Source organism: Acinetobacter sp. YH01019 (assembly GCF_013420285.1).
Lineage (GTDB): Bacteria > Pseudomonadota > Gammaproteobacteria > Pseudomonadales > Moraxellaceae > Acinetobacter > Acinetobacter gandensis.
Window position 1 is genome coordinate 1 of record NZ_VOYM01000020.1, and the last position, 44,427, is coordinate 44,427.

The window sequence follows — 44,427 nt, forward strand, 5'->3', positions numbered from 1 at the left end:
GAAAGTTGGGTGTATTTCTTCATTGTGTGCTTTCCAATTGCGAGTTGAAAAAGTCTAATGATTCTATGAATACACCTAACTTTTTCAACTAACTACAAATGTGTTGCACTTGGGATTTGAATCTGCGTGATTTAAAAATGATAAAAATCAAAAAGAATAAAACCAAAGCGTTATTTCACCTAGGAATCAGGAACTCAGCTGCCTTCTTGCATGTTTCAAAGCCGTTCTTAAACCTTCTTCTAAAGTGGGATGATAGAAAGGTTTTTCTAAAATTTGGTGTATTGTTATATCTTCATCAAGAATCCAAACTAATGATAAATTTAAGTATTTATAAATGAAGGTGAAATTTTAAATTTATAATTACGTATATAAATAAAAAGAATAGAAAAAATACAAAAAAATGAGTTTTGAATAGTTATTTATGTTATAAAAAATAAAACGGCATAAAAATTGCTTATAAAGTGCGGTTCATAAGGGGGATGTAATTAATGAAACTTGCTATGGGGTTAAGAGTTGCCAATTCCCTGTCATTAACACCACAGTTGCAACAAGCTATTCGTTTATTACAATTATCAAGTCTGGAACTCGAGCAAGAAATTCAGATCCAATTAGATAGCAACCCTTTATTGGAAAAAATTGAAGAGCAAAATTCAGTTGAAAGCTTAAATAATTTACAAGAACAAGAAAGAGAGAGTAAAGATTTAACAAATGAACTCAATGCTGACCATTTGCCAGATGAATTACCTGTAGATACAGAATGGGATGATGTTTATACACATCAGCCAACAAGTTTAGGTGCTGCAGAATTTGAAGAGCGGGAAGATAATCGTCAAGGGCATCAAAGTTTACAAGCACATTTAATTGAACAGGTAAATTTACTTCATTTTTCACTTGTCGATAAATTAATCGCACATTGCATTATTGATTCATTGGATACAAAAGGTTTTCTAGATTGTGAAATTCAGGAGATTACACAATCCGTTCAACATCTTTTAGAGTCTATGGACTATGAAGAAGAAGTTGAAGACGATGAAGTATTGGTTGTACTTAAGCATATTCAGCGCTTAGATCCTGTGGGTGTAGGGGCAAGAAACTTAGCGGAATGTTTGATGGTGCAAGTACAAACATTGCCTGAAAATACACCGTGTCGAAAGGATGCTTTGGTACTCTTACAGAATTATGAGCTTTTGATTAGTAATGAGTTACCGAAATTAATTAAACAAACAGGTTTAAATACAGAACAATTAAAATTAGCAATTTCTTTATTAAAGACATTGAAAGCGCATCCTGGTCAAGAATTTGAAGATAAAGAGTCTGATTATCAAATTCCAGATGTTGTTGTGTTAAAGAAAAATGAACACTGGTTAGTGCAACTCAACCCAGATGTAATGCCAAAACTTCGTGTAAATTCTTTCTACGCAAATATGATTAAGCGTGCAGATCACAGTGATGATAATCAGTATTTACGTAATCAAATGCTTGAAGCTAAGAATTTCATTAAAAGCATTGATGAACGACACAAAACCTTACTGAAAGTTGCAACGTGTATTGTTGAGCATCAACGTGCTTTTTTTGAACAAGGCCCTGAGGCTATGCGCCCGTTAGTCTTACGTGATATTGCAGAGGAAGTTGAATTGCACGAATCTACAGTGTCTCGCGTCACTACAAATAAGTATATGCTGACACCACGTGGTTTATTTGAATTGAAATATTTCTTTTCTAGCCATGTTGGTACATCTACAGGCGGTGAAGCGTCATCGACTGCTATTCGTGCAAAAATTAAGAAAATGATAGCAGAAGAAAATACACGTAAACCTTTATCAGATAATGCAATTGCTGTGATGTTAAATGCAGAAGGGATTGATGTGGCACGACGTACTGTGGCCAAGTATCGTGAATCGTTACATATTCCATCATCATCTGAGCGAAAAGTATTGATCTAATTTTTAAAATCTGACTATTCTAGAGGTTCATTATGACGAAATAATGAACCTCTTTTATTTTAGGAATGGTTGAAATGTTCTGACGCTTTAAAATTTGGATGTTGTAATAGCGCAGGATGTTTTGCCCTGAACTTTCAAACCTTAACGAGACGAGGAATAGTGCTATGCAAATAACAATTCGTGGTCATCATTTAACAATTACGCCAGCAATAGAAGAAAATATAAGAATAAAGTTTGCTGAAATGACCAAGCATTTGGATCAAGTAAATAGTATGCAGGTGAAATTATCCAAAGATCATCAAATCGATAAACGTTCAAAAAAAGGTAGTGATAATCACATTGCAGAAGCCATTATACGTTTACCTGGGACAGAGTTTTTTGCCCAGGCCTGTGCGGATGATATGTATACCTCTATTAAGAAGCTCTCTGAAAAATTGAAAAAGCAGCTCGATAAGCATCGAAAAATGCAGTTGATCTATGTGCCTCTAACGGCATAATACATAAAAATGTAAAAAGAGGTTTTTTATAACCTCTTTTTTTATATATATAATGTATGTGACTAATGAATTATTTTTTAGATTTATAGTAAAATGACGGGTTTTACACCGTTAGTCCTATATGGGGTCTTGTGATGAATAGTGAACAGCTCACTGATATTTTAAAAGCTGCGTTTCCAGAAGCTGAAGTTGCAGTAAGTGGGCAGGGCGGCAAATTTGATCTACGTATTGTCGATGATCAATTTGAAGGTAAGCGTCCAGTTGCTCGTCAACAATCTGTTTATGCACCTTTGAACTCCTACATTGCCAGCGGTGAAGTACACGCAGTAACTATACGCGCAATGACCAAAGAAGAATGGCGCAAAGCAAGCTTATTCGGAGCTTAATAATTAATGGATAAATTTCTGATTCAAGGCGGCACAAAGCTCGAAGGTGAAGTGCGCATATCTGGTGCGAAAAATGCTGCGTTGCCACTACTTGCTGCAACAATTCTCGCGGATACGCCTATTACCTTGACGAATGTTCCAAATCTAAAAGATGTCAATACATTGGTCAAACTGATCGCTGGTCTTGGTGTTCAAATTAGTTATGAAGGTGATACTGTTAAAGCAGATATTTCTACGCTTGATAACCAATTTGCACCTTACGAATTAGTTAAAACCATGCGCGCATCTATTTTGGTGCTAGGCCCATTGTTGGCGCGCTATGGTAGTGCAAAAGTTTCACTTCCAGGTGGTTGTGCGATTGGCTCTCGTCCTGTTGATCAACATCTTAAAGCACTAGAAGCTCTAGGTGCTGAGATTGAAGTTGAAGCAGGTTATGTGCATGCAAAAGTGGACGGTCGTTTAAAAGGCGGCGAAGTTGTATTTGATATGGTCACTGTCGGTGGTACAGAGAATATTCTAACTGCCGCTGTGCTTGCTGATGGTGTTACTACGATTCGTAACGCAGCACGTGAACCTGAAATAACTGATCTTGCCAATATGCTGATCAAAATGGGTGCGAAAATTGAAGGTCTAGATACAGATACTTTAATTGTCACTGGTGTTGAAAGTCTTCATGGCTGTGAATATGCTGTTGTTGCAGATCGTATTGAAACGGGTTCATATCTTGCAGCTGCCGCAATCACGGGTGGTAAAATCAAAACAACACATACTGATCCAAACCTACTCGAATCTGTTTTAGATAAATTTGAAGAAATGGGCGCAGAAGTCACTCGCGGTGAGGATTGGATTGAACTCGACATGATGGGTAAACGTCCTAAAGCTGTCAGTTTCCAGACATTGCCGCACCCAGAATTTCCAACAGATATGCAAGCACAATTGATGGCAGTCAATGCGATTAGTCGTGGTTTTGCGACAATTTCAGAAACGATTTTTGAAAATCGTTTTATGCATGTACCTGAATTAGCACGTATGGGTGCCAATATTCAGGTTGAAGGTAATGATGCTGTTGTAACAGGCGTAGAAAAACTTTCTGCTGCACCTGTAATGGCGACGGATTTACGTGCTTCTTTCTCATTGGTTCTTGCAGCACTTGCCGCTGATGGGGAAACATTGATTGACCGCATTTATCATATTGACCGCGGTTATGAAGATGTTGAAGCGAAGTTACAAGGTTTAGGCGCCCAAATTAAGCGAGTAAGTTAATGAGCGATATGAGAAACGATGATCCAAACTTTGACGTTATGGGCAATTTTGATCATGGTTTAACTTTAGCATTAAGTAAGGGACGTATCTTAAAAGAAACACTGCCTTTGCTGGAAACAGCAGGCATCAACTTACTTGAAGATCCGGATAAATCTCGTAAGTTAATTTTCCCGACAACTCATAAACAAGTGCGTATTTTAATTTTACGTGCTTCTGATGTACCGACTTATGTTGAAAATGGTGCAGCAGATATTGGTGTTGCGGGTAAAGATGTTTTGATGGAGCATGGCGCTCAAAACGTTTATGAACCATTAGATTTGAAAATTGCCAATTGTAAGTTAATGACAGCAGGCAAAGTGGGTATGGTTCGTCCAAATGGTCGCTTAAAAATTGCCACCAAGTACGTAAATTTAACCCGTCAATACTATGCAAGCTTAGGTGAGCAAGTTGATGTTATTAAGCTTTACGGTTCAATGGAGCTTGCCCCTTTGGTTGGTTTGGGTGATTACATTGTCGACGTAGTCGATACAGGTAACACCTTACGTGCCAATGGTCTTGAGCCGTTGGAAGAAATTTGCAAAGTGTCTTCACGTTTAATCGTGAACAAAGCAAGTTTCAAGCGTAAACAGCAATTGCTGAATCCAATTCTTGCACAGCTTGAAAAGGCTGTAGAAGAACGCGAAGCTGCGAAAAAAGCATAATTTGCTTTATCTTTAGAAGACCGTCCATAAGGGCGGTTTTTTTATTTTTAAGAATTTGAATGTGTTAATTAATTTATCAATTTAACCAAATGCTATTTCCAATAAAATTCATGTTGATACTCGGCACTAGCTACCGACAAAAGTGGATAAAACAGGTAAACTAAAGCTTCCCTTTATTTTCATTGTGGATAAATTGATGCGACGTTTATCGACTCAAGATCAAAATTTCAAACAAATCTTTGCTGATTTGTTGGCTTTTGAGACAGTGAGTGACCCAGAACTTTTAAAAACCGTAGATCAAATCATTGCAGACGTACGTCAGCATGGTGATGCTCATGTTCTAAAACTCACACAACAGTTCGATCGACATCCAGCGCATCAATTCTCTGAACTTGAACTGACACAAGAACAACTCAAAGCCGCTTTTGAAGGTTTAAGCACAGAAGTGCGTGAAGCATTAGAACTTGCAGCAAATCGTGTACGTGAGTTCCATCAAGCACAAAAGCAAGATGGTTGGACGTATGTGGATGCTTTGGGTAATACCTTAGGTCAAAAAGTTACACCGCTTGACCGCGTGGGTATTTATGTACCTGGCGGCTTAGCATCGTATCCTTCATCAGTATTGATGAATGCTGTTCCTGCGCATGTTGCGGGTGTTGCTGAAATTATTATGGTTGTACCTGCACCAAATGGCGACTTAAACCCATTGGTGTTAGCGGCTGCTTATTTAGCAGGTGTACATCGCGTATTTACTATTGGTGGTGCACAAGCGGTTGCAGCACTTGCTTATGGTACTGAAACGATTCCGCGTGTTGATAAGATTACTGGACCAGGTAACCGTTTTGTTGCTGCGGCAAAACGTGCGGTATTTGGTCAAGTCGGTATTGATATGATTGCTGGCCCTTCAGAAATTTTGGTTTATGCTGAAGGCGAAAACAATGCTGAATGGTTAGCAATGGACTTATTGTCACAAGCTGAGCATGACACTGTTGCACAAGCTGTTTTCATTACACCAGACGAAGACTTGTTAAATGCGGTGGGTGAATGGATTGAAAAACACTTAGAAGCATTACCTAAAGCTGAGATTGCTCGTACTTCAATTGAAAACCGTGGTGCATTGGTTTTGGTGAAAGACCGTGCTGAGGGTGCAGAGTTGATTAACCAAGTTGCACCTGAACACTTAATGTTGTGTTTAGATGAAGCAGAAGCAATGGCGGAAGATATTCGTCATGCGGGTGCAATTTTCATGGGACGTTACACGCCTGAAGCCATCGGTGATTACTGTGCAGGTCCAAACCATGTGTTACCAACATCCGGTACAGCACGTTTTTCATCTCCATTGGGTGTATATGATTTCCAAAAGCGTTCAAGCTTAATTATGTGCTCAGAAAATGGTGTGAAAACACTAGCAAAAACGGCTGATATTTTGGCACAACAAGAAAACTTAGATGCGCATGCACGTTCTGCACGCTACCGTTATCAGTAAGTTTCTTTAAAAGATTACAAGGGGGCTGATTGATCAGCCCTTTTTTGAGACCAAATTCGAGATTGAAAAAAAATGTCTATTACAAATGAACAAATGCGTTTTTGGAGCCCTGAAGTACGTGAGTTGGAACCGTACACACCGGGTGAGCAACCAAAAATCCAAAATATTTTAAAACTCAATACCAATGAAAATCCGTATCCACCGTCACCAAAAGTGGTGGAAGCGGTACAAAAGGTGTTAGCAAACTCAGCGGATGTACTACGTCTTTATCCAGATCCTGATGCGACTGAACTGAAACAAGCGATTGCTAAACAGCAAAATGTGCCTGTTGAGCACGTATTTGTGGGTAATGGTTCTGATGAAGTTTTAGCACATATCTTTAAAGCATTTTTTGTACAAGAACTGCCAGTACTTTACCCAGATATCACCTATAGTTTCTATCCTGTTTATAGTCAGTTCTTTGGTATTGCGGCCAACACTAAAATCTTACCGCTCAACGACAACTTTGAAATTGTGGTTGATGATTATAAGCAGCCAAATGGCGGCATTATTATTACCAACCCAAATGCACCAACCAGTATTGCACTTGGTTTGTCTGCTATTGAAGAAGTACTACAAGCCAATCCGAACTCAGTTGTGGTCATTGATGAAGCCTATGTGGACTTTGGTGCTGAATCTGCGGTGGCATTGGTCGAAAAATATGAAAACTTGGTGGTATGTCAAACCACTTCTAAATCACGTTCATTAGCAGGGTTGCGTGTTGGTTTTGCTATTGCTCAGACACATTTAATTGCTGCGCTTGAAGCAGTGAAAAACAGCTTTAACTCATATCCAATGGATCGTTTTGCAATTGCAGCAGCAGTAGCGTCATTTGAAGATCAAGCATACTTTGAAGCACAAAATGCTAAAGTCATTGCAAGTCGTGACAAATTGGTTGCCCAGCTTTCTGAGCTTGGTTTTAAGGTTTTACCTTCTGCTGCAAACTTCATTTTCGCAACGCTACCAACGAAAGATGCAGGTGAGCTTGCGGCTGAATTACGTGAGCGTGGCATTATTGTGCGCTACTTTAACAAGCCACGTATTAATCAGTATCTTCGTATTACCATTGGTACAGATGAGCAAAACCAGCGTTTAGTGGATACGTTGAAAAACGATATTTTGGCATAATTAATCCCTCCTAACCTCCCTTTATAAAAGTGAGGAATTCCCATCTTTATGAAAGAGGGGCTTCCCATAGGTTAAAAATCGGAAGTTCCCTCCTTTGGAAAAGGTGAGAAACACTGCTTCGCAAGGGGGAGATTGATAAAAAAGCGACTCAATCGAGTCGTTTTTTTATTTACTCAGGCGTATACCAAGTGTTGAGTAAATCTAACATCGCTTCGACTTTATCAAAGCACTCTTGATATTCAGCATCACAGTCCGAAGCAATCGTAATCCCACCACCAGCCCACAACGAAACATCTTCTTGATATTTTTGAATAGAACGGATCAAAATATTCCAACAACCTGTACCGTCATGATTAAAATAACCTAATGATCCACAATATGCTCCGCGTGGAGCAGCTTCAAGTTCTTCAATAATTTGCATGGCACGTATTTTAGGGGCACCAGTAATTGATCCGCCAGGTAAAGCCGACATTAAAACATTTAATGGGTTAACATCCGGTTTTAATATCGCTGTAATTTCACTCACCATATGGTGGACTTGATTGAAACTTTCTATATCAAATAATTTTGGTGTTTTCACTGAGCCGGTTTCAGCATATACGCTTAAATCATTTCGCAGCAAATCTACGATCATGACATTTTCAGCCATGTCTTTTTCTGAGCGTTTAAGTCTCTGTTTTGAGGCTTCATCTTTCTGAGCATTAGCATGACGTGGCATTGTGCCTTTAATAGGCTTAGTAATGATTTTGCGCTCAGCCTGAAAATCAATAAATAATTCTGGTGAACAACTCAATAACTCAAAATCACCCACGCGTAAGTAGCCAGAATATGGGGCTTGGGTTAAGTTCCAGAAATCATCAGCTGTATCTACTAAAGAGCCATAGGCTTTAGCCGTAAATTCCTGTGTTAAGTTAATTTGATAGCAATCGCCAGCTTTAATATATTCTTGCACGGAGTTGAATGCATAATCGTACTCTGATTTTGTCCATCGAGCTTGGCAGGGAGTGGTTAAAGCAAAAACTGATGTGCTTTGATTTGACTCAATTAAACTTAAAATATAGTTGAAAATATCATCAGCTATATCTTCATGACTATAAAAATACCAGCCAGTTGATTCTAGTTTTAAATAGCTTTTAAATTCACCTAAAAATAAACTCGGTTGTGCCTTTATACTTATCTTTGTATGTTGATTGGCAGCATAGTCATAGCTGACAAAACCGATAAGACCCCCTGTAAAACTAGGCGTGTTTTTATTTTTAGCGCTATTAAACTCAAAATTTAAAATTGCGTGCTCATCAGAAGCGATATATTCAGATATGCCACCACGTTTAAAAGATTGAATCTCACTGTTTATTATTTGTACATAAGATGTAGGCATGAGTCCGATAATCGGGCACTGCTGATTCTGCAGATATACTACATGAGGGAGAGTTGCAAAAAATTTTAATATTTTATTAACACTAATATCATGTTTAAAAATAAATTTTTTGTAAGTTGAGGATAGAGACATCTACAGCTATACATCAATAAAAGAACAAAGAATAGTTTATAACATTCCTCAATTGTTTTACTTGAAAATACCGTTTGTCGGTAAGAAATAGATTGCGACCAACAACAGTTGATCAATTGCTTCGTTGGATATAATTTAATCGTGCGAGCAAGCTACTCAAGGAAATGGTGTAAACGTTGCCACAAAATAAATATGCAGCGTAAAACATCGAGTGGTTGACAATCAAAAAAATAAATACTCTTGGGAGAGTAAAGTATGAAAAAGTTCACTAAATTAGCTTTAGTTTCTTCAATCGCATTTAGCGCTAATGCTATGGCTATGCAAGCAATGGATGATGCAGCGCTTAGCTCAACCACTGGTCAAGACGGTTTAAGTATTGGTCTTGGAATTTCTAAAGTTACTGTTGATAAATTATTTGTACATGATAATGATGGTTTGAGTAATACAGCATTAGGTGGTACTTCGACAGCTGGTGCGATTGTTATTCAAGGTACTACTGATGCGGCGAAGGCAAAAGAAATCACATTAACTGATGGTTCAAAAATTTCTTCTGCTGACTTTGGTGTTTTCGTCGGTGCGAACTATAAAGATGGTGGAACACATTTACTTAATACACATAATTTAGCTGACTTGGTAATTGATACAGATGCTGGTACTGCTGCTAAAGGTGGTGCATTTATTAACGTTGCTGCTCAAGTATCAGGCCTTGAAATTCATATTGGTGAAATTGGTGTAACTGCATCAGGTACTCAAGGTACAGCGACTTCAGCGATTCGTCGTGGCGGTGATAGTTCAAATTACAATGCAATTTTATCAGGACTTGGTATTAAAACAGGCATCATGTCTGCTAACGTTCAACTCGGTGCAGCACCACAAGGCGCGATGATTAAACTAAACTCTGTAATGCAGGGTGGATTGGAAATCACCGATCTTGGCATCTTGGATAGTTCAACTAAAGGTGTGACTGGTGTGGCGGGTGAAATTCTAATCGATAGTATCAAGGTAGCGAATACGGATTCTAAAGATTTGGATCTAAAATCGGCTATTTCTGTATATGGTGCTTCAGCTAACACAGGTAACGGTTTCCTACGTATTGTAAATGATGATGCTAAGGGTATTGATACTTATGTTAAAGGTGTTCATTTAGGTAGTGCTGCAGCAGCATCAATTGGCGATATCGAAGTTCAGGGTTTACGTACCTATTACAGTCCTGCTCAAGGTCAATTTGTACCTGGTTCTGTAATTACTGTATCTGGACACTAATCCTTATTTACACCTTGGCTTAAATTAGCAGATATCAGTAATGCGGATGCTTTTACAGTCGTCCAAAAGCTAATGAATATTTCAACAGCAGCGGTATTCCAGCCTGAATTTGCATTATTTTCAACCGCTGAACAAGCCATTTCTGCAATTAGTGGTTCAAACGGTTTAGTCGGTTGTGATAAAGATGTTTGTGAACTGACCGACAAGGAAAAAATTAACTTATTTGGTCATTTCATGTTAATGACGGATCGCCAAGGTATGACTTTTGGTAGTGGGCTACAATGGCGTGGGAAAGTAGATAAAAATTTATCTACGATTGGCACGACCAATATGCAATTGTTGACTCAAGTTCGCCCCGTTCGTATGACCGCGACGGCACAGGATAACTGGATAGATCCATTAACTAAATCTATTGATAAAAGTCGTAATCTTGGTTTTAAATTTGATGTAGATCAAACAGGCTCAGATCCGCTGATTGTACGTAAGGGAATGCTGCTTGCAGACAAAATGGTGATCGGCACTGCAGGAAATCTTTACAAAACATTAATGGGGTTAGCTGAAACCTATACGCCGACTGAAATAGACAAAGAAAGATTGGGGACATGGGATCAGACCATTAGTGGTACCAAATATAAAGGGACTCTAGATCTTTATAAACTTTATCCAGTGTCTTATTTGGATAAATCTGTCTTTAAATCGATTAATAATGTCGCAACTGGTGAAAACTATATTTTCCCACTTTATGCGGATTTATCATTTAAGTTCACTGATACCAGTATTAAATCGGTGAAATTAGGCGTTGTTATAGACCGAAATGGCGATATTCGTACCAATATTCCTGCGGGTGTTGCAGCAAATGCGTTGACGAAACCGCTTACTGATGTGGATTTATCGACAAGTGCTGATGGCTGTAATAGCACTAATGCGGATGGCGATGTGCTAGATAAATTTCTAATGAAAGATCAAAAGCAAGTTCAGCAGTATCGAATAGGAACTGTTTCAAGAACTTTTACCAAAATTGGTGGGGTTAATCCAAACACGATTTCTATTCGAATGATCTTAGCGGATCAGTTCTTTGGTATTTTGGACGGTGCTTTGATTGGTATGAACTCAAGTGTGAAAACTTCGGACAATACATCAATGACTGTGGGCGGTGCTTTGGTTCAATTGGAAAAATTAGTTGCCGCTGATGCTGGCACCAAGCCTGCAATTAGTTTGACGGATTCTGATAATCAGAAAGTGAAATGGGCTAATAGTTTGGCCAGCTTTACGAATGTTTATAGCAAGCAAAATGACTCCGATGCTGAAGCGAAGGAAATTGCTAAGTTGAGCGGTGGGGAGATTTCAATTTCACTTGCACAATGTTATAGCGTGAAGAAAAAATAACAATAAAAAAGCCCATCAATGATGGGCTTTTTTAGCGACTATAAAATCTAAAAGCATTAGCCTGTATGGTCAAGGCGCGTACCTAGGGTTTCTAAATGCATCTCAAACTGATCGGTTTTTCGGTCTTCAAAGTAATGTCTAAGGGTTCTTTCTACACTTGGGAAGGCTAAATCATCCCAAGGTATTTCTTCTTCGGTAAATAGGCGAGATTCGATCGTTTCATCACCTGCACCAAATTCACCATTCACTAAATCTGATTTAAAAAGTGCGTAAATTTGTCCAATCCGCGGAATATTGTACATACAGTAGAGTTGTTGAATATCTACTTCGGCTTCAGCCTCTTCACGGGTTTCACGTGCTGCACCTTGCTCCATGGTTTCATACAATTCCATGTAGCCAGCGGGAAGTGTCCATAGACCATAGCGTGGCTCAATAGCGCGACGGCAAAGTAAAACTTTATTTTCCCAAATGGCGAGCGCACCACAAATCACTTTAGGATTGACATAATGAATAAAACCGCATGCGGTACAAATACGACGTAATTGATGATCACCAAGTGGAATTGCTTCTTTGGTTTTCTGTCCGCAGTTTGTGCAAAAGTTCATATTCATCGTCAATGATAAAGTTAAACGTCAGAATAACTGAAAATTAGAACTTTGGCATCATTTCTAACCAGCCTAAACAAAATTCAGCTATGATGAGGAAATGATAAAAACAAGGTGGTGAAGTGGATGGAAGCCAGATTATTGACACAGCAATTGCAGCAAAGTTTACGGTTTTCAAAACGTATTCAACCTGCACATGCGGCTGTGTTAATAGCGATCACCCACGAAGAAAATCCACGAATTTTACTTACTCGCCGATCTTTATATTTAAATAATCATGCTGGAGAAGTGTCATTCCCTGGTGGAAAGCGTGATGCACAAGATATCAGTAATATTGTAGTTGCGCTGCGTGAAGCTCAAGAGGAAACGGGTTTAAATCCATTTGATGTACAGTTATTGGGCGATTTACCTATGCAAAAAGCTAGAAATGGGATGTTGGTCAAACCGATCGTTGGTCTGATTCCACCTGATGTTGAATTGATTCCACAGCCGACAGAAATTGACCGCATTTTTTTTGCGTCAATGAAACAGTTATTAGAAACACCGGCATCGCCTTATGAAGTTAGGTTTGCGCAGCAATCTTTATATTTTCCAAGTCTCAGAGTAGAAAATGAAATTGTTTGGGGACTCACAGCTCGCATGCTGATTTCACTATTTCGCTATGGATTAAATTATCAAAAAGAATGGCCATTTTTATTAAATTCACCTGCTTTTAAAATTAATCTATAGCTTTAAATTTAAACTAGCTGAATAATTAATGAAAAATTATCAAATTAGGATGTTTGATTATGTTGTATAAGTTTCAAGGATATAGCCCAAAAGCCACACATCAACCTTGGGATGGTTGGGTTGCTGAAAATGCGACGGTCATTGGTCAGGTTGAACTGGGTCGTGAAGTTAGTGTTTGGTTTGGTGCAGTCATTCGTGGGGACAATAGCCGAATTTGCTTGGGCGACTATACAAACGTGCAGGAAAATGCAGTGCTACATACCGATGCGGGCATTGAAATGCATATTGGTCAATATGTCACCATTGGGCATCAAGCCATGTTACATGGTTGTACCGTAGGGGATAACAGTCTAATTGGCATTAATGCGGTGGTTTTAAATAATGCAGTCATTGGTAAAAACTGCATCATTGGTGCTAATGCGTTAATTCCAGAAGGAAAAGTGATACCAGATAATTCGGTCGTGATGGGTTCACCAGGCAAAGTAGTAAAAACATTAGATGAACAAGCCGAGCTTCGTTTAAAAATGAGCGCCATGCACTATGCCACGCATTTTAAAAATTTTATCCAGCTAGAAGTGGCTGAATTATAAAATGTGACATCCTTACTCAATACAAAAGCCTCGATTATTTCGGGGCTTTCGTATATGCGAGGTTATTGTTGAATGGAAAATCTCGCGAACTGGGAAGGAGTGGAGTATCATATTCCACGTTTTTTAAGATTAAATTTAATTAAGGTTGCGCATGAAAGTACTGGCATTGGAAACTGCCAATGAGCAGTGTTCCATCTCGATTGTAGATGAAACTCAGGAACTTTATTTTCAACTCGATACACGGGCAAAGGCGCAGACACAAACGATTCTCCCAATGATTGAGCAAGGGCTTGATCAAACTGCGACTGAACTTGGTGATTTAACTGTGATTGCATTTAGTCGTGGGCCTGGTTCATTTAGTGGTGTGCGTATCAATGCAGCAGTAACACAGGCTTTGGCATGGGCCAATGATTTACCTGTAGTTCCTGTTTCAACGTTGCAAGCATTGGCACAAGCAGCCTATCGCGTACATGGTTTAACTGAAGTGTCAGCTGTACTTGATGCACGTATGCAGGAAGTCTACGTGGCGAGCTATCAGTTAGATGCTGCTGGTATTATGCAGGCAGTTGATTCTGAACAGATGTTGAATTATACAGAGGCAGCGCAGCAAATTAAGTTTACTGTTGTGGGCTCTGGTTCAGATTTAATTAAGCAAGAACAAACACAATACAAAGACTTAAGTGCAACGGCACAGGATATTGCTACTATTGCCCGCGAAGCTGCACAACGAGAAGCATGGGTAAGTGCTGATTTAGCACTTCCTGTATATTTACGTGATAATGCTTGGAAAAAAATTTCAGAACAAGGCAAGCCATAACTAGGGTTTTATATGGATCTTTTACTGCTGCTCAAAGCGGCAATCATGGGTATTGTTGAAGGGATAACCGAATTCTTACCTATTTCTAGTACAGGGCATTTGATTCTAGCCTCAGAATTAATGAACTTCTGGACCAAAGAAAAAAGTGATGTTTTTGTGATTGCCATTCAAATGGGTGCAATTGCTGCAGTTATTTATGAATACTGGGCTCGCCTATGGGGCGCAGCGACAGGGATGGTGACGGGTGAAGAAAAAGGCCGTCGTTTAGGCTTTGGCTTAATTTTAGCATCCATTCCTATTGTTCTGATTGGTCTTAGCTTTGGGCAAACGGTAAAAGCACTACTTTTCAATAATATTGCGATTGCGATAGGGTTGATTATTGGTGGTTTGATTATTATTTGGATTGAGAAAAACCCGCCACAAGTCCGCGCAAAAGAAGTAGAAGATTTAACAATTAAGGATGCCATTTGGATTGGTTTAATTCAGGTGCTTTCTTTGATTCCGGGTACATCTCGTTCAGGTGCAACTATTATTGGGGCAATGTTCTTAGGTGTATCACGTAAAGCAGCTACTGAGTTCTCATTCTTCTTGGGTATTCCGGTCATTGTTGGTGCAGGCTTACTGGATTTGTATCAAAGTTATGATGTATTCCAAGGTACGCAAGATTGGATCGTCATCGCTGTTGGTTTGATTGTTTCTTTTGTATCCGCATTATTGTTAATTCGTGCTTTAGTTGCTTATGTCGCAAAGCGTGATTTTATGATTTTTGCGTGGTATCGAATCTTTTCAGGTTTATTGATTTTATTGTTCGCATTTACAGGCTGGAAATTATGGTAAGCGACATCCGCTTATATACTGAACAAGAATTTCACCAGAAAGCACAGCAGTATTCTGCTGTGCTTTCTTCACGTGGTGTGTCTGTAAATATTGAATCGGTTGAAAAATTAAATTCGCGATTTTTACGTTTAAATCCGGAATTGGCACTTTGTGTGGATGCAGATGGATTGTGGCTGTGTGCCAATGGCATGAAGATGCAACCCGACTGGAACGCAGAAATTGGACGTTTAAAGCGCGCATCAATAAAGTCTGAAATGATTGCACGTGCGTGTAATTTAGCTGAGAAGCCGAGTTTAATTGATGCGACTGCTGGTCTGGGCCATGACAGTTTATTAATGGCACATCTTGGGGCACAAGTTACTTTAGTTGAACGTCATCCGATCTTATTTACATTGTTGGAAGATTCACATCAGCGTGCACAACAAGATGCATTTTTAAGTGCTGTTGTGGCACGTATTGAGTTGGTCTTTTCTGATTCTGCAGATTATTTAATTGAGCAGGCTCAACAGCAACAAGTTTTTGATGTGGTTTACTTAGACCCAATGTTCCCGCAGCGCGATCAAAATCAGCAGGCAGTAAAGAAGCAAGCGCAAGTCAAAAAGCAAATGCAGCTGTTACATATGTTGTTACCTGAAGACGGTGAAATGGATTTAGGTGATAATTTATTGGCTTTGGCACAAAAAGTTGCACGTCGCGTTGTTGTTAAGCGTCCTCGTTTAGCGGTTTTTTTGGCAAATACTGAACCTCAACATCAATGGCAAGGGGATGCGTGTCGTTTTGATGCTTACTTTCAGCATGAACTTGTAGCTTAAAATGATATTTGCTTCAAAATTGTTCAAAGATTTGTTATATAGTTAAAAAATAGCATTGCTAAAAATAACATCAGGCATAAAATTATTTGTGCAATTAAGCGAGCCTAGGCCCACATCAGAACTCTATGATTGATTTCAAACCCTCCATCAATTTTTGGCATGATTTTAAAAGCAACCAAACTGCGGGGATGTGGTTATTTTTAGGTTCGCGTCGATCTTTACAAATTGTCCGCCCATCCATGTTGCAATTGGTGTTTTGGGGGATATTAGGTGGATGTGCAAACAGCTTATTCAGTTGGCTCAGTACTGGTCGAATTGGTGAATTTAACCCGCAAGGTTTAATTAGTTATGCACTTTGGCCTTTCATTGCTTTAATTGTTGGTATTTTCCTGTCACAGCGGGTGAATAATCCGCGTCTGATGCTAGTGCCTGCACTGCTTTGGTTGGTGCTTGATACACACATCATGTTGTTTCAATGCTTGATTCAATATTTGGGTGATCTTGATTATCTTCCTTATATTTTATATGACTATATTCCAACGCTGTTCATTGTCCTGTTTGTTTGGCAAAGTCTTGCAGTGGTATGGGTATTCTCACGTGAACTGAAATGGCCATGGTGGGAACGTGCGCTGATTATGTTGGCGACGCTATTTACTTTGGTGGTTTGGCAAGTTTCTGTCAAAGACCAACCAATTTGGAAGGTTGAGGAAGTTCCGCCAAGTTTTGCCGAAGATGCCTTTTACGCGCAAAGTAAATTACTGAATAAATCGCTTGATGCTATTGAATATGGTGAATTTGCGCAATCACATTGGTATTTCTTAGGTGTTGCTGGTGCCAGCTATCAAGATGTCTTTAAGCTTGAAATTGAAAGGATTAAAGAACAATTTGATACGCGTTTCGGTACGTACGGGCGTTCTGTCGAGTTAATTAACCATCCTGCGACACGGACTGAAATTCCAATTGCCTCTAAAACCAGTATGGAGTTGGCGCTGCGTCGTATCGGTCAGCAAATGAATCGTGAAAGTGACGTGTTGTTCTTATACATGACTTCACATGGTTTACCGAATGTGTTTGAGATGGAAAATGCACCTTTAGATCTAGCACAGGTTGATCCAAAATGGTTAAAAGAAACCTTGGATGCTTCAGGTATTCGTTGGCGTGTGATTGTGATTTCATCATGCTATTCGGGTAGTTTTGTGCCAGCACTTCAAAATGAAAATACCTTAATTATCACCGCATCCGCCGCTGACCGTCAGTCATTTGGTTGTTCAAATGAAGCGGATTATACCTATTTTGGTCGTGCTTTCTTTGATCAAGCGATGCGAGAACAAACCAATATGCAAGGTGCTTTTAACCAGGCCAAAGAAACAGTTGCAAAATGGGAAGCTGCACAGGGCTTTGAACCTTCTGAACCACAATGGTCAATCGGTAAAAATATGGCACTGATGTTGCCGCAATTAGAACAACGTTTATTTCCGCCAACAACAAAAGCGGCTGAAACACCTTAAGGGTGTCACTCGAAATTAGGAACATGCATCATGGAATTAGTACAGCGCAATCAATGTTTCAATGGTGAACAACGAATTTATCAATTTGATTCGGAAAGCCTAAAATCTTCGACACGTTTTGGTATTTTTTTACCTACTGAAGCGCTTCAGGGGCAGGCGTGTCCAGTGCTGTTTTACTTGGCCGGTTTAACCTGTACAGAAGAAACCTTTGCAATTAAAGCACATGCACAGCGTCTAGCTGCTCAACTTGGGCTCATCTTAATTAGTCCAGACACATCGCCACGTGGTGATGCTGTGGCAAAGGGTGATCATTGGGATATTGGACAAGGTGCAGGGTTCTATATTAATGCTACTGAACAGCCATGGGCTGAGCATTATCAAATGGAAAGTTTTATTACCGATGAACTCTATGCTTTAGTACAAGCTGAATTTGCTGTTCAAGCAGATGCAATTGGGATTTTTGGACACAGTATGGGCGGGCACGGAGCATTAACTCTAGCTTTGAAACATCCGGATAAATTTAAATCTGTCTCTGCCTTTGCCCCGATTTGTGCACCAAGTCAATGCCCATGGGGTGAAAAAGCATTTGGCCAGTATTTAGGTGTGAACCAAGGCTTTTGGCAAGCCCATGATGCGACGGCATTGGTTGCTGTGAAAGGTGCCTTGTTTAAAGAAATTTTAATTGATCAAGGCCTAGACGATCAATTTTATAGCCAGTTAAATCCAGCCTTGTTCCAACAGGCTTGTGACAGTGTCGGTCAGGCGCTGACATTGCGTGAACACGCGGGCTATGATCATGGTTATTACTTTATTCAAACCTTTATGGATGATCATTTACAATTCCATGCGGTACAACTGCAAGCTTAATTTTCATGCTACTATTTACAGGCTGATCACGTATCGGCCTTTTTATTGTTTCAAAGTTCATTCACGCTCATTTTGTTTTGGGCGTATATGAACCATAACACTTTAGATTTATAAGAATAAATTATGCAAAATTCTCAGCTCGAAACTGATTTACCGCCAGCTTTACCAATAATCAATGAAATGCCTCCCACGCTTTTTGGTGAGACTGATCAGGCAGAATTACTCGGTCGGAACTACACCTTTCGTTTTAAAGGCAATGCATCTGAATATTTTGGGATTTGGATTGTTAATATTTTATTGACCATTATTACTATTGGGTTTTATGCACCTTGGGCCAAAGTCCGTCGTTTACGTTACTTTTATGGTAATACTTGGGTTTTCCAGCGCCGTTTTGATTTTACCGGATTGCCGACCAAAATTTTAGTTGGGCGAATCATTGCTTTGGTGGTATATGGTGGTTTCTCTTTAGCAGTCAAATATTCTTGGGAAGCCTTTCTAGCCGGATTTGTGCTGATTTTCTTTGCTGTACCTTGGTTAATCCGTTCGACAATTCGTTTCCGTGCGCGCAACAGCAAATTTAGCAATAGCCGCTTCTTTTTTTCAGGAACAAATAAAAGTGCTTATTGGTGTTTTGCCAAATGTTTAGCCGTGGTGGTGTTTACACTCGGGCTATTTACCCCAGTCGCTGTGTGGCTATATAAGCGAGAATGTCTGAATCATTTATATTTGGGACAGCTCAAGTTTAGTCTAAATGCGTCTTGGGGTGATTACATGCGTGCCATGTATATGCCACTTTTTGTATTTATGGGCGGCATTGCAGTTTTATCCATCCTGATGGCAATTTTATTTGGCAGCTCAGACGGTTTAAACCCCGCATATTATGTATTTTTAATGGCAGCAGCATATTTCCTTGGTTATATGTTTATTTGGCCACTCACCGCAGCTCGCTTATTTATTACCACATGGAATAACACCACGCTGAGCCGTAGCCAATTTCAAACCAATTGTAATCAATGGCGTTATGCATGGATTGTACTGAGTAATTGGTTTGCCAAGGTCATCAGTTTAGGTTTGCTGACACCTTGGGCTGTGGTGCGTTTATATAAATATCAAACTGAATCATTACGACTAATGTTAGTTGATGATCCAGATCAATTACAAAATCAAATGCAGCAAGATCATAATGCGATTGCTGAAGAATTATCAGATATTTTTGACTTGGATATTTCCCTATAACAGAGGTGAAACGCATGAATACAGCTGTGGTAAATGCAACCTATTATGATGGGAAAATTTCTAAGCCTTATGATGCACAGGTGAGTGCAGATGGCGAGCATGCAGTGATTGTGCGTTATGGTGATCAATATGCACAAACTCAGCACTATACCTATAAAGACATGACACTGATTGGAGCGCTTGGTGATATTCAACCGGTGATTGAATTGAAAAATGATGCACGTTTGGATTTTCACCAACCTTTGCCCGAATGGTTTAATTTAGAAGCCAAAAGTCGCTGGAATTCGGTATGGAAGCTCGAACGTTCGCCTGCTCTGATTGTATTTAGTGTGGTTTTTGTGGTGGCTTTTGCCTTTATCCTGATTAAGTGGGGGATTCCAGTTGCTTCTCATGTCGTTGCAAATCAATTACCTGAAACTGCAATGAAAAGTTGGGGCGATCAAGCTGAAAAATATGTCTTAGAAATGACTGAACCGACCAAGCTTTCCAAAGCACGACAACAACAACTTTTGCAAAAGTACCAGCATTTAGTTGCTGAACAACGTCCAGCAAAACTGATTTTTCGTGGTGGAGGTAGTATTGGTGCAAATGCTTTAGCAATTCCAAATAACACCATTATCGTGACAGATGAATTGGTGAAAATGGCTAAGGATGATTTTGAGCTGATTGGTGTATTGGCGCATGAGCAAGGGCATTTGGTACAGCGTCATAGTTTGCAGCAAAGCCTTTCAGGACTTGGAATTAGTATAATCTTGTTGATGATTACTGGTGATGGTTCAGATATTTTGACCAGCTTGCCCATTGCTGCGGTCGGGGCAAGTTATTCACGTGACTTTGAGTCTGAAGCAGATTTATATGCGCTGAAAACCATGAGCCAGCAAAATATTCCGACAGCACACTTTGCAAACTTCTTACAGCGTATGGAAGATGAAGAACGTAAAGAAGATACAAAACATGATCAAGCTGAATCGGAACAGAGCAAAGCAGAAACTAAAGATAAAAAATCGTGGACGGATTTTTTTGAATCACATCCTGCAACGAAAGCCCGTATTGATGCAGTGAGAAATTATCAAGCGCATCAGCATCAGTAAGAACCTTGCTAATTTAAGGATTTAAACGCATCATTCAAATAGAGACAGCCTTATTCGCTGTCTCTTTTCCATTTTGCTTCAAGTGGTTCTTGTCCCATTCGAATTAAATGATCTAACACGACACTCTCTAATTTTTCTAAATCGGCAGATGCATCTTGGCTAAGGATAGAAACATCTAGAAATTCAGGTTGTGGACTAAGCGTTACAAGGGCTGCGTGAAGCTGTATCTGAAATACAGGTGTTGAATCAGATAATGTTTCCTTCACGTCAAATTTGTGTTTCCAATGATTGACTAAGCGTTTGGCAATACGTGTCGATTGTAGGGTACTAATTTTGTAGTCGTTTTCATCATTCATGTCTTTATTGTGGTGAGTAATAACTTAGCAAAGTCACGGGGGCTGATGTAAGCAAAAAAATGCAACGTTGTGTATCGCCTAAATTTGTATAGTCAGCGCTAGCCTAGCAGCAAGCGCCTTTATCGACTATTTGTTATAATGGCATAATTATTACCTTTTCAAAGCCAGGTTCTTTCCATGTCCAAGTCATTCTTAATTGCTCCTTCAATTTTGTCAGCAGACTTTGCGCGCTTAGGTGAAGAGGTTGAAAATGTTCTTGAAGCAGGTGCAGACGTTGTTCACTTTGATGTGATGGATAACCACTATGTACCAAACTTAACTTTTGGTGCTGGTGTATGTAAGGCATTGAAAAAATACGGCATTAAAGCACCAATTGATGTGCATTTAATGGTTTCACCAGTCGATCGTATGATTGGTGATTTCCTCGAAGCGGGTGCGGATATCATTACTTTTCATCCAGAAGCTACAGATCACATTGACCGTTCACTGCAGTTAATTAAATCGGGTGGGGCTAAAGCTGGTTTGGTCTTTAACCCAGCAACACCATTACATTATTTAGATTATGTATTGGATAAAGTTGATCAAGTCTTATTGATGAGCGTTAACCCAGGCTTTGGCGGTCAAAAATTTATTCCAATGACTTTAGAAAAACTTCGTCAAGCGCGCAAAATTATTGATGCTTCTGGTCGTGATATTCGCTTAGAAGTTGATGGTGGCGTGACACCTGCAAATATTCGTGAGATTGCTGAGGCGGGTGCGGATATGTTTGTTGCTGGTTCAGCGATTTTCGGCAAACCTGATTATAAAGCTGTAATTGACGAAATGCGTTCTGAATTGGCAAAAGCCGGTGCTCAGTCTGTCTAAGAACTGAGGTCTAAGTCATTGTGCGATTGTGGATAACTTTGTGAGTAACTATATGGATATCTATGTCGATAACTATATGGATAAGTTGCATAAATTGTAAACGATTGCACATCAATAGTTTAATATTTAGACGTAAGAAGTATAAAAAGGACTCAATTGAGTCCTTTTTATTTGTCTGTATGTGGCTAAATTCAGTACTTTTATTAACCTGCAGTTAATAAAAGTACTGTTTAAAATATAACTTTATTGTTTTAATTAAACGATTAGTACCGTGTTAACAGTTGAAGTATATAAATTTAAAATTATTGTGAATAACTGCACAATTGATCCGTGATAGATGAGTGATTCCTTTTCAACACGATTGGCAAAATCGCTCAATAAGGAAGTCAAGTCAAAAGTTGCTTTGAAAAAATCAGATCGAATTCCTGTTTTATTATGGATGTAATATGACATAAGTCGCACGCCAAATTCTTATTCCTTTTTGAGCTTTACAGGAAAGTTGTGCAAAATGATGGGGAATATGTGATGATTAGGATCTAGTCGGAATGATGAGTCAGAGATATTTTCATCGATTCCACAGTTAATTGTCAGCGATGTGTATTAACTGATGATGAAAGGAGTAAGGGTTGTTTTTAATTTTGCGTAAGCACCTCAGCTTTGCTTTACTGATGGCATTTGTCATTGGTTGGAGCGGTGTGGTTGCTGCACAGCAAAATTTCATCCATCAGCAAATGATGAATGAAATGATAACCGCACAAAATACTTCTCAGAATACCAAGACAGATACAGTATCGGTCAAACAGCAGGGTGATTCAGCGCATATTTTGCCTGATTGTCATCAGCCGCTTGTTAAACACAATGTTATACCTTCGCATCATCAAACAGCCGAACTTGAACATACAACAACTCAAGCAGCTCATTGCGATGAAATGAATCTGCAAAGCCAATCTAATATGGAACAGATGGACTGTCAGGACTGTGCTTTGTGGCATTGTCAGTTCAGCTCGTCATTGATGGATGCTGCTTTAGTTAACGTTCAAGCGGTCTCGATGACGGAATATCATGATGTACCTAAATTCATATATACAGCGCAACATCTAAAAGGGCATTGGCAAGAAATTTTGCGGCCTCCTCAAATTTAACCTGAGTTTTACGACGTTTATTTCGTTATTCAACACAAGGTTAAAACATGTCTATTCAATTTAAATCAAGCCTCATTCTTGGGGTGTGTCTGCTTTCGCCATCATGGGTATTTGCAGCAGTCAAAGAATATCATCTAAATATTGATGAGAAGACCATCAATCTGACCGGTAAAGCGGTCAAGAAAATCAGTGTGAATGGTCAATTTCCTGCACCGCTTTTAGAGTTTGAAGAAGGTGATGATGCAGTGATTCATGTACATAATCAGCTAAAAAAACAAAATACTTCGGTGCATTGGCATGGACTGTTATTGCCCGGTCTGATGGATGGTGTGCCTGGCTTTAATGGTTTTAATGAAATACAACCAGACGGTAGTTTCACTTACAAATTTAAAGTTCGCCAAAGCGGCACCTATTGGTATCACGCACATTCTAAAGGTCAAGAACAAGACGGTTTGTATGGCGCATTGGTGATTTACCCTAAAGGAAAACAACCAATTACTGCCCACGAAAATACACAGCAGGACTATGTGGTCATGCTGTCGGATTTTCATGAATCGTCTAGCGCACAGATCATAGCCAATCTGAAAAAATCTGCTGAGTATTATCAAAATCAACGGGAAACCACCAAAGACGTATTGAAGCAAATTAAACGCGACGGTTTGAAAAGTACTTGGAAAGACCGTTCGATGTGGAATCAAATGCGCATGCTGAAAACGGACTTGTCCGATGTGACGGGTTATACCTTTTTGGTCAATGGTAAAACGCCAGAACAAAACTGGACAGGTCTGTTTAAGCCAAATGAAAAAGTGCGTTTACGCTTTGTAAATGCTGCTGCAATGTCATTTTTTGATGTACGTATTCCAAACTTAAAAATGACTGTGGTCAGTGCTGATGGTCAACCGGTTAAGCCTGTGCCAGTGGATGAGTTCCGCATTGGTGCTGCGGAAACTTACGATGTGATTGTACAGCCTAAAGCAGCGCATTATCAGATTGAAGCAGAGTCAATTGACCGAAGCGGTTTTGCCATCGGCACTTTGCATGATGAAACTCAGCCGCAGCATGCGGGAATTCATATGCCGGAAGCACGTCCTCGTGCGCTACTGACAATGGAAGATATGGGACATGGCAGTATGTCTAGTACAGATCATTCTAAAATGAATCATGATGTGATGCCAAATACGGATCACTCTAAAATGAAGCATGATGCGATGCCTAACATAGATCGTTCGAAAATGAATCATCAAGCAATTGCACTAGATTATGCTGTACATCACTCAGTCGCTAAAAATAATAAGCCAAAGCCGGAACCATCCGTGATGGGGTGGGCCAATGCGTCAACACCTGTCGGTGATAAAGCACTGCAATACAGCGATTTAAAATCTTTGCAAGCGCAGCCTGACACCCGTGAACCGACACAAGATTTAGTGATTCACCTAGGCGGAACCATGGAGCGTTATTTATGGATGATGAATGGTAAAAAATTCAGTGAGGCTGAACCGCTAAAAGTCAAATACGGCGAACGTATTCGATTGAAGTTCGTCAATGACAGCATGATGGCGCACCCGATGCATTTGCATGGCATGTTTATGCAGCTAGAAAATGGTCAAGCCTCTTCTGAAATGCCGAACAAACATACGGTGATTGTGCCGCCAGGAAAAACTGTCACAGCATTGTTAACTGCAAATGAATTGGGCGAATGGGCGATTCATTGCCATCTGCTGTATCACATGTCTGCAGGCATGATGAATAAATTGATTGTGGCAAATGTGGCTAATTCTTCAGCACAACCAATCCAGCCAGCAGCGAACACAGCGGAGGCTTCACATGCGCATCATTAAATCCTTCAAGTTGTCAGCTGTAACACTTGCTTTGGGCAGCATGACCTCAACATTGTGGGCGATGGGCGAACATACCGATACACACATGTCATCACATCAGATGAGAGACATGTCTGATATGCAATATTTGGCCAAAGACGTTTTCACAGATTCCGCTCAAATCAATCATGCTGAACATGCTGAACATGCTGAACATGCTGAACATGCTGAACATGCTGAACATGCTGAACATGCTGAACATGCTGAACATGCTGAACATGCTGTCGAGCTGCTGATTGCATCAACAGAAAAGCATGTGCATACGGCAGACCATCGTAAAGAACACGGCGGTCAAATATATCAATCCACAGAAATTGATAGTCGCTGGCTTAGCAATTCTGATGGGGAAGGGCTTTTAAAATCCGAGTTAGAAAGCCACATTGGCACGGATGAAAACAAACTGTTTTTAAAGCTACATGCCGATAAAGCAGAATCAGCCAAAGCAGATTATGCTGCGCAGGCGATGTATAGCCGCATGATTTCTGATTTTTGGGATGTGCAGGTGGGCGTACGCTATCGTTATGATCAAAAGCATAGCAACGATAAATCACGTTATGACGCAGCTTTAGGTTTGCACGGTTTAGCGCCGTATTTTTTTGAAACCGATGCATATCTTTTTGTCGGGCAGGATAATCAAGTCAGTTTTTCTTTGGAAACTGAACGCGATATTTTGCTGACACAAAAGCTAATTACGCAGCCTTATTTAAATATGAATGTGGTATTTAGCGATGACTCACGTTATGCCCAAAAGACAGGCTTAAATGATGTTTGGCTCGGTGTAGAAACACGCTACGAAATTAGCAAGAAAATAATGCCTTTTGTCGACATTGCTTATCACTATGAAAAAGGCGATAAGCAAACGGCATGGCAAACCAAGACCGATAGTGAAGCCGATTGGTGGTATGGTGCAGGCGTTCGAATGAAGTTCTAAATCACGGCTACCCGACTTAAACGATTTTAATTAAATCGAAGCACCATGAATGAATGTTCATGGTGCTTTTTTGGGTTTAAATGGGCGAAAAATACGGTTAAACGCATGAACTGCTTTTATTTGGAGCGAAAGCAGGGCGCGCATAGTAATCAAAACGTATTCAAAGCACTAAAAATGGTCAAAAATTGTAAGCGTTGCCCTAAAATTCAGCAAATTTGCTATACTGGCTAACATCACAGGAGGAACGACCTCCCTTTAACCTTCTATCGAAGGGGCAAGAAAAATCGTCAGGACGACCTGACTCTACTATGGAGGAAGGCATCGTGGCCTGGATTGTTCTTGTTTTCGCGGGTATTTTTGAAATTATTTGGGCTTATTCAATGAAGCTGTCTGAAGGCTTCACAAAACTCGGCCCGAGTTTAATCACATTATTTTTTATGATCCTAAGTTTTGGTTTATTGGCCTATGCTATGAAAACCTTGCCCTTGGGAACTGCCTATACTATTTGGACGGGTATCGGTGCGATAGGTTCATTTTTGGTGGGGATTTTTATCCTCGGTGAACTCGCGACAGCGATGCGGATGTTGGCAGCAGTCTTGATTATTTCAGGATTGATCTTAATGAAATTATCTTCAAGTTAATATTTAAATCGCACAAAAGTGTTTCGCGCTTTTGTGCTTTTTTTTATGGGTATAGAAAATGGCGTGGATGTTATTGATTGTGGCTGGATTGCTTGAGGTTGTTTGGGCCTATTGCATGAAAGTGTCTGACGGTTTTAGCAAATTAACACCGAGTATTCTCACCATAGTCTTTATGATAGCGAGTTTTGCATTATTGTCTTATGCCATGAAAAGTTTGCCATTAGGCACGGCTTATACAGTTTGGACAGGCATAGGTGCGGTCGGTTCATTTGTTTTGGGTATTGTGGTGCTTGGTGAGCCAGCAAATGCAATGCGGATGTTGGCTGCGGTACTGATTATTTCAGGATTAGTCTTGATGAAATTATCATCGTCCTGAATAATCTAAACTGAACTTTTCAATAAAGCTGGTGGCCGTGATGCAATTGTCGTATCAATATTTAGACTCTCCTGTAGGACAGCTACAATTGGTTGCAAACGAAACCGCTTTGGTTGCAGTGCTATGGGAAAATGAAAAGCCTGATCGTGTGCGCTTAGCGAGTTTAGTTGAAGATCACAAACATCCGATTTTGCTTAAAACAGCCAAGCAATTGAATGAATATTTTGCGGGAAAACGTCAAATATTTGACTTGCCGCTCGATTTTTCTGGCACGGAATTTCAGCAAAAAGTGTGGCAAGCGCTATTAACCATTCCTTTTGGTGAAACCCGCAGTTACAAACAAATTGCTGAACAGATTGGTAATGTAAAGGCAGTTCGTGCGGCAGGTGCGGCCAATGGAAAAAATCCAATTTCAATTATTGCACCATGTCATCGCGTCGTTGGTGCGAATGGTAAGTTGGTAGGTTTTGCAGGTGGTTTAGAAAATAAAGATATTTTATTGAAAATTGAGAAATTACAATAAAATAGCATGTATATTTGCGAATAATAAATTACAAAAAGATTTGATAAATGAACATCAGCCAAATATTTGCACCGCTAATTTCAATGCTGTGGTGGGTGATTCCTGTCTTATTAATTCTAGGTGCAATAAAAGTATTTAAACCTTTTTTAAAAGGAAAAATAGGTGAATTTGCTGTAGCAGCGCATGTCAAACTTTATCTAAAAGGTGATTACATACTTCTGAATGATTTGACATTGCCTGATATCGAAAGTGGGACTACGCAAATTGATCATATTCTTTTGAGTCCTTATGGCATTTTTGTTATAGAAACCAAAAATTATAAAGGGTGGATTTTTGGTACTGAGCGTCAAAAACAATGGACTCAAAAAATTTATAAGCAAAGCTTTAAGTTTCAAAACCCGATCCATCAAAATTATAAACATATGAAAGCGCTTGAAAAGATTTTAGCTGATATTTTGGATAAGGAGTTTATACATACAGTCATTGTATTTATGCCCGAAGCTGTATTTAAGACAGACATGCCCTCAAATGTTTTTCGTGGAGCAGATTAGACAGATTATGTAAAAACTTACAAACAATCCGTAATTTCACCTATGAAATTAAAGCGTGTCCAACTCAGATTAGAAAAAGAAATTTTGGAAAAGTCTTGGAAAACTAATCGTCAACATGTAGAGAACTTAAAGCAGCGGCATGATTCTTAATCATGGTGTATTCTTAAATTTTAAGTGATCATTTTTATTACAATAATTCGTCGGACATTAAAAATGCAAAATTCCCTTCAACAGCTCTATGAAACAACCTCCGATCATCCGGAACAATACCAAGATTTCTATCAGCAATTGTTGAATACTCAAGTGTTCTGTTTAGGTGAAAGAGATGAAAATCAGCAGTTACATTTTCAACTCATGCAAACTGATGATGGGGAACGAGCTATTCCATTCTTTTTAAATTTAGCTATGTTGCAGCAAGATGTTGGACTTGACGCTGAATTTGTCATGATCAATGCGGAAAAGTTATTTACGATTACCAAAGGCGCAACTTTAGTTATGAATCCACTCTCAGAACATCCAAAAGAGTTTTTAGCTGAAGAAGTTGAGGCAATTTTAGAGTTCGCAAAACAAAAAAACCTTTGATTGTTTAAGTACAAACAAAGGTTTAAACATGGTTACATACCCGCTTTAAGCTTTTCGACAATTTCATCCAAAGGCTTAACGCGTTTTACTTCATCCCAAAGGATTTTGGCTTCAGGGTAGTGCTTTGACATCATTCCTAGCCACTGCTTATAGCGACCGACCATATTCATTTCTTTTTTGTATGAACCATTTAAGAAGCGAATTTGTAAGCCTAATAATTCATGCCATGTAATTAAGGGTTGGTCAGTATTTTGGCGAATACACTGGGTAATGTCAGGGGTAGTGACAGCAGCACGGCCAATCATCAGGTCTTCACAGCCTGATTCTAATTGACATTGCTTGGCATCTGCATTGTTCCAAATTTCGCCATTGGCAATCACATTGATTTTTAAGGCTTCACGAATGGGTTGTAACTGATCCCAAAAAGCTGGTGGGGTATAACCATCTGCCTTTGTTCTTGCATGAACGGTTACCCATGCTGCGCCTGCATCTTCAATGGCATGTGCATTTTCTAAAGTAAAGTTACGGTCCATGTAGCCTAGACGCATTTTTGCTGAAACTGGAATATGACTTGGGACAGCATCGCGCACAGCTTTAACCAGTTCATAAACAACTTCTGGTTCATCTAGTAGCACGGAACCACCGCGGTGTCGATTCACTGTTTTAGCAGGGCAACCGAAGTTCATATCAATAGCCGGAGCACCGAGTTCAACTGCACGAACAGCATTAGCTGCAAGCATGGTTGGATTATTACCTAAGAATTGTACATGTACAGGCGTACCAGCAGCAGTTTTGCCATCATGTAACAGTTCAGGACAGTAACTATGATAAATGTGATCCGGCAGCACAGAGTCCGTGACACGTATGAACTCAGTTACACACCAGTCAAAACTCCCCACATGCGTTAAAACATCGCGCATAATTGGGTCGGTTAAGCCTTCCATGGGTGCAAGTACAAGTTTCACAGTGACACTGCCAGAAAAAGAAAAACGGTGTTATACGTGTTTTTAAGCATGCTGTCTAGGTTGTAATCGGTTAGTAGATAAAATTGTTAAAAAGTATAAATTTTTCTGAAAATGAACAGATCTCTACTGCGAAAGTAGAATTTAACTGACATGAAATTTAAATAATAATGTGATGAAATACATGAGGATAGTAAGAATTAGAATATGATTTACTTCGTTGTTTTTAAATGGAATCAACGACATATATGACACTTGAATAATCTAAGATTTCATGTATGATAGCTGCAACTAGAAAAAAAGTATTGTTTCGTAAATTTTCTTTAAGTATCGCAGTGTTAGTCATAATCCTTCGTTTTTTCAGAGATGAAGTTCAATTCTTTATTATTTTCAAAGTTATAGTCAGTCATCATCCAATGGCTAAATCAACAAATTAATAGGTATTATTATGTCTAATACAGTTACTGGTACAGTTAAATGGTTCAACGAAACTAAAGGTTTCGGTTTTATTGCACAAGACAACGGTCCTGACGTTTTCGCTCACTTCAGCGAAATCACTGGTTCTGGCTTCAAAACTTTGCAAGAAGGCCAAAAGGTTTCTTTCAGCATCGCTCAAGGTCAAAAAGGCCCGAATGCTGTAAACATCGTTGCTCTATAATTTAGACGTAATGAAAAAAAAGCGCGATTCGCGCTTTTTTTATGCCTAAAATTTATTGAGTTGTATAACTTTAACTACAACTAGACAAATTTGAGGCAGTAAAAAAGGGAGTAAATAACTCCCTTAAAATATATCGTTTGAATAACAATAAATGCTAGTTAGCGGCCCAATACCATTTCCAAGATAAACTTTGAACCAATAAAGCCAACAGCCAACAAGCAAAAACCAATAATAGTAAAGCGAATCGCTTTTTGACCACGCCAACCAAAGCGATAGTGTCCAATCAATAAGGCGCCGTACACAAACCACGAAATAATACTGAACGCAGTTTTATGGGCTAAATGTTGTGCAAAGAAGTTATCAATGGTGAAGAAACCGAAGCCTAAAGCAAAGGTCAATAGCGCAAAGCCGGCAATCAATAAGTCAAACAGTAAAGATTCCATAGCTTGGAACGAGGGTAGCAAGCTGACCCAAACACGCTTTTTTTGTTTGTTTTTCAGTTCACGATCCTGAAAACGTAATATCACAGCTTGAATGGTTGCCATGAGCAATACGGCATATGCGGAAAGCGACAAAATAATGTGAACATCTAAGCCGAGAGAGTGCTGTTCAATAAACTGATTTTGTTTACTAAAGGCAAAACCCAATATTAAACCCATTGCTGCCACAGGAATACCGAGCAAATTCATTGCAAGAACAGGGCGATAGGTACTAAAAATTAAACTGAGAAAAAGCATTAAACCTGATGTAAAAGACATCAAGTTAAACACATCATAATTAACACCTGATGGTGTCATCATGTCGTTATATAAAACGCCTGCATGTAGCAACATGCCTAAGCCAAGCACTACACCAATTAACCAATGGTTCGGTACACGTTTAGACATCAAATGGCTGAATAAATACCAAAAAGAAGTGGTATAAGCGATTAATGCTAAGATCGTATAAACCAAGGGGAGACTGATCATGTCAAACCTTTTTCAGGATGATGAATATTCATTTATATAAATTCTGCAAGAACTAAAGTATCCTATAGCATTCTATGCATAAATTTTCTATTTTAAGAAACAATTTTTTGCTCATGGCTATTTTAAGCGGAATTTGCAATGTTTGATACCTTAACAGAACGACTCACGCAGAGTTTAAGAAATGTTACTGGCTCAGGGCAGCTAACCGAAGACAATATTAAAGATACGTTACGTGAAGTACGTATGGCACTTCTTGAAGCCGATGTGGCGTTACCTGTAACTCGTGAATTTATCGCGAAAGTTAAGGAAGAGGCATTGGGTCAAGAAGTGATGACTCAGTTATCACCGGGGCAGGCATTCGTCAAAATCGTTCATGATGAATTGACCAAAATGATGGGGGAGGCGAATGAAAGCCTTGACCTAGCAGCAAAACCTCCTGTGGTTGTGCTTCTTGCAGGTTTGCAAGGCGCGGGTAAAACAACGACTGCAGCAAAATTGGCACGCTTCTTACAAGAACGTCAAAAGAAAAAAGTCGCAATGGTTTCTGCCGACGTTTACCGTCCAGCCGCGATCAAACAGCTTCAAACCGTAGCAGGTGAAGTCGGTGCGATTTTCTTTGAATCTAGTCCTGATGAAAAACCCATTACCATTGCGAATCGTGCAATCGAGCAAGCAAAAATCCAATTTGCTGATGTACTGATTGTCGATACAGCAGGTCGTCTACACGTAGACGACGAAATGATGGATGAAATTAAAGAGCTGCATGCGGCAATCAAGCCAACTGAAACCTTGTTCGTGGTTGATGCCATGACTGGTCAGGATGCTGCAAATACGGCAAAAGCCTTTAACGATGCGTTGCCATTAACGGGTGTGATCCTAACCAAAACTGATGGTGATGCACGTGGTGGTGCGGCACTTTCAGTACGTGCAATTACTGGTAAGCCAATTAAATTCTTGGGTATGGGTGAAAAACTCGATGCCCTTGAACCATTTCACCCTGAACGTGTTGCACAACGTATTTTGGGTATGGGTGACGTGCTTTCTTTGGTCGAAGAACTTGAACGTAAAGTCGACAAAGAAAAAGCCGAAAAAATGGCGAAAAAATTGCAAAAAGGCGGTAGCTTCAACTTTGAAGATATGCTGATGCAATTTGAACAAATGAATAAAATGGGCGGCATGATGGGCTTCTTAGATAAGTTGCCTGGTATGAGTAATGCTGGCCTTCAGGATGCGATTGCGCAAGCGAATCCTGAGAAGCAAGTGAAAAAAATGGAAGCGATTATTCAATCGATGACCATTAAAGAACGTCGCAATCCAGACTTAATGAACCCTAGCCGTAAAAAACGTATTGCTGCAGGCTGTGGTATGGATGTTTCTGAAGTCAACAAACTTATTAAACAACATGCACAAATGGCGAAGATGATGAAGAAGTTTGCTAATCCGTCAGGTATGGCAAAAATGATGAAATCATTAAGCGGTATGCAAAAACAGTTCGGCGGCGGCGGTGGCATGGGCCCGTTGTTTGGCGGTAAAGATAAATAAGTTTATCTAACTGGTTCTAGACATAAAAAAAGCGCCTTGGGCGCTTTTTTTATGTCAGCGATTTACTGCTGTAAGCTTGCTAGTTCCCAAATTAAATAATTACAAATATTCGCCAAAAAGTTATTGAGTTCGTAGGGAGATACGCAGACAAAATGAGCTAATTAGAAACTGACTTTATGTCGTTGAAAAAGGCTAAAATAAGAACTTACACATGAACACACATCTGCAGCCAGAGCACAAAAAGGTTTATATCATTCATGGCCATGATGCCTCACCGAATGATCATTGGTATCCGTGGCTAAGTCGTAAATTACAAAATGCAGGCCATTTATCGAAACGTATTGTTTTGGCCAATGCTGATCAACCAAATTTTGATGATTGGCAGAAATTTCTAGCCTTACAAATGCCTATTTTGGATGAAAACACGATTGTTATTGCACACAGCTTGGGCTGTTTAACGGTGCTGCATTATTTGAATCAATATTTTCAGCAACATAATGCCAAAATTAAGGCAGGTATTTTTGTATCAGGTTTTAAAGCAACCTTAGCAGTGAAGCCTGAACTAAATGAATTTATAAAAAAAGCGCGGATGGACAGTGGGGTTTTGCAGATACATATGCCGATTGCGATCAGCTTTATATCTTCTAACGATCCGATTGTGCCACCACCTGCATCTATACAATTAAGTAGCTTTATCAATGCACAACTTTATGAAGTCAAGGATGCAGGACACTTTATGGCAAAAGATGGATTTTCAGAAATTCCTGAACTTTGGGATATTTTGCACCCATTACTTTCTGCTTAAGTATAAAAAAGGCGCAGTATGCGCCTTTTTACTTTATGCAGATTATTCTAATGCATTCGAAATATTTTCGCGGATCTCATCAATTTGGTCATCTGCTGCTGTACCATCTTCTTTCCACGCTTTATACGCACCCACATATTCATCATCTAAATCGACCACATATTCAGTGGCTTTTTGACCAGATGGATACCATAGGGTATATGCCAAGTTTCCTTGAGCATCTGCCGTGTAAGCAGCACCGCGTTTACCATTAGGATAAAACTCCTCACCTTTTACATAATTGCCATCTTCAATAGTAAAGGTCGATTCCACCTTGCCGTTTTTACGGTATAAGGTCACAGGGCCTTCCACATCTTCGCCGTTGAAACTAAACAGTTTTAACGGATCTTTGACCCAGCTTGCTGAGGATTGTGGGGTTTTGGTCTCTTGATAAAAGTCTTGTACTAAGAAATCACCAGCGGCATTACGCCCGAGTAATACACGGTAAAAACCATCTTCTACTGGTTTCATGTAATAACTTGAGTCGATATATGAAACGCAACCACAATATTCAGGATTATCTTCTTTACCGAAGTAACCTAAAATTGCTTGATTTGTAGTGAGTTGAGATTTGATGTCGGCAGGAAGTTTGGTGCTGGCTAGGTTTTGTGTTGTTGAACAACCGCTAAATAATAATGCTGAAGCGAGTACGCCTAAGCCCAATAAGTTTTTTAATTTCATGTAGATGCTCTTAGTCTTATATTATGTTGGTCAAGACGTTTTAAAATTATAAAGTGTGTGATAAATCAATGATTATCGTGGTTTATTGTAAAGGCTTGAATAAAAAAAGGGCGTCAATTGAGATACAGTTTGTAAATGAAGGCTTTTGATGTATTGCGATAAACAAATGTAAAAAGCAGCCTAATGCGGCTGCTTTTTCACACATTCATTGTTCAAAATTAAACAAGAATATTAAGTAATATTAATGTGCGTTGACGTAACTTTGTAAGCCACGTAACAGTAGGTCAGCTTCAATATCTGGTTGATATTTTTCTAAATAGCGGGCAAAGAGCGAAGCATCACCGCCTGTTAAAATCAATTTACTAGGGTACTTTTCAAGAACTTTTTCAATCGTACTGACTAAGCCTAATAAAATGCCGTGATGTACCGCATCTATGGTGTTTTTACCCGGTGAAAGTTCATCAAAAGTCGCATCAGGAATTTTAATTCCCTTGGTATTTTGAATGAGGGAGTCGCGCTGCAAATACAGATTTGGCAAGATATAACCGCCTAAATGCTGTAAACCGTCTGTCAGGTCGATTGTGAGCGCAGTACCACAACTAATCACGCAATATTTTAGTGTTGGGTCTTTCACCACAGCGAGCATTTGTAGCCAACGATCAATACCAAATTTACTGGTATCCTCATAGGCACAGCGCAAGCCTCCATATTCGGCATGCACTTTGGCAATCGTGACGGGAACAGCTAAAAATTTCAAAATCTTTTGGATACGATCGTTATTTTTTTTGTCGAGTACAGAGGAGATGCCGACTTGATCTATATTTTGACTTTTAAAATGTTGAATTAAACCCAGCAAAAGTTCCGCAGGGGATTGCAGGTGCAGTTCGGCAGCATGCTCAATAATTTGATCATGCTGTGTAATCCAATATTTAAGACGTGTATTGCCGACATCGAGCCATAATTTTTTCATAAGCTTACCTTTACGCCTGTGAATTTAATGGCAATCCGAAAGACGTAAACGTCCTTGGAAGTGATTTTCTAAGCCTTGGGATGTTTGTATATTGATCGAGCCATCATTTTCGATGCCCAAAAACAATCCTTGGCTGATGCCTTGCAAATGTTCCAGCGCAACGGCTTGCTGCATAAATGCAGCATGGTGATTGAAACGTGCAGCAAGGTTGTAGCAATTGTGATTAAACCATTCGCCTGCTTGTTGAATCGCCTCATAGAGTTCAGCAATGAGCTTTAAGCGATTCGGGGAAGCCATGCCCAGTTCTGATAAAGAGCTTGCGCGTTGTTCGATGCCTGCTTTTGGAACGGGATATAAATTCATCCCAACACCGACAATAACTTGGGTATTTGATAAGGGTTCAACCAAAATACCGCCCCATTTACCTAATGGGCTATACAAGTCATTTGGCCATTTCACTTGCAGGTTCAAATTTTGCAAGCTTGGCATTTGCAGGATATTTAAGGCGATTTCAAGTGCGAGGCGGCCATCTATCGCTGTCTGTAAATTCAGCAATGTGCTTAAATAGATATTACCAACGGGTGAGACCCATTGATGTTCACGTTGACCACGACCATGCGTTTGTTGCTCACTACACACCAATACATGCTGAATGCCTTTTTTGGCAATTTCGCGCACGTCGTCATTGGTTGATGTAGTAATCGGTTTAAGCAGTAGCACCTCAGGTGGCAGGGGTGTTGTGCGAAGTAAGTCTTGTAAATGTCTAGTCTCTAAATCCATTTGAATCTGAGAGTTGTGGAATAATTGTGATGGAGTTAATCATATATTTGCTCATCGGCGCAATCGCTGGTTTTGCAGCAGGGCTGTTTGGCGTTGGTGGTGGCCTGATTATTGTGCCCATTTTGTACATCGTTTTTACTCAGCTTCAATATGATCCGAGTGTGATTATGCACATGGCGGTGGGTACCTCCTTAGCGACGATTATCGTCACGTCATTTAGTTCCGTCTCAGCGCATCATAAAAAAGGTGCGGTGATGTGGAAGGTATTTCGGAATCTCGCACCAGGCTTGGTCATTGGCTCATTTTTAGGTGCTGGTATTGCGGATGTGATGTCCGGACAGGGCTTACAATTATTAATTGGTGTGTTTGCACTTTGGGTTGCTGTAAAAATGTTTTTGGGTGCAGCGACACCTGTCGATCCGTCTAAACAATTACCATCAACCACAATGCAAATGGTAGCAGGTGGGGGAATTGGTGTTGCATCGGCAATCTTTGGTATTGGTGGGGGCAGTTTAACTGTGCCTTACTTAAATAAAAATGGTGTGGTGATGCAAAAAGCGGTTGCGACCTCAGCTGCGTGTGGTTTACCTATCGCGATTGCTGGCGCGCTCGGGTTTATGTGGTTTGGTCATCAGTCCGAGGTTGAAGTTCCAAATACTATGGGTTATGTACATATTTATGCTTTTATTGGTATTAGCGTGATGAGTTTTATGACTGCAAAACTCGGTGCGAAAGTCGCACATATGCTTTCGCCATTCATGTTAAAACGTTGTTTTGCGTGTTTATTAACGACGGTGGGATGTTATTTTGTTTACCAAGGGTTTCAGCAATTTTTAGTATAAGGACGGTTTAAATTGCCAAGGATTGGCTTTTAAGACACAAGATTGTCCGACAATGTCATATTCATCTGACCTGTAAATCGTTTTTAATGCAGCATGATTGAGTTAAATCTCAGCATTGCATCTTATAAAAACAAGACAGGAATAGTATGCAACAACAAGAAGCGGACAGTTTATCAGAACAAATTGCCAAACATATCGGCGAACAGATTATTCGCGGAGAGTTGGTGGAAGGTGAGCGTATTCAAGAATTGCGCATTGCCGCAGAATTGGATGTGAGTCGAGGCTCTGTTCGTGAAGCCCTTTTGATTCTAGAAAGAACCCAGTTGATTGAAATATATCCACGTCGTGGTGCGTTGGTTTCGGAAATGTCGGCCTTACAAGTGCGATCTTTATTCGATATTGCTTCTTTATTGTTGGGGCAAATTGTTCACCGTATGGCTGAAACTTGGCGTAGCCATGAAGCAGAGCGCATTCAGCTATTACTTGAGCAATTAGAAGTTGAAACCCGCCAAGGCAATACTGAAAAGTTTTATGATTTGATCTTTCAGGGTATGGCTCGTCAGCACGAAATGGTTGGCAATGCCTACCTCATGCGTTATTACCAAGAGTTATTGCCTTCACTCCGAAGAAGTTATTTTTTAACGCTGAATATTTCAAGGCGAGAACTGCAAGAATCTTATGATTTATTTAAATTGGTAACTGATGCGGTTTTAATCAGAAAAACACATCAGGCTACTTTATTTATGGAAGATTTTTGTCGACACTTACGCAACCTTGTGTTGGAATCACTAACACGGATGAAACAAATCGAATTAGCGTGGGCGAGACGTTCACGCCGTTGATCAGGACACTATGCGTTTAAGCAGCTTAAAACTTTCCGGCTTCAAATCTTTTGCCGACAGCACAACATTAAAATTTGAAGGCAACCGTAGTGCGGTTGTTGGCCCGAATGGCTGTGGTAAATCTAATGTGATTGATGCCATTCGTTGGGTCATGGGTGAATCAAGCGCCCGCCAATTGCGTGGTGGTACCATGCAGGACGTTATTTTTACGGGCACAGCAAAGCGTAAGCCTGTCGGTGTGGCAAGTGTTGAACTGCGCTTTGATAATACCTATGGCAAGCTCGGTGGGGCGTATAATGCCTATAATGAACTGGCAGTGCGTCGTCAGGTTAACCGTGATGGTAAGTCTGAATATTTCTTAAATGGCACCAAATGCCGCCGTCGTGATATTACCGATATTTTTCTGGGGACAGGTTTAGGTCCGCGTTCATATGCAATTATTGAACAGGGCATGATTAACCGTTTGGTCGATGCCAAGCCTGAAGAAATGCGGGTCTATATTGAAGAAGCTGCGGGTGTGTCACGTTATCAAGCACGCCGACGTGAAACGTTATTGCACCTTGAGCACACCACGCAAAACCTTGAACGTTTGGAAGATATTGCCGCAGAGTTAAAATCTCAGCTAAAGACCCTAAAGCGCCAGTCAGAAACTGCGGTGCAATACAAAGAACTCGAAACCCAGATTCGCACAATTAAAATTGAAGTACTGTCCTTTCAATGTGAGCAAAGTACCCGTTTGCAGCAAGAATACACCGTACAAATGACGGAACTGGGCGAAACTTTTAAATTAGTACGCTCTGAGTTGAATACCTTAGAACATGATTTGACCTCAACCAGTGCTCTGTTCCAACGTTTGATTCAACAATCGACGCCGCTACAAAGTGAATGGCAACAAGCAGAAAAAAAGCTTTCTGAATTGAAAATGACCTTGGAGCAAAAACAAGGTTTATTTGCACAAAATTCAGCAAGTTTAGTAGAGCTAGAAAAACAAAAAGCCCAAACCAAAGAGCGCTTACAGTTATTAGAACTGCAACTTGAAACCTTGCAAGAACAGCAAGATATGTTCACTGAGCAATTGCAGCAACAAGAAAGCAGCACTCAAGATCACACTCAGCAACTTGCCGACTTAAAAGCACAGCAGCAACAAGCTACACAGCAGTTTGAATTAGTACGTACTCAAGTTGAGAAACAGCAACAACAAAAACTGCAAATGTTGGCACAAAGTGAGCAACTCACCAAAAATATTAGTCGCATTGAACAGCAACGGGAAACGCTACAACAGCAACGCGGTCAAATTCAGAACCAAGCCCAGCAAGATGAGCTTGAACATTATGAACAAGACAAACAGCAATTACAGCAACAGGTAGCACAGCAAGAGCAGTTGATTACTGATCTTCAAGTTAAATTGATTGCGGCACAAGAACAGCAGGCTCAGCATAAACAAAATGTGATGCAGCTTAAATCTGAAATACAGGTACTGTTGTCTGAACAGAAAAACCTGAATCAGCTGTTAATCAAATCTAGTCCGAAGCAGCAAAGCCAGCGTCAACGTTTAATGCAAAGCTTAAAACTGACGGCGCAAGGCAAAGTTCATGCACAGTTGGTGGAAAAATTCTTAGCCAAATGGCTAAATGCCCAAGTCTTAGAATCGGACGACGCATTTCAAGACAGCGTGGCACGACAGCTTAAAGCACAATCGAATCAGTCACATAGTCAAATTTGTGACTTAACACCACTTGCTGCATGGATCGAAGCGCCACAATATTCAATTTGGCAGCAGGTCGCAGTGGCTGAGACTTTAAACCAAGCCATGCGGCATCAAGCGCAGTTGCAATCAGGTCAATCCATTTTAACGTTAGATGGTTATCACGTGGGGCAGGACTGGGTGATTGGCCTGGACTATGACGAAGACAGTCAAGCCGGACAGGGTGCGCTGAGCCACCGCATTCGCTTGGATGAATTGACAACCTCATTGTCTGTGCTACAGCCGCAGCTTGAACAAGCAGAAGTAGCTTTACCTGAGTTGCAGCAAGCTGTACAGGACTTACAACAACACTTGCAGCAACAGCAAAACCAACTCAAGACATGGCAAAAAGACAGTCAAAACCTTGATTTGGCAATTACCAAAGTTCAAAGCTCAAACCAAGCTTTTGCTTTGCAAAAGCAACAATTGCAAGATCAATTGCAACAACTGGAAGAGCAGCTTGAAGAAGATGCCATGCAAAAAGATGATCTAGAAATTGATCTGCATGCATTGAATATGAAGCTTGAGCAAGCCTTACCAAACTACAAAACCTTGCAGTTTCAAGTGGAAGAGTTGACTGGAAATTTAGAGTCAGCACAACAAGTGGTTCTACATAACCAGCAAGAATTGGAAATTGTGCGCCGTCAATCCGTACAAACCAAACAGCAAATTGAATTGTTGGAAAAAGATGCTGTGTTTTTAAAAGCACAAACCCAACAAATTTTGGGGCAAATGGAACAGGCGAAGAAGTTTGTTGATCCTGTACAGCTTGAATTACCGGCACTCGAGTCGCAGTATTCTGAACAGGCTCAAATCACTGAACGTTTGCAAAAAACTTGGAATGATTGGCAGCTCGAACTGAATAATGTACAGACCAAGCAGCAGACATTGACTGAGCAGCGTCACTCACATCAGCAACAAGATGAAAAGCTGCGCACACAGTTGGAAGAAAAGCGTCTGGCTTGGCAGTCAGCACAGTCGGATCTGCAGCATTATTCAGAACAATTGAAAGAAATGAATAGTGAGATGCTGACTGGTCTAAGCATTGATGTCGCATCACATCAGCAGAAGCTTGAAAAAGCCCAACAGCAGTTTGATAAATTAGGCGCAGTCAATTTGGCAGCAGCTGAGGAATACACAGAAGTTGCGAAGCGCTTTGAAGATCTGAGTCATCAAATTGATGATTTGCAAAAAACTGTTGAGCAGTTGCAAGCGGCTATGAAAAGCATTGATCAGGAAACACGTAAGTTATTCATGACCACCTTTGATAAGGTTAATGCAGAATTACAAGAACTGTTCCCTAAAGTATTTAATGGTGGTGAAGCAAGTTTAAGCCTTGAAGATGGCTGGCAATCGGGTGTAAAACTAATGGCTCGACCACCGGGTAAACGAAACAGTTCTTTGGCATTGTTATCGGGTGGTGAAAAAGCATTAACAGCATTGGCATTGGTCTTTGCAATATTCCGTTTAAATCCAGCCCCTTTTTGCGTTTTAGACGAAGTAGATGCACCTTTAGATGATGCCAATGTAGGAAGATTTTGTAATCTTGTAAAAGAACTTTCCGAACAAGTGCAATTTATTTACATTACACACAATAAACTAGCAATGACAATGGCGACGGATCTGTTGGGTGTGACCATGCCAGAACCAGGAACTTCAAAACTAGTGACTGTTAATATTGAGCAGGCCAAAGAATACGGTTTAGCTGCGGAGGCATAACATGGAAATCACCACAATCGTAGGGATTGTAATAGCGGTTATTATTATGGTCGTGGGCATTCGAATGATGTTTCGTAAGCCTGCTGACGCAGCCCCATCCTTAGATTCAGAATTGCATATCGACCCTGACAGTCAACAGCCTGTGATCCCTCGTCATGTACGTAGCCAATTACAAGCGGCGGAAACAGCACGTGTTGAACCTACGTTGACTGAACAAGCTGCGCAAGTGTCGGATGAAAAAGCTGTTGAAGTGGCACAAGAAGATAAAACTGAAAGCCTTGAACCGAAAGCTGCTGCATCTGTGGAGGCTATTCAATCAGAAGTTGTCGAAGCTGCATTAGAAAAGTCAGAAACTGTTGTTGATAAAGTGGATTTAGATCAGGTTGCTGAAACAACGCTTGATAAGTCGCAAATTGAAGTTCAAGCAGAAACTACAAAACTTGAGCCGTCTGAGGATTCATTAGTTGCAGAAAAAGCACCTGAATTTAGTGTGAACAGCAACATTGAAAAAGCAGAAATCAGCGATTTTGATGAAGAAAGCAGTATTTTAGATGCGCATCTACATGAACAAAAAATTGTGGATGAAGAAAGTGCTTTAGCGACTGCCGAAACTTATATTGCGCTAAATGTATTCCCAGATAGCCGCGCGTTATCTGGTGAAAAAGCGCTAAAAGTTTTACTTAAATACGGTCTACGTTATGGTGAAATGGCGTGTTTCCATCGTTATGATGAAGAAGGTAATAAATTATTGTTCTCTGTATTACAGATGAATAGTGATGGTATTCCGGCCGGTTTTGATCTTGAAACGTTATCAACGGAAGAAGTCAAAGGTTTGGCATTCTTCTTGGCATTACCACACAGCGATGTGCAAAATGCCTTTGATACCATGGATAGCATCGCACGTCTGATTGCTCGTGAAATTGATGGTACGGTCTACGACCAAAATAACCAAGAGTTCACACCGCAAATGCGTGAACACTGGCGTCATCAAGCAATTGATTATCGTCAAGGTCAAGCCATTGAAGTTTAATGGTCGAAGATTGAAACTCACCGAGTGGATTTCTATAATAGCGACAGAAAATGAAATATTAGGGCGGAATCAGAACCGCCCTTTTTTATGGTGAATATATGACACAACAATCCACTGTCGTTGCACAGATGCGACAACTGATTCAACTTTTGGCGAAGCATAACCATGCGTATTATGTGATGGATACGCCAGAAATTGAGGACAGTGAATACGATCAATTATTTCACCAATTAAAAGCACTTGAAGAACAATATCCTGAGCTAACTCAACCCGATAGCCCGACCAATAAAGTAGGTGGTAAAGCGCTATCCAAATTTGAGTCGGTGACGCATGCCGTGCCGATGTTGTCATTGGGCAACGTTTTTAATGCTGAAGATTTATTTGCCTTTGCACGCCGCGCAGAAGAGCGCTTACCCAATCAAAAAATTGAATATGATGTCGAGTTAAAGTTCGATGGCCTGGCGATTTCACTGTGGTATGAAAATGGTATTTTGATCCGCGGTGTTACCCGTGGTGATGGTGAAACAGGCGAAGATATTACGCAAAACGTCAAAACCATTCGCAACTTGCCACAAGTGTTGACTTCAAACGAAACTGAGATACCAACTTTGTTAGAGGTTCGTGGTGAAGTGCTCATGCCAAAGTCGGGTTTTGAAAAGCTTAATGCTGAAAATGAAGCAAAAGGCGAGAAAATATTTGCAAATCCGCGTAATGCAGCAGCAGGGAGTTTACGTCAGCTCGATCCTGCCATAGCAGCATCACGCCCTTTGGCATTTTATGCCTATGGTATTGCACAGTGTGAACCAAATCATGGGCAAAGCACCATGTCTGCAAGTCTTGAGTGGTTGACACAATTTGGCTTTGCCGTGGGTGAGCGTCATTTTATTTGCGACAACATTCAAGACGTACAAAAAGCTTATGAACAAATGATTATTGATCGCCCAAGCCTCAGTGTTGAAATTGATGGCATGGTGATTAAGGTCAATAGCTTGAAACAGCAGCAGACTTTAGGTTTTTTAAGCCGTGAACCACGTTGGGCAACCGCTTATAAGTTTCCAGCCGTGGCAGCATTGACAACAGTTGAAAATATTGATTGGCAAGTAGGGCGTACTGGGACATTAACGCCAGTCGCACGTTTAAATCCAGTCGCGGTCGGCGGTGTAACAGTGTCTAATGTGACATTGCATAACATCGGTGAAATTCATCGCCTAGATGTCCGTGTAGGCGATACCGTGAGTGTTTACCGTAGTGGTGATGTGATTCCCAAAGTGGAAAAAGTTTGGCCTGAATTTCGACCTGTAGAAACAGTTGAAGTTCAATTGCCCGAATGTTGTCCTGTCTGTTCTTCACCTGTGGTAATGCCTGAAGGTGAAGCATTGGCACGTTGCTCAGGCGGTTTGTACTGTGCAGCACAACGTATTGAAGCGATTCGCCACTTTGTCTCACGTAAAGCCATGGATATTGAAGGTTTAGGTGATCGCTGGGCTGAGTCATTATTACATCTCGATTTACTTAAAGATGTTGCGGATATTTACAGCCTGCATGAGCACCGTGAAAAGTTATTGACCATTGAAAAAATGGGTGAAAAATCAGTACAAAATCTAATTGATTCCATTGAAAACAGTAAGAAAACTACTTTGGGGGCATTTATTTATGCACTCGGTATTCGAGGTGTCGGTGAAACGACAGCACGTATGCTTGCGAATACTTTCCAAACATTTGATGCAATTCGTCATGCAGACTTAGATGCATTGAAAAAGACACCTGATGTGGGTGATATCACCGCAGAATGGATTGTCGACTTCTTCCAAGCACCGCATAACCTGGAAGTAGTAGATCGTTTACTCGCCGCTGGGATTCACTGGGATGCACCGATTGCACCAACACGCCAACCATTGAATGGTGAAAGTTGGGTCATTACAGGAACATTAAGTAGCATGGGGCGTGATGAAGCAACTCAAATGCTGCAAGCTCTAGGTGCCCGTGTAAGTGGTAGTGTATCGAGTAAAACCAAATGTGTGGTAGCAGGTGAGAAAGCAGGCTCTAAATTAGAGAAAGCTGAAAAGTTAGGTGTACCGGTGATGACAGAGCAAGAATTTATCATTTTTGTTCAGCAGCATAATGGATAAATCCTGAAGAATTATTGGTGGTTTAAGTGAAGATAAAAAGAGGCATAGCGATCATTGCTGTCCCACAATTTTTCACAAGAGGAAGCTCATTTGAGCTTCCTCTTGTTTTATGGGTATTTTATCGGGTGAAAATAAAGCTTTTAAAGTTCTTCTTTCAAACAAATTCACTTGAATTATTC

The 44,427-nt window shown here is 40.2% G+C and carries 42 protein-coding genes and 2 pseudogenes; 35 read left to right on the forward strand and 9 right to left on the reverse strand.

Annotated elements, in window-relative coordinates; genetic code table 11:
* Nucleotides 1-186: 186 nt before the first annotated feature.
* Nucleotides 187-345: pseudogene (locus FTT84_RS18040) on the reverse strand (dihydrolipoyl dehydrogenase); the annotation flags it as partial.
* Nucleotides 346-488: 143 nt separating this feature from the next.
* On the opposite strand from FTT84_RS18040, the gene FTT84_RS06925 reads away from it, so the two are divergent.
* From FTT84_RS06925 to hisC, 7 genes are all read left to right on the forward strand, one after another.
* Nucleotides 489-1,943, forward strand: coding sequence for an RNA polymerase factor sigma-54 (locus tag FTT84_RS06925; protein ID WP_180057231.1), 1,455 nt, complete (start codon nucleotides 489-491; stop codon nucleotides 1,941-1,943).
* A gap of 164 nt (nucleotides 1,944-2,107) precedes the next feature.
* Nucleotides 2,108-2,440, forward strand: a complete 333-nt coding sequence (gene hpf, locus FTT84_RS06930) for a ribosome hibernation-promoting factor, HPF/YfiA family (RefSeq protein ID WP_067762026.1) — start codon at nucleotides 2,108-2,110, stop codon at nucleotides 2,438-2,440.
* Nucleotides 2,441-2,574: 134 nt separating this feature from the next.
* Nucleotides 2,575-2,826 (forward strand): BolA family iron metabolism protein IbaG, encoded by a 252-nt coding sequence (gene ibaG, locus FTT84_RS06935; RefSeq protein WP_067761938.1) that lies wholly within the window; start codon nucleotides 2,575-2,577, stop codon nucleotides 2,824-2,826.
* Nucleotides 2,827-2,832: 6 nt separating this feature from the next.
* Nucleotides 2,833-4,089 carry a UDP-N-acetylglucosamine 1-carboxyvinyltransferase gene (gene murA / locus FTT84_RS06940; protein WP_180057233.1) on the forward strand — a complete coding sequence of 419 codons (1,257 nt, stop codon included), beginning with the start codon at nucleotides 2,833-2,835 and terminating at the stop codon, nucleotides 4,087-4,089.
* Nucleotides 4,089-4,790 carry an ATP phosphoribosyltransferase gene (hisG, locus tag FTT84_RS06945; protein ID WP_067761934.1) on the forward strand — a complete coding sequence of 234 codons (702 nt, stop codon included), beginning with the start codon at nucleotides 4,089-4,091 and terminating at the stop codon, nucleotides 4,788-4,790. Before murA ends, hisG begins: the two co-directional genes overlap by 1 nt.
* A 184-nt stretch (nucleotides 4,791-4,974) precedes the next feature.
* Nucleotides 4,975-6,276: a histidinol dehydrogenase gene (gene hisD / locus FTT84_RS06950; protein WP_067762024.1), complete on the forward strand. Its 1,302-nt coding sequence runs from the start codon at nucleotides 4,975-4,977 to the stop codon at nucleotides 6,274-6,276.
* 72 nt (nucleotides 6,277-6,348) lie between these two features.
* The gene (gene hisC, locus FTT84_RS06955) at nucleotides 6,349-7,443 is read left to right on the forward strand and encodes a histidinol-phosphate transaminase (RefSeq protein ID WP_067761931.1); all 1,095 of its coding nucleotides are present in this window, start codon (nucleotides 6,349-6,351) and stop codon (nucleotides 7,441-7,443) included.
* A gap of 169 nt (nucleotides 7,444-7,612) precedes the next feature.
* Here hisC and FTT84_RS06960 read toward each other — a convergent pair whose 3' ends face one another.
* Entirely contained in the window at nucleotides 7,613-8,953 is a 1,341-nt protein-coding gene (locus tag FTT84_RS06960) for an anthranilate synthase component I family protein (protein ID WP_180080638.1), read from the reverse strand.
* Nucleotides 8,954-9,208: 255 nt separating this feature from the next.
* Here FTT84_RS06960 and FTT84_RS06965 point away from each other — a divergent pair, with 255 nt between their 5' ends.
* The gene (locus FTT84_RS06965; RefSeq protein ID WP_180057239.1) at nucleotides 9,209-10,216 is read left to right on the forward strand and encodes a DUF6160 family protein; all 1,008 of its coding nucleotides are present in this window, start codon (nucleotides 9,209-9,211) and stop codon (nucleotides 10,214-10,216) included.
* A 72-nt stretch (nucleotides 10,217-10,288) separates the two neighbouring features.
* Nucleotides 10,289-11,602, forward strand: a complete 1,314-nt coding sequence (locus tag FTT84_RS06970; protein ID WP_180057241.1) for a hypothetical protein — start codon at nucleotides 10,289-10,291, stop codon at nucleotides 11,600-11,602.
* Between the two features lie 56 nt (nucleotides 11,603-11,658).
* On the opposite strand, the gene FTT84_RS06975 is transcribed toward FTT84_RS06970, so the two are convergent.
* Entirely contained in the window at nucleotides 11,659-12,207 is a 549-nt protein-coding gene (locus FTT84_RS06975; protein WP_180057243.1) for an NUDIX hydrolase, read from the reverse strand.
* 126 nt (nucleotides 12,208-12,333) lie between these two features.
* Here FTT84_RS06975 and FTT84_RS06980 point away from each other — a divergent pair, with 126 nt between their 5' ends.
* The 9 genes from FTT84_RS06980 (at nucleotide 12,334) to FTT84_RS07020 (ending at nucleotide 20,694) form a co-directional block, all read left to right on the forward strand.
* Nucleotides 12,334-12,936 carry a CoA pyrophosphatase gene (locus tag FTT84_RS06980; RefSeq protein WP_180057245.1) on the forward strand — a complete coding sequence of 201 codons (603 nt, stop codon included), beginning with the start codon at nucleotides 12,334-12,336 and terminating at the stop codon, nucleotides 12,934-12,936.
* 59 nt (nucleotides 12,937-12,995) lie between these two features.
* Nucleotides 12,996-13,526, forward strand: a complete 531-nt coding sequence (locus tag FTT84_RS06985) for a gamma carbonic anhydrase family protein (RefSeq protein ID WP_180057247.1) — start codon at nucleotides 12,996-12,998, stop codon at nucleotides 13,524-13,526.
* A gap of 151 nt (nucleotides 13,527-13,677) precedes the next feature.
* Nucleotides 13,678-14,343: a tRNA (adenosine(37)-N6)-threonylcarbamoyltransferase complex dimerization subunit type 1 TsaB gene (gene tsaB / locus FTT84_RS06990; protein WP_180057249.1), complete on the forward strand. Its 666-nt coding sequence runs from the start codon at nucleotides 13,678-13,680 to the stop codon at nucleotides 14,341-14,343.
* Between the two features lie 12 nt (nucleotides 14,344-14,355).
* Nucleotides 14,356-15,180 carry an undecaprenyl-diphosphate phosphatase gene (locus FTT84_RS06995; RefSeq protein ID WP_067761907.1) on the forward strand — a complete coding sequence of 275 codons (825 nt, stop codon included), beginning with the start codon at nucleotides 14,356-14,358 and terminating at the stop codon, nucleotides 15,178-15,180.
* A complete protein-coding gene (locus tag FTT84_RS07000; protein ID WP_180057251.1) occupies nucleotides 15,174-15,992 on the forward strand; it encodes a class I SAM-dependent methyltransferase in 819 nt (272 codons plus the stop codon). The genes FTT84_RS06995 and FTT84_RS07000 overlap by 7 nt, the downstream gene beginning before the upstream one ends.
* A gap of 125 nt (nucleotides 15,993-16,117) precedes the next feature.
* Complete coding sequence (locus FTT84_RS07005; RefSeq protein ID WP_180057253.1) at nucleotides 16,118-17,500, forward strand: C13 family peptidase; 1,383 nt, start codon at nucleotides 16,118-16,120, stop codon at nucleotides 17,498-17,500.
* Nucleotides 17,501-17,530: 30 nt separating this feature from the next.
* Nucleotides 17,531-18,367 (forward strand): S-formylglutathione hydrolase, encoded by an 837-nt coding sequence (fghA, locus tag FTT84_RS07010; protein ID WP_180080636.1) that lies wholly within the window; start codon nucleotides 17,531-17,533, stop codon nucleotides 18,365-18,367.
* A gap of 123 nt (nucleotides 18,368-18,490) precedes the next feature.
* Nucleotides 18,491-19,603, forward strand: a complete 1,113-nt coding sequence (locus tag FTT84_RS07015; protein WP_180080634.1) for a YjgN family protein — start codon at nucleotides 18,491-18,493, stop codon at nucleotides 19,601-19,603.
* A 14-nt stretch (nucleotides 19,604-19,617) separates the two neighbouring features.
* Nucleotides 19,618-20,694 carry a M48 family metallopeptidase gene (locus FTT84_RS07020; RefSeq protein ID WP_180057258.1) on the forward strand — a complete coding sequence of 359 codons (1,077 nt, stop codon included), beginning with the start codon at nucleotides 19,618-19,620 and terminating at the stop codon, nucleotides 20,692-20,694.
* Between the two features lie 50 nt (nucleotides 20,695-20,744).
* On the opposite strand, the gene FTT84_RS07025 is transcribed toward FTT84_RS07020, so the two are convergent.
* Entirely contained in the window at nucleotides 20,745-21,050 is a 306-nt protein-coding gene (locus FTT84_RS07025; protein WP_180080632.1) for a DUF2218 domain-containing protein, read from the reverse strand.
* 177 nt (nucleotides 21,051-21,227) lie between these two features.
* Between FTT84_RS07025 and rpe the strand changes: the two genes are divergently transcribed.
* From rpe to FTT84_RS07070, 9 genes and pseudogenes are all read left to right on the forward strand, one after another.
* Nucleotides 21,228-21,914, forward strand: a complete 687-nt coding sequence (rpe, locus tag FTT84_RS07030) for a ribulose-phosphate 3-epimerase (protein ID WP_180057262.1) — start codon at nucleotides 21,228-21,230, stop codon at nucleotides 21,912-21,914.
* Between the two features lie 626 nt (nucleotides 21,915-22,540).
* Nucleotides 22,541-23,056: a hypothetical protein gene (locus FTT84_RS07035; RefSeq protein WP_180057264.1), complete on the forward strand. Its 516-nt coding sequence runs from the start codon at nucleotides 22,541-22,543 to the stop codon at nucleotides 23,054-23,056.
* 47 nt (nucleotides 23,057-23,103) lie between these two features.
* The gene (locus FTT84_RS07040; RefSeq protein ID WP_180080630.1) at nucleotides 23,104-24,894 is read left to right on the forward strand and encodes a copper resistance system multicopper oxidase; all 1,791 of its coding nucleotides are present in this window, start codon (nucleotides 23,104-23,106) and stop codon (nucleotides 24,892-24,894) included.
* Nucleotides 24,881-25,864: a copper resistance protein B gene (locus FTT84_RS07045; protein WP_180191837.1), complete on the forward strand. Its 984-nt coding sequence runs from the start codon at nucleotides 24,881-24,883 to the stop codon at nucleotides 25,862-25,864. The genes FTT84_RS07040 and FTT84_RS07045 overlap by 14 nt, the downstream gene beginning before the upstream one ends.
* A 323-nt stretch (nucleotides 25,865-26,187) precedes the next feature.
* Nucleotides 26,188-26,505 carry an SMR family transporter gene (locus FTT84_RS07050; RefSeq protein ID WP_180057270.1) on the forward strand — a complete coding sequence of 106 codons (318 nt, stop codon included), beginning with the start codon at nucleotides 26,188-26,190 and terminating at the stop codon, nucleotides 26,503-26,505.
* 58 nt (nucleotides 26,506-26,563) lie between these two features.
* Nucleotides 26,564-26,881 (forward strand): quaternary ammonium compound efflux SMR transporter SugE, encoded by a 318-nt coding sequence (gene sugE / locus FTT84_RS07055; RefSeq protein WP_180057273.1) that lies wholly within the window; start codon nucleotides 26,564-26,566, stop codon nucleotides 26,879-26,881.
* Nucleotides 26,882-26,921: 40 nt separating this feature from the next.
* Nucleotides 26,922-27,404, forward strand: coding sequence for a methylated-DNA--[protein]-cysteine S-methyltransferase (locus FTT84_RS07060; RefSeq protein WP_180057275.1), 483 nt, complete (start codon nucleotides 26,922-26,924; stop codon nucleotides 27,402-27,404).
* Nucleotides 27,405-27,487: 83 nt separating this feature from the next.
* Nucleotides 27,488-28,105, forward strand: a pseudogene (locus FTT84_RS07065) (nuclease-related domain-containing protein).
* 63 nt (nucleotides 28,106-28,168) lie between these two features.
* Nucleotides 28,169-28,537 carry an SseB family protein gene (locus FTT84_RS07070; protein ID WP_180057277.1) on the forward strand — a complete coding sequence of 123 codons (369 nt, stop codon included), beginning with the start codon at nucleotides 28,169-28,171 and terminating at the stop codon, nucleotides 28,535-28,537.
* 32 nt (nucleotides 28,538-28,569) lie between these two features.
* Here the strand turns inward: FTT84_RS07070 and FTT84_RS07075 are convergent, their stop codons facing one another.
* Nucleotides 28,570-29,502: a tRNA-dihydrouridine synthase gene (locus tag FTT84_RS07075; RefSeq protein WP_180057279.1), complete on the reverse strand. Its 933-nt coding sequence runs from the start codon at nucleotides 29,500-29,502 to the stop codon at nucleotides 28,570-28,572.
* Between the two features lie 445 nt (nucleotides 29,503-29,947).
* On the opposite strand from FTT84_RS07075, the gene FTT84_RS07080 reads away from it, so the two are divergent.
* Nucleotides 29,948-30,157 carry a cold-shock protein gene (locus FTT84_RS07080; protein WP_067761877.1) on the forward strand — a complete coding sequence of 70 codons (210 nt, stop codon included), beginning with the start codon at nucleotides 29,948-29,950 and terminating at the stop codon, nucleotides 30,155-30,157.
* A gap of 158 nt (nucleotides 30,158-30,315) precedes the next feature.
* Here FTT84_RS07080 and FTT84_RS07085 read toward each other — a convergent pair whose 3' ends face one another.
* Nucleotides 30,316-31,125: an inner membrane protein YpjD gene (locus FTT84_RS07085; RefSeq protein ID WP_067761875.1), complete on the reverse strand. Its 810-nt coding sequence runs from the start codon at nucleotides 31,123-31,125 to the stop codon at nucleotides 30,316-30,318.
* A gap of 138 nt (nucleotides 31,126-31,263) precedes the next feature.
* Here FTT84_RS07085 and ffh point away from each other — a divergent pair, with 138 nt between their 5' ends.
* Both ffh and FTT84_RS07095 read left to right on the forward strand, forming a co-directional pair.
* On the forward strand, nucleotides 31,264-32,667 hold the full coding sequence (gene ffh / locus FTT84_RS07090; RefSeq protein ID WP_067761873.1) for a signal recognition particle protein: 1,404 nt from the start codon (nucleotides 31,264-31,266) through the stop codon (nucleotides 32,665-32,667).
* Nucleotides 32,668-32,878: 211 nt separating this feature from the next.
* Nucleotides 32,879-33,472 carry an alpha/beta hydrolase gene (locus FTT84_RS07095; RefSeq protein ID WP_067761871.1) on the forward strand — a complete coding sequence of 198 codons (594 nt, stop codon included), beginning with the start codon at nucleotides 32,879-32,881 and terminating at the stop codon, nucleotides 33,470-33,472.
* A 42-nt stretch (nucleotides 33,473-33,514) separates the two neighbouring features.
* Here FTT84_RS07095 and FTT84_RS07100 read toward each other — a convergent pair whose 3' ends face one another.
* From FTT84_RS07100 to FTT84_RS07110, 3 genes are all read right to left on the reverse strand, one after another.
* The gene (locus FTT84_RS07100; protein WP_067761868.1) at nucleotides 33,515-34,192 is read right to left on the reverse strand and encodes a hypothetical protein; all 678 of its coding nucleotides are present in this window, start codon (nucleotides 34,190-34,192) and stop codon (nucleotides 33,515-33,517) included.
* A gap of 241 nt (nucleotides 34,193-34,433) precedes the next feature.
* Nucleotides 34,434-35,162 (reverse strand): type III pantothenate kinase, encoded by a 729-nt coding sequence (locus tag FTT84_RS07105; protein WP_180057281.1) that lies wholly within the window; start codon nucleotides 35,160-35,162, stop codon nucleotides 34,434-34,436.
* A 24-nt stretch (nucleotides 35,163-35,186) separates the two neighbouring features.
* Nucleotides 35,187-35,942: a biotin--[acetyl-CoA-carboxylase] ligase gene (locus FTT84_RS07110; RefSeq protein WP_180080626.1), complete on the reverse strand. Its 756-nt coding sequence runs from the start codon at nucleotides 35,940-35,942 to the stop codon at nucleotides 35,187-35,189.
* A 29-nt stretch (nucleotides 35,943-35,971) separates the two neighbouring features.
* On the opposite strand from FTT84_RS07110, the gene FTT84_RS07115 reads away from it, so the two are divergent.
* The 5 genes from FTT84_RS07115 to ligA all read left to right on the forward strand — a co-directional run bounded on the left by FTT84_RS07115 (nucleotide 35,972) and on the right by ligA (nucleotide 44,248).
* Nucleotides 35,972-36,784 carry a sulfite exporter TauE/SafE family protein gene (locus tag FTT84_RS07115; RefSeq protein WP_067761862.1) on the forward strand — a complete coding sequence of 271 codons (813 nt, stop codon included), beginning with the start codon at nucleotides 35,972-35,974 and terminating at the stop codon, nucleotides 36,782-36,784.
* A gap of 146 nt (nucleotides 36,785-36,930) precedes the next feature.
* Entirely contained in the window at nucleotides 36,931-37,626 is a 696-nt protein-coding gene (locus FTT84_RS07120; protein ID WP_067761860.1) for a GntR family transcriptional regulator, read from the forward strand.
* A 10-nt stretch (nucleotides 37,627-37,636) separates the two neighbouring features.
* Nucleotides 37,637-41,089, forward strand: coding sequence for a chromosome segregation protein SMC (gene smc / locus FTT84_RS07125; protein ID WP_180057283.1), 3,453 nt, complete (start codon nucleotides 37,637-37,639; stop codon nucleotides 41,087-41,089).
* Between the two features lies 1 nt (nucleotide 41,090).
* The gene (locus FTT84_RS07130; protein WP_067761855.1) at nucleotides 41,091-42,119 is read left to right on the forward strand and encodes a cell division protein ZipA C-terminal FtsZ-binding domain-containing protein; all 1,029 of its coding nucleotides are present in this window, start codon (nucleotides 41,091-41,093) and stop codon (nucleotides 42,117-42,119) included.
* Nucleotides 42,120-42,217: 98 nt separating this feature from the next.
* Entirely contained in the window at nucleotides 42,218-44,248 is a 2,031-nt protein-coding gene (gene ligA / locus FTT84_RS07135; protein ID WP_180080624.1) for an NAD-dependent DNA ligase LigA, read from the forward strand.
* The last annotated feature ends 179 nt before the right edge of the window (nucleotides 44,249-44,427 follow it).

What these genes read in the sequence shown, in the direction of transcription:
- FTT84_RS07060 (WP_180057275.1), top strand. Translation starts at nt 26,922, where the DNA reads ATGCAATTGTCGTATCAATATTTAGACTCTCCTGTAGGACAGCTACAA.
- FTT84_RS07120 (WP_067761860.1), top strand. Translation starts at nt 36,931, where the DNA reads ATGCAACAACAAGAAGCGGACAGTTTATCAGAACAAATTGCCAAACAT.
- FTT84_RS07095 (WP_067761871.1), top strand. Translation starts at nt 32,879, where the DNA reads ATGAACACACATCTGCAGCCAGAGCACAAAAAGGTTTATATCATTCAT.
- FTT84_RS07115 (WP_067761862.1), top strand. Translation starts at nt 35,972, where the DNA reads ATGGAGTTAATCATATATTTGCTCATCGGCGCAATCGCTGGTTTTGCA.
- ligA (WP_180080624.1), top strand. Translation starts at nt 42,218, where the DNA reads ATGACACAACAATCCACTGTCGTTGCACAGATGCGACAACTGATTCAA.
- sugE (WP_180057273.1), top strand. Translation starts at nt 26,564, where the DNA reads ATGGCGTGGATGTTATTGATTGTGGCTGGATTGCTTGAGGTTGTTTGG.
- smc (WP_180057283.1), top strand. Translation starts at nt 37,637, where the DNA reads ATGCGTTTAAGCAGCTTAAAACTTTCCGGCTTCAAATCTTTTGCCGAC.
- FTT84_RS06970 (WP_180057241.1), top strand. Translation starts at nt 10,289, where the DNA reads ATGAATATTTCAACAGCAGCGGTATTCCAGCCTGAATTTGCATTATTT.
- FTT84_RS06980 (WP_180057245.1), top strand. Translation starts at nt 12,334, where the DNA reads ATGGAAGCCAGATTATTGACACAGCAATTGCAGCAAAGTTTACGGTTT.
- FTT84_RS07000 (WP_180057251.1), top strand. Translation starts at nt 15,174, where the DNA reads ATGGTAAGCGACATCCGCTTATATACTGAACAAGAATTTCACCAGAAA.
- ffh (WP_067761873.1), top strand. Translation starts at nt 31,264, where the DNA reads ATGTTTGATACCTTAACAGAACGACTCACGCAGAGTTTAAGAAATGTT.
- FTT84_RS06985 (WP_180057247.1), top strand. Translation starts at nt 12,996, where the DNA reads ATGTTGTATAAGTTTCAAGGATATAGCCCAAAAGCCACACATCAACCT.
- FTT84_RS07110 (WP_180080626.1), bottom strand. Translation starts at nt 35,942, where the DNA reads ATGGATTTAGAGACTAGACATTTACAAGACTTACTTCGCACAACACCC.
- FTT84_RS07085 (WP_067761875.1), bottom strand. Translation starts at nt 31,125, where the DNA reads ATGATCAGTCTCCCCTTGGTTTATACGATCTTAGCATTAATCGCTTAT.
- FTT84_RS07105 (WP_180057281.1), bottom strand. Translation starts at nt 35,162, where the DNA reads ATGAAAAAATTATGGCTCGATGTCGGCAATACACGTCTTAAATATTGG.
- rpe (WP_180057262.1), top strand. Translation starts at nt 21,228, where the DNA reads ATGTCCAAGTCATTCTTAATTGCTCCTTCAATTTTGTCAGCAGACTTT.
- hisC (WP_067761931.1), top strand. Translation starts at nt 6,349, where the DNA reads ATGTCTATTACAAATGAACAAATGCGTTTTTGGAGCCCTGAAGTACGT.
- FTT84_RS07025 (WP_180080632.1), bottom strand. Translation starts at nt 21,050, where the DNA reads ATGAATGATGAAAACGACTACAAAATTAGTACCCTACAATCGACACGT.
- FTT84_RS06925 (WP_180057231.1), top strand. Translation starts at nt 489, where the DNA reads ATGAAACTTGCTATGGGGTTAAGAGTTGCCAATTCCCTGTCATTAACA.
- FTT84_RS06960 (WP_180080638.1), bottom strand. Translation starts at nt 8,953, where the DNA reads ATGTCTCTATCCTCAACTTACAAAAAATTTATTTTTAAACATGATATT.
- FTT84_RS06995 (WP_067761907.1), top strand. Translation starts at nt 14,356, where the DNA reads ATGGATCTTTTACTGCTGCTCAAAGCGGCAATCATGGGTATTGTTGAA.
- hpf (WP_067762026.1), top strand. Translation starts at nt 2,108, where the DNA reads ATGCAAATAACAATTCGTGGTCATCATTTAACAATTACGCCAGCAATA.
- FTT84_RS07070 (WP_180057277.1), top strand. Translation starts at nt 28,169, where the DNA reads ATGCAAAATTCCCTTCAACAGCTCTATGAAACAACCTCCGATCATCCG.
- hisG (WP_067761934.1), top strand. Translation starts at nt 4,089, where the DNA reads ATGAGCGATATGAGAAACGATGATCCAAACTTTGACGTTATGGGCAAT.
- FTT84_RS07130 (WP_067761855.1), top strand. Translation starts at nt 41,091, where the DNA reads ATGGAAATCACCACAATCGTAGGGATTGTAATAGCGGTTATTATTATG.
- ibaG (WP_067761938.1), top strand. Translation starts at nt 2,575, where the DNA reads ATGAATAGTGAACAGCTCACTGATATTTTAAAAGCTGCGTTTCCAGAA.
- FTT84_RS07040 (WP_180080630.1), top strand. Translation starts at nt 23,104, where the DNA reads ATGTCTATTCAATTTAAATCAAGCCTCATTCTTGGGGTGTGTCTGCTT.
- FTT84_RS06965 (WP_180057239.1), top strand. Translation starts at nt 9,209, where the DNA reads ATGAAAAAGTTCACTAAATTAGCTTTAGTTTCTTCAATCGCATTTAGC.
- FTT84_RS07100 (WP_067761868.1), bottom strand. Translation starts at nt 34,192, where the DNA reads ATGAAATTAAAAAACTTATTGGGCTTAGGCGTACTCGCTTCAGCATTA.
- fghA (WP_180080636.1), top strand. Translation starts at nt 17,531, where the DNA reads ATGGAATTAGTACAGCGCAATCAATGTTTCAATGGTGAACAACGAATT.
- FTT84_RS07020 (WP_180057258.1), top strand. Translation starts at nt 19,618, where the DNA reads ATGAATACAGCTGTGGTAAATGCAACCTATTATGATGGGAAAATTTCT.
- FTT84_RS06975 (WP_180057243.1), bottom strand. Translation starts at nt 12,207, where the DNA reads ATGAACTTTTGCACAAACTGCGGACAGAAAACCAAAGAAGCAATTCCA.
- murA (WP_180057233.1), top strand. Translation starts at nt 2,833, where the DNA reads ATGGATAAATTTCTGATTCAAGGCGGCACAAAGCTCGAAGGTGAAGTG.
- tsaB (WP_180057249.1), top strand. Translation starts at nt 13,678, where the DNA reads ATGAAAGTACTGGCATTGGAAACTGCCAATGAGCAGTGTTCCATCTCG.
- FTT84_RS07080 (WP_067761877.1), top strand. Translation starts at nt 29,948, where the DNA reads ATGTCTAATACAGTTACTGGTACAGTTAAATGGTTCAACGAAACTAAA.
- FTT84_RS07045 (WP_180191837.1), top strand. Translation starts at nt 24,881, where the DNA reads ATGCGCATCATTAAATCCTTCAAGTTGTCAGCTGTAACACTTGCTTTG.
- FTT84_RS07005 (WP_180057253.1), top strand. Translation starts at nt 16,118, where the DNA reads ATGATTGATTTCAAACCCTCCATCAATTTTTGGCATGATTTTAAAAGC.
- FTT84_RS07015 (WP_180080634.1), top strand. Translation starts at nt 18,491, where the DNA reads ATGCAAAATTCTCAGCTCGAAACTGATTTACCGCCAGCTTTACCAATA.